The 42,164-nt window shown below is 43.8% G+C and carries 37 protein-coding genes and 1 pseudogene; 18 read left to right on the top strand and 20 right to left on the bottom strand.

What is annotated here, in order from left to right:
* Nucleotides 1-438 (top strand): annotated as a pseudogene (locus K2Q13_RS06880) (glycoside hydrolase); the annotation flags it as partial.
* 96 nt (nt 439-534) lie between these two features.
* Here K2Q13_RS06880 and K2Q13_RS06875 read toward each other — a convergent pair.
* The 3 genes from K2Q13_RS06875 to K2Q13_RS06865 form a co-directional block, all read right to left on the bottom strand.
* Nucleotides 535-1,191: a response regulator transcription factor gene (locus tag K2Q13_RS06875; protein ID WP_292920288.1), complete on the bottom strand. Its 657-nt coding sequence runs from the start codon at nt 1,189-1,191 to the stop codon at nt 535-537.
* Nucleotides 1,181-3,289, bottom strand: a complete 2,109-nt coding sequence (locus K2Q13_RS06870) for an ATP-binding protein (RefSeq protein ID WP_292920286.1) — start codon at nt 3,287-3,289, stop codon at nt 1,181-1,183. Before K2Q13_RS06870 ends, K2Q13_RS06875 begins: the two co-directional genes overlap by 11 nt.
* 683 nt (nt 3,290-3,972) lie before the next feature.
* A complete protein-coding gene (locus K2Q13_RS06865; RefSeq protein WP_292920284.1) occupies nt 3,973-4,860 on the bottom strand; it encodes a hypothetical protein in 888 nt (295 codons plus the stop codon).
* A 394-nt stretch (nt 4,861-5,254) separates the two neighbouring features.
* Between K2Q13_RS06865 and K2Q13_RS06860 the strand changes: the two genes are divergently transcribed.
* From K2Q13_RS06860 to K2Q13_RS06840, 5 genes are all read left to right on the top strand, one after another.
* Entirely contained in the window at nt 5,255-6,109 is an 855-nt protein-coding gene (locus tag K2Q13_RS06860) for a hypothetical protein (RefSeq protein ID WP_292920282.1), read from the top strand.
* 144 nt (nt 6,110-6,253) lie between these two features.
* Nucleotides 6,254-7,486, top strand: a complete 1,233-nt coding sequence (locus K2Q13_RS06855) for a bifunctional alpha/beta hydrolase/OsmC family protein (protein WP_292920280.1) — start codon at nt 6,254-6,256, stop codon at nt 7,484-7,486.
* A gap of 7 nt (nt 7,487-7,493) precedes the next feature.
* Nucleotides 7,494-7,898: an RNA-binding S4 domain-containing protein gene (locus K2Q13_RS06850; RefSeq protein ID WP_292920278.1), complete on the top strand. Its 405-nt coding sequence runs from the start codon at nt 7,494-7,496 to the stop codon at nt 7,896-7,898.
* Nucleotides 7,899-7,915: 17 nt separating this feature from the next.
* Nucleotides 7,916-8,701, top strand: a complete 786-nt coding sequence (locus tag K2Q13_RS06845; protein ID WP_292920276.1) for an aldolase — start codon at nt 7,916-7,918, stop codon at nt 8,699-8,701.
* 148 nt (nt 8,702-8,849) lie between these two features.
* The gene (locus K2Q13_RS06840) at nt 8,850-10,046 is read left to right on the top strand and encodes an HD-GYP domain-containing protein (protein WP_292920275.1); all 1,197 of its coding nucleotides are present in this window, start codon (nt 8,850-8,852) and stop codon (nt 10,044-10,046) included.
* Nucleotides 10,047-10,180: 134 nt separating this feature from the next.
* Here K2Q13_RS06840 and K2Q13_RS06835 read toward each other — a convergent pair whose 3' ends face one another.
* The 4 genes from K2Q13_RS06835 to K2Q13_RS06820 form a co-directional block, all read right to left on the bottom strand.
* A complete protein-coding gene (locus tag K2Q13_RS06835) occupies nt 10,181-12,508 on the bottom strand; it encodes a nitric oxide reductase activation protein NorD (RefSeq protein WP_292920273.1) in 2,328 nt (775 codons plus the stop codon).
* A 58-nt stretch (nt 12,509-12,566) separates the two neighbouring features.
* A complete protein-coding gene (locus K2Q13_RS06830) occupies nt 12,567-13,373 on the bottom strand; it encodes a CbbQ/NirQ/NorQ/GpvN family protein (RefSeq protein WP_292920271.1) in 807 nt (268 codons plus the stop codon).
* Nucleotides 13,374-13,484: 111 nt separating this feature from the next.
* Nucleotides 13,485-13,841 carry a ribulose bisphosphate carboxylase small subunit gene (locus tag K2Q13_RS06825; protein WP_292920269.1) on the bottom strand — a complete coding sequence of 119 codons (357 nt, stop codon included), beginning with the start codon at nt 13,839-13,841 and terminating at the stop codon, nt 13,485-13,487.
* A 79-nt stretch (nt 13,842-13,920) separates the two neighbouring features.
* Complete coding sequence (locus tag K2Q13_RS06820) at nt 13,921-15,342, bottom strand: form I ribulose bisphosphate carboxylase large subunit (protein WP_292920267.1); 1,422 nt, start codon at nt 15,340-15,342, stop codon at nt 13,921-13,923.
* A gap of 199 nt (nt 15,343-15,541) precedes the next feature.
* Here K2Q13_RS06820 and K2Q13_RS06815 point away from each other — a divergent pair, with 199 nt between their 5' ends.
* The 4 genes from K2Q13_RS06815 (at nt 15,542) to rimO (ending at nt 19,062) form a co-directional block, all read left to right on the top strand.
* A complete protein-coding gene (locus K2Q13_RS06815) occupies nt 15,542-16,459 on the top strand; it encodes a LysR family transcriptional regulator (protein ID WP_292920265.1) in 918 nt (305 codons plus the stop codon).
* 126 nt (nt 16,460-16,585) lie between these two features.
* Nucleotides 16,586-17,218, top strand: coding sequence for a hypothetical protein (locus tag K2Q13_RS06810; RefSeq protein WP_292920263.1), 633 nt, complete (start codon nt 16,586-16,588; stop codon nt 17,216-17,218).
* Nucleotides 17,219-17,278: 60 nt separating this feature from the next.
* Entirely contained in the window at nt 17,279-17,503 is a 225-nt protein-coding gene (locus K2Q13_RS06805) for a hypothetical protein (RefSeq protein ID WP_292920261.1), read from the top strand.
* Nucleotides 17,504-17,694: 191 nt separating this feature from the next.
* A complete protein-coding gene (rimO, locus tag K2Q13_RS06800; RefSeq protein ID WP_292920259.1) occupies nt 17,695-19,062 on the top strand; it encodes a 30S ribosomal protein S12 methylthiotransferase RimO in 1,368 nt (455 codons plus the stop codon).
* 14 nt (nt 19,063-19,076) lie between these two features.
* Here the strand turns inward: rimO and truB are convergent, their stop codons facing one another.
* From truB to rimP, 5 genes are all read right to left on the bottom strand, one after another.
* Nucleotides 19,077-20,036, bottom strand: coding sequence for a tRNA pseudouridine(55) synthase TruB (gene truB / locus K2Q13_RS06795; RefSeq protein WP_292920257.1), 960 nt, complete (start codon nt 20,034-20,036; stop codon nt 19,077-19,079).
* 41 nt (nt 20,037-20,077) lie between these two features.
* Entirely contained in the window at nt 20,078-20,461 is a 384-nt protein-coding gene (gene rbfA / locus K2Q13_RS06790) for a 30S ribosome-binding factor RbfA (RefSeq protein WP_292920255.1), read from the bottom strand.
* A gap of 23 nt (nt 20,462-20,484) precedes the next feature.
* Entirely contained in the window at nt 20,485-23,139 is a 2,655-nt protein-coding gene (gene infB / locus K2Q13_RS06785) for a translation initiation factor IF-2 (RefSeq protein WP_292920253.1), read from the bottom strand.
* Between the two features lie 87 nt (nt 23,140-23,226).
* Entirely contained in the window at nt 23,227-24,702 is a 1,476-nt protein-coding gene (nusA, locus tag K2Q13_RS06780) for a transcription termination factor NusA (RefSeq protein ID WP_292920251.1), read from the bottom strand.
* A 23-nt stretch (nt 24,703-24,725) separates the two neighbouring features.
* The gene (gene rimP, locus K2Q13_RS06775) at nt 24,726-25,154 is read right to left on the bottom strand and encodes a ribosome maturation factor RimP (RefSeq protein WP_365725465.1); all 429 of its coding nucleotides are present in this window, start codon (nt 25,152-25,154) and stop codon (nt 24,726-24,728) included.
* A 271-nt stretch (nt 25,155-25,425) separates the two neighbouring features.
* Here rimP and acs point away from each other — a divergent pair, with 271 nt between their 5' ends.
* Both acs and K2Q13_RS06765 read left to right on the top strand, forming a co-directional pair.
* Nucleotides 25,426-27,396 carry an acetate--CoA ligase gene (acs, locus tag K2Q13_RS06770; RefSeq protein WP_292920247.1) on the top strand — a complete coding sequence of 657 codons (1,971 nt, stop codon included), beginning with the start codon at nt 25,426-25,428 and terminating at the stop codon, nt 27,394-27,396.
* Between the two features lie 49 nt (nt 27,397-27,445).
* A complete protein-coding gene (locus K2Q13_RS06765) occupies nt 27,446-28,414 on the top strand; it encodes an MBL fold metallo-hydrolase (RefSeq protein WP_292920245.1) in 969 nt (322 codons plus the stop codon).
* Nucleotides 28,415-28,506: 92 nt separating this feature from the next.
* On the opposite strand, the gene K2Q13_RS06760 is transcribed toward K2Q13_RS06765, so the two are convergent.
* Complete coding sequence (locus K2Q13_RS06760) at nt 28,507-28,725, bottom strand: C4-dicarboxylate ABC transporter (RefSeq protein WP_292920244.1); 219 nt, start codon at nt 28,723-28,725, stop codon at nt 28,507-28,509.
* A gap of 102 nt (nt 28,726-28,827) precedes the next feature.
* Nucleotides 28,828-29,022, bottom strand: coding sequence for a C4-dicarboxylate ABC transporter (locus K2Q13_RS06755; RefSeq protein WP_292920242.1), 195 nt, complete (start codon nt 29,020-29,022; stop codon nt 28,828-28,830).
* Between the two features lie 885 nt (nt 29,023-29,907).
* Here K2Q13_RS06755 and K2Q13_RS06750 point away from each other — a divergent pair.
* From K2Q13_RS06750 to K2Q13_RS06740, 3 genes are read left to right on the top strand one after another with little or no spacing between them, the layout of a single operon-like run.
* The gene (locus tag K2Q13_RS06750; RefSeq protein ID WP_292920240.1) at nt 29,908-30,063 is read left to right on the top strand and encodes a hypothetical protein; all 156 of its coding nucleotides are present in this window, start codon (nt 29,908-29,910) and stop codon (nt 30,061-30,063) included.
* A 10-nt stretch (nt 30,064-30,073) separates the two neighbouring features.
* Nucleotides 30,074-30,589 carry a lipocalin family protein gene (locus tag K2Q13_RS06745; protein ID WP_292920238.1) on the top strand — a complete coding sequence of 172 codons (516 nt, stop codon included), beginning with the start codon at nt 30,074-30,076 and terminating at the stop codon, nt 30,587-30,589.
* Between the two features lie 39 nt (nt 30,590-30,628).
* Nucleotides 30,629-30,829, top strand: coding sequence for a DUF2905 domain-containing protein (locus K2Q13_RS06740; protein ID WP_292920236.1), 201 nt, complete (start codon nt 30,629-30,631; stop codon nt 30,827-30,829).
* A gap of 11 nt (nt 30,830-30,840) precedes the next feature.
* Here K2Q13_RS06740 and K2Q13_RS06735 read toward each other — a convergent pair whose 3' ends face one another.
* Nucleotides 30,841-32,322: a Ni/Fe hydrogenase subunit alpha gene (locus tag K2Q13_RS06735; protein WP_292920234.1), complete on the bottom strand. Its 1,482-nt coding sequence runs from the start codon at nt 32,320-32,322 to the stop codon at nt 30,841-30,843.
* 5 nt (nt 32,323-32,327) lie between these two features.
* Nucleotides 32,328-32,885 carry an NADP oxidoreductase gene (locus tag K2Q13_RS06730; protein WP_292920232.1) on the bottom strand — a complete coding sequence of 186 codons (558 nt, stop codon included), beginning with the start codon at nt 32,883-32,885 and terminating at the stop codon, nt 32,328-32,330.
* Between the two features lie 390 nt (nt 32,886-33,275).
* Here K2Q13_RS06730 and K2Q13_RS06725 point away from each other — a divergent pair, with 390 nt between their 5' ends.
* A complete protein-coding gene (locus K2Q13_RS06725) occupies nt 33,276-36,332 on the top strand; it encodes an EAL domain-containing protein (protein WP_292920230.1) in 3,057 nt (1,018 codons plus the stop codon).
* Nucleotides 36,333-36,358: 26 nt separating this feature from the next.
* Here K2Q13_RS06725 and K2Q13_RS06720 read toward each other — a convergent pair whose 3' ends face one another.
* From K2Q13_RS06720 to K2Q13_RS06710, 3 genes are all read right to left on the bottom strand, one after another.
* Nucleotides 36,359-37,120 (bottom strand): 2Fe-2S iron-sulfur cluster-binding protein, encoded by a 762-nt coding sequence (locus K2Q13_RS06720; protein ID WP_292920228.1) that lies wholly within the window; start codon nt 37,118-37,120, stop codon nt 36,359-36,361.
* 6 nt (nt 37,121-37,126) lie between these two features.
* Nucleotides 37,127-38,890, bottom strand: coding sequence for an NAD(P)H-dependent oxidoreductase subunit E (locus tag K2Q13_RS06715; RefSeq protein WP_292920226.1), 1,764 nt, complete (start codon nt 38,888-38,890; stop codon nt 37,127-37,129).
* Nucleotides 38,891-38,959: 69 nt separating this feature from the next.
* Complete coding sequence (locus K2Q13_RS06710) at nt 38,960-39,631, bottom strand: DUF1614 domain-containing protein (RefSeq protein WP_292920224.1); 672 nt, start codon at nt 39,629-39,631, stop codon at nt 38,960-38,962.
* Nucleotides 39,632-39,948: 317 nt separating this feature from the next.
* Between K2Q13_RS06710 and K2Q13_RS06705 the strand changes: the two genes are divergently transcribed.
* Entirely contained in the window at nt 39,949-40,539 is a 591-nt protein-coding gene (locus K2Q13_RS06705; protein ID WP_292920223.1) for a cytochrome P460 family protein, read from the top strand.
* Between the two features lie 206 nt (nt 40,540-40,745).
* On the top strand, nt 40,746-41,006 hold the full coding sequence (locus tag K2Q13_RS06700) for a DUF5062 family protein (protein ID WP_106706462.1): 261 nt from the start codon (nt 40,746-40,748) through the stop codon (nt 41,004-41,006).
* Nucleotides 41,007-41,334: 328 nt separating this feature from the next.
* Here K2Q13_RS06700 and K2Q13_RS06695 read toward each other — a convergent pair whose 3' ends face one another.
* A complete protein-coding gene (locus K2Q13_RS06695) occupies nt 41,335-41,745 on the bottom strand; it encodes a nitrosocyanin (protein WP_292920221.1) in 411 nt (136 codons plus the stop codon).
* Nucleotides 41,746-42,164 lie beyond the last annotated feature (419 nt).

Raw genomic sequence — 42,164 nt, 5'->3', positions numbered from 1 at the left:
ACGATTCAAGAAATAAACTATCCACGCGAATATCTCAAGCAAATCACTTCAGCGATGGTGAAAATGGGAGGAGCACTTGGTTGCCCGGATGTTTATCCTGATGAACCAGGTTTGAATTTTCGTGGTAATCAGTATTCTCCCCCAGGCGCTTACAAGCATTTCTCTCAACTCTCAGGGATTGTACCTATCGCGCCGACAGTTGAGAAAGTCAATTATTTAAATACGCGCGGCGATAAAAAGGGCCATGTGCCAACAGTTCAGGAACTCCTGGTATTCGCACGCGATGATTTAAAGTCCAATTATATATTCTGGCAACGTCTTCCAGAATACGTCGATGATGTTCTAGAAGTGATGCGCTGGAAAAGACAGGCAAGTTCCCCATCAGGTGGTTTGAGAACGACTTGTCCGAGTACCTATCCATCCTGTACTTGGAATTAAATATTATTTGTTTGCAGTAGTCCTGGCTCAGTCTGTCAATCGCTTTGTCAAATTCGGTAGCTGTTTGTCAGGCCGAGTTTGGACTGCTATATTTTATTATTGATCAGCAAACCATTTGGTTGCGTAGCGAATTAAATCTCCAGTATCTCTTAATTTCAATTTAGTGCGAATATTAAATCGGTGTGTTTCTATCGTTTTAATGCTGCGAGATAAATGGTTTGAAATTTCATGGCTGTTATAACCTAGGCCAATCAAGTGGAACACCTCAAATTCACTGGGAGTGAGGGAGTTTACCGTAGCTTCTTGTTCATAACCTCTCACGGCGATTCGCTTTAATACTTGTTCTTGAATACTTTTGCTCAAGAAAATATTACCTTTCAATACTTCGCGAATCGCTGTTATCAGGACATTCCTTGGTTCCTGTTTCATCACATATCCTCGGGCGCCAGCTCTTAATGCACGCTCTGCATAGACAGATTCATCATGCATAGAAATAAAGAGTACAGGCAATGTGGGGTTTAATGATTGAATACTTTTAATGATTTCGAGTCCTGACACTGATTTGAGTGAAACATCCAAAATAAGAATATCAATAGAAATGTTTTTCTTGATGATTTCAATAGCCTCGGGACCATCTCCTGCTTCGCAGGAAACTTCCATATCCGTCTCCATATTAATCAACATCGCCATGCCGTGCCTAATCATGGCGTGATCATCGACTAACATTACTTTTGATTTAGTATTAACTGTCACCTTGATTTACTGGAACCATGAAATGCACTTCTACACCGCTCTCATTCCGTCTTAAAATTGTTAACTTACCGTCTAATTGTTTTGCGCGATAATGCATGATCTTTATCCCCATTCCAGAAAAAAAATTTTCTTCTGAGGTAGATCCATTGAAACCTTGACCATCATCACAAATTGTAAGATGTATGAATCTCTCACTTAATTCATTTATTGTTAAAGAAATAGATATATGCTTTGCTTTACCATGGATTACTGCATTATTAATTGCTTCTTGGGCAACTCGATACATATTCAGCGTTATTACACTGCCCACATCTTCGTTGCCTATATTATTAGTGAAAGTACAGGTAACATTATACGTTCCGCTAATTCGGGTGGCGAGCGTTTGAAGTGCAGATATCAATCCGTTGGCTTCTAATTCAAAAGGCAATAAAACTTTTGAGAGTTGCTTGATATTTACAACCAGATTTTGTGTTTGCAATGCAATGGATGCTGCCAATTCTGAAATTTTTTCACGTGGTTGATCCATGTCGCCGGTTTGCAATTCCAGAACACTGGCTTGAAATGCGACGGCGGCTATTTGTTGACCAATATTATCATGCAACTCTTGCCCAATTTTATGAACCTGGTCTTCTGCGACTGATACTAAAGCTTCCTCCAATTGTCTTAGCTCAATCCAGCCTTCTAAAACACTTGCAATTGCATCAATAAGTTTTTGTTCTTCGATATTGGAACCTTGCACATCCTGTGCATAGTAAACCCGCAAGTATCCATGATGTTTATGATTAATGTAGATATCAGATTGAATGAAAAAATTAAATATAGACTTTCTATCGTTCGATCTGACTGGTTTTATTATCTCGATAATATTAGCGGATTGTGCTTCAATAAGCTGGTTTTTATTATAATCTTTTGAGACATACCGTTTATCATTAATTAAAATTTCAGCTACGCTAGCATGAGGAAACTGTAAGGCGGGGATCAAATGCTTAAATATTTTCTGACATACCCCATCGATGGACATCTCCAGTTCCATTTCCTGTCGTATTTCATAAAGACAAGTAATTTCCTTGAGTCTTTTGCGTAATTCTTTTTCTTTATTAGTCAGTTCAATGGAATATTCTTCTGCTTTAACTTTTGATTGCCGCGCTTCCTTTTCAGAGCTTATTAGTTTTCTAATGAACCAATTCAATAACAAAATTTCAGCAAGAATTAGAGCAACTAAATAAAGGATGATGTCTTTTAATTTATCATTAACTGGCATAAACAACTCATCCTGATCCAATTTAAGTGTCATCACAACACCCAAAGTGGGTAACGGTGTATATGCCTCAATGACGGGAACACCCCGGTAATCAACTGCAGAAGCAAAACCATCCTTACCTTTTAACGCCATTTCCTTTGGGGAATTGTTTTCTCTACCATAGCTTATACTTAAGTGCGTAAATCTAATAGTGGCAGGACTGCTGATAAGACACGCAATTGCTTGACGATTTTCTGCTAAGTTAGCACAGATTAGAAATTCCACACTTTTCCCAATTGATTGAACATTCACAAAACTTCTGGTCAAATTAGGCAGTCTTGTTTCGGTGGTGATTCTTCCAATCTTTTTGCCTTGATTAAATACATTAACAGTTGTTCTCAGGATAAACACATTATCCCAAATAAGCTTTGAGCTTCCAGCGTTGTCCAGAAGTATTGTGGGATTTTCATTCGAGCTAAATACACCCACCTGAGACAGAATGTTGTCGTTGCGGTCATAAATTACCGCAGCGCTAAAACCTATCAGAGTAAGGGAATTTACATTTCGAGTCAGATTGCTACTTGCAGATTCATTGTCGATATTATCATTCAAATCCTGCATAAACTGAACAATAAAGGGCCTAAGTGCCAGAGCGCGGGTATCTTCTATTCCTTTTTCTATTCTTGTCTGAAACAATAATGCCTTACCTTCTAGGGCTCCAGTTAACCCTCTGCCTAATACGGTTTCAATTTGCTGACGCATCGCATTATAAACAGTGATTCCAGTTGTCAGAGTCAATCCCAATAATAAAAGACCACCTATGATGCTGATTTTGTGATCATCTTTTGTAAAAAACACGCTACTCTCCTTGGATTGTATTTGTTAGAAAGGATTTTCTCAAAACATTACATGATGTTGTGAACGTTCTAAACTTCGGGATGGCTAAGGCTTTCAGAAAAGACTAGTGTAACAATTAAATTATAATAAACAGCTGGTTAAATTTCTCTTGTGTCTGAAAGATTGTTTAATATTTCAGTGCTGGTATTTTTGTAACCAAGATTGGCCTTATTTTTAGAAAAAATCGTAACATGTTTACCCGATGATAGGGACTATTTAGGTAAGTAATTTATTGGCACCATACTGCTTGTTATAAAGAAACTAATGGATGAAGACTAATTCATACCCACTCAGTGCTCTTTTCCTTAAGCATAATAAAGGAGCATTTTGAACCTGTTTTTAACACCGAAGATTTAATCTCTTCCGGGTTTAATTCCCCACCCTTTGGGGAGAATGCTGGCTGAAAACCAGCAGATTGAAGAGCGAAGTTAATACTCCGCTGCTTGCGGCGGAGTGCTTTATTACAGATAGTTTTCCAGCGGCCTGTTACGTATGAATCTTGCAAATTATTCTATTGAGCCTTGAATAACACATGTTCACGTAGGCCTACGACAATACCTTACTACGAAGTAGTCAATGAAAAAATAAACTACTTGCTCAATAATGGCTAATCAATTGCGTGATCAATATATCCATTACCTTCTTTAATGTGGCGTCAGCAGTTTAACTGCTCGTCCAGTTTTTGGATGGTGCTCCACTTTCAGATGGTTCTCAAATTTCAGTCGAACATTTTTGGGGTGTTGTACGATTGCGTTAATGAGTTGTAGTAGCGGATAGTTTTGCGTATTTACTAGCCGATACTGATTGATCATTTTTAAAGTATGTGGTCCTTCTCCAGTAATCGCATTCGTTTCTTCTCTGGCCAGTTTTCGGCCTAATGTATAATGATGCGAATTTTCACTCGTCGCAGTGGTGATCAAATCACCCAATCCTGCCAATTGATAAGGACTGCCCGGCTGCCCGCCTAATTCAAGTACAATCTGATCCAATTCTTGCAAGGCGGCTACAGCAAGAAAGCCCCGCATATTGTCACCCAGCTTGAGCTCATCGGCCATGCCAAAGGCCATGGCATATACATTTTTTAAAATTACAGACCAGCTGATACCGGTAATGTCTGCGGTGTGTTCAAGCAGCAGTTTGGAGTGAGCGAAGCAGGTCTGAATCCTATCAAATGAAGTAAAGTCATGGCAACCCAATTGCCCAAAAGCATATCGATTGGATCGAATTTCTTCGGAAATCATTGGGCCATAAAGTAGGGCGTAAGGTTGTTCATACACAAGGTTGTCGGCAAATATTTGAGCCGCAGTTTTACCTGACTCATCCAACCCTTTGGCAATACTGACACATAAGCAGGTTTTTTTCAGCCTAGGTGCGATGTGCTGAATTACTTCACGATGCGGGTTCACCGGTAGGCAGAACAATACGATATCAGCCTGCGGCACGCTTGCTTCAAGATTGATGGATGAGCCGCTGTTTTGAGGAAATTTCTCCCAAATATCCAGTGCATGACGATCTTTGAGTAGAAATTCCATTGCATGCCCCATTTCCCCATGACCGAGAATAAGTATTCGGAACGATGTCATATAGAATTATTATTAAATAAATACGTTTGAGTGGCGCATGGTTTCTTTTCTAATTGAGAAGGATTATGTTTATTGGCTTTCCGGATGCGGCAATATGCCGCATTGCCAATAGCGATGCCTTAACCGATAATTCAATGGACATATTATGTAATACATTGAATAGAATTGTAGTACATCTGCTTTCAATAATTCTCAAAAACTCCAATAAAACACTGAGTAATTCTTAATCGACATTTTGCAACTGCCTGAAGGATAAAGACACATTGATTCTAAAGACAGTGTCCATTACATCATTTTTCTTTTAAGAATAAATTTACACTATCCATGCGAGGAATATCAGGACATGCCATTGACCATTAAACAACAAACTTCAATTCTTCAACTCATTTTGGCGATGTTCAATGCACCTCCAGGAGCGAGTAATCTCAATTATTTCGTTGCGCAGCTGAAACATGGTCAAGCATTGGAAAATTTGGCGCAATCATTGGCGAGAAGCGTTCTGTTTTTTGACAAACAATATGATGTTAATCTTACTCCCGTCGATTTTGCCGGTGCTTTGACAAAGGATTTGTTCGGCGATCGAATATCAAGCAGAAATAAGGCCTTAGTCATCGAGTATATGGTTAATAAAATATCGTCCGGATCATCCCAGACAGAATTAGTTTCAGAATTCATCAATGTCTTATTCTCGATTCCTACTTCTGATTCCAATTGGGGTGAAGCAGCTTTGCACTATCACATTCATAATGTCACAAAAATTATCAATCATTTATTATGCGATACCTTCACTGCTGAGAACAAAGCCGTTGTGATTGAATTTATTCTGGCTCAAATGAAGGTTGGAAAAACTTTTGGGACAATGATCGTTTGGGGCATTAGAACCTTGATCAGTGTCGATCACGATAATCCTGTTTGGGGGAGTGCGGCAAAGCTATTCGATAATCGAGTCGAAGTTGCAAAATATCATTCTATCGATAAAATCGGCATCGTTAAAGATCTTGCGGTTTTGCAACAAATTCTATCGGGTGTGACTGCGAATTTCGAGACAGTTGTAGTCGCAAAAGCTGCGATTGATAAATTACAGGATGATCCTGTGATGCAGCTACAATACTTTAGTCCATTTCGTCTGGATGAAGTATTGAAAAACGAGAAGCAAAATTCTGCATTATCCGCTGCGCAGGAATTAAAATTTGCATGACAGATGTTTCATAATTTTATCGAATTTATCATGGTACTTTTTCTATTCATGCGAATGAGCGGTTTTTAATCAGTCATTTTTGGTACTATTCAGACATGGCTAATTTAGGTTTTGTGTGATTTGCTGTGAAGAGGTCGATAGTCCATGCCACGTATTGAAGCAGTATTTGAGAATTCGCAAGGTGAATCATTAACGGGTTTGTTGGAGATGCCAACCGGCGCTGTTAAATCGTATGCGCTGTTTGCCCATTGTTTTACCTGCTCCAAAGATAATCCGGCGGCGGCACGCATTGCTCTTGCATTGGCTAGCCGGGGCATCGCCGTGTTACGGTTTGATTTTACTGGGTTGGGTACTAGCACAGGTGATTTCTCACACACCAATTTTTCGTCCAATATTCAGGATTTATTAGCCGCAGCGCAATATCTCGAGCAGCAGTATGCTGCGCCTTCATTGTTAATCGGACATAGTCTGGGCGGCGCTGCCGTATTAGCAGCGGCACAAGAGCTGTCGTTGGTAAAAGCGGTGGTTACTATCGGCGCGCCGGCAACCGCATCGCATGTCAAGCATTTGTTTGCAGATTCGTATCATAAATTGCAGGATCAGCAATCGGTACAAGTTGAGTTGGGTGGAAGAAGTTTTAATATTCGTCGTCAATTCATTGATGATCTGGAAAAATATAATTCCGTGGCGCATATCGGCGAATTGAGAAAGGCGTTACTAATCTTGCACGCGCCGCTGGATGACACGGTTTCGATAGACGAAGCAGCACGCATATTCACCGCGGCCAAACATCCCAAAAGCTTTGTATCGTTGGATGATGCAGATCATATGTTATCCAACCCGAAAGACTCCCAGTATGTTGCGGAGGTATTATCCGCCTGGGCAAGTTGTTACCTAGAAACGGATCAACTATCAGCAAAGCAAGAGGAAACTGCAAGACCATCGGTCAAACAGGGTGTTGTGATAGTGCGTGAGCGCGATAAAAAATTCACGCGTGAGATTTTGACACAGCATCACGGCTTGATCAGCGATGAACCCATCGCGCTTGGAGGTTCTGATCTTGGATTTAATCCTTATGAATTATTACTTGCCGCGCTGGGTAGTTGTACTTCAATGACCTTGCGTATGTACGCAAATCACAAGCAAATTGACTTGCAGGACATCCAGGTTGAGTTGCAGCATGATCGGATTCATGCTGAAGATTGCGCTGATTGTGAAAAACAAAAGACGCAAATTGACGTCTTAACACGAAACATTCGACTGACAGGCGATCTGAGCGATCAGCAACGTGCTCGATTATTGGAAATTGCCAATAAATGCCCGGTTCATAAAACGCTGCAAGACAAAATCCAGATAGATACCAATCTTGCAGATTAATACTGATATGCAATCCACAGAGAATAATGAAAAATATCGTATAGATAAATGGTTGTTTGCGGCGCGGTTTTTCAAAACACGCGCATTAGCAGCTGCAGCGATTGATCGTGGCCGGATCATGATTAACGATCAACGAATCAAGCCTGCCAAAACGATTGCAGTAGGGGATAAAATAGAAATCCGTATTAATAATTATCAGTATACGATTGAAGTATTGGGATTGTCGAATAAAAGAGGGTCTGCGCCACAAGCGCAGCAGCTTTATCGTGAAACCGATGAAAGCCGGGAGCAACGGGTGTTGTTAGCAGCACGGCTAAAAGCTCAGCCTCAGCCTTTTTTTGCCAAAGGACGTCCAACCAAGCGCGATCGACGAGAAATTGAACGGCTTACTTCAAGCACTGGTGAATTTTGAGGATCAAGTGAGAGAATATGAGCAATGACACCTTCAATTTAGGCAAAGAACAATTGATCAAACAATCGTTGGTGCAAATGGATCAACATTTGCAAGGCGCAAATTATACGCAAGCGCAAAAGTTGGCGCTGACCTGCAGAATTTTGTTTGATAATGGGCATGATTCAGGATTGGCCGGACAAATTACCGCGCGTGGCGAACAACCGGGTACTTATTTGACGCAACGATTGGGATTCGGTTTTGACGAAATTTGCGTCAGCAATTTATTGCTCGTCAATGAAGATCTGGAAGTATTGGAAGGCGACGGCATGGCCAATCCGGCCAATCGCTTTCATTCCTGGTTGTATCGCGCCCGGTCTGATGTGCAGTGCATTATTCATACGCATGCCATACATACCGCTGCACTGAGCATGCTGGAAGTGCCACTGGAAATCTCGCACATGGATAATTGCGTGCTCTACGATGATGTAGCTTTCCTGCCTAAGTGGCCGGGCGTTCCAGTGGGCAATGATGAAGGCGAACTGATTGCCAAAGCAATTGGTGACAGACATGCCTTATTGTTAGCGCACCACGGCCTATTGATCGCCAGTACAAGTATTGAAGAAGCGTGCATACTGGCGCTTGCTTTTGAACGGGCGGCGCGAATGCACCTGCTGGCAGCATGCGCCGGTAAGATTCAGCCGATTGATCCCGATTTAGGGCGGGAAGCGCGCGATTGGATCCTGCGCGGACAACGCAGTAGCGTGGCTTTTGCGTATTATGCGCGGCGTACTTTAAGAAAAGCAGCGGATTGCCTGGAGTAACTGTGAGCGTCCATGTATGTAGCATTCTCGAAATACTTGCCCGCCCACTAAATCGGATCTAGCTCAATCACGCTATTTTGTCCAACTTGGGTTGACGGGATACATCCCAATATATTAAATTTCTTTTTTGCTTTTTAGATTGTGCCTGATGATAAAAAAAGTGCAAGTCAGTGAAGTCCGGTTGGGAATGTATATTCATGCAATTGGTGGCAATTGGATGGAACACCCGTTCTGGAAAAAATCTTTTAAGCTGGATCAGAAAAAAGACCTGGATAAGCTTGTGAACTGCAATCTGGATGAAATATGGATTGATACCAGTAAAGGCCTTGATGTTGCCAAAATTATCCAGGTAGAAAATCCTGAACCTGTGATTTTGGATCAACCGTTACAACCAACTAAGAAACCGGTCGCACGGGTTTCGGTCGAGGAAGAACTGCATGCCGCCAAAATAATTCAACATAAAGCAAAAGAAGCGGTCGTTGCGATGTTTGGTGATGTTCGAATGGGTAAGGCTTTAGAAATTGAAGAAGCGGAATCATTAGTGGATGAGATCAATCAATCAATGGAGCGAAATCCAAATGCGTTGCTTACATTGATTCGATTGAAAAATGTCAACGAATATACCTACCTGCATTCGGTTGCGGTTTGCATGCTGATGGTGGCTTTGGGAAGGGTGTTGGGTTTAAGCGCGGTGCAAATTAAACAAGCAGGCACTGCCGGATTGTTGCATGACATAGGAAAAATGGTGATTCCGAATGAAGTGCTCAACAAACCCGGAAAATTGACGGATGAAGAGTTTGTCATTATGAAGAGCCACCCGAAACGCGGCTGGGAAATTCTAAAATCCTGTTACCAGGTCCATGAATCAGCTTTGGATGTTTGTTTGCACCATCACGAGCGAGTAGATGGAAAAGGCTATCCGGAAAAATTGTCCGGTGACGCACTATCGTTGTTTGCGCGGATGGGTGCTGTTTGCGATGTTTATGATGCAATCTCTTCAGATCGTTGCTACAAATCAGCTTGGTCTCCGGCTGAGTCGATACGCAAAATGGCTTCTTGGAAAGACGGGCATTTTGATGAAACTGTTTTTCAGGCCTTTGTAAAAACAATAGGTATTTATCCATCCGGAACCTTGTTAAAACTCAAATCCGAGCGACTGGGCGTGGTGATCGAGCAGTCTACAAAAAAACTCACTACGCCTATCGTAAAAATTTTCTTTTCTACCCGAATCAACGCACATATTCATTCGGAAATTATAGATTTATCAAAAGAGACTGATGCCATTCAGAGTATCGAAGATCCGGCTAAATGGGATTTTGATCTCAAGAAGATTCAGGGAATCTGATCCGCTTTCGCAATTGCTATGCTTGCTTGATATTTATAACGAATTTCACGGGAGAAAGTTTTAGTGCTTCCGGGTATTTGTATTCTTGATAAGCATCTGTCTCTGCCGGAAATCATTTAACTGTATTCGGTAATTTACCTCGTTAACCCAGCATACAACACCGGTAATTTCTCCGGTAAGTGCTCCACGTGATCCACAACTAAATAATTGCGTTCGCCGAAAATACGCGAAACATATTGATCAGCTCGGGGATCGAGGCTCATGCAGTAAGTAAGGATGCCGCAACGGCTTGCTTCTTCCACCGCCTTCTTGGTATCGTGACGCAGGTATTGCGGATCGCGCACGTCGACGTCAGCGGGTTCGCCGTCGGTGATGACAAGCAGCAGTTTTTTAGCGGATTTCTGCAGTTTTAGATAATGACTGGCATGACGCATTGCGGCACCCATGCGAGTCGATAATTGCCCGGTCATGCCGGCAAGGCGTGCTTTAGGGATTTCATTGTAGGGTTGTTCGAAATCCTTGAAGCGGAAATATTCCACATCATGTCGCCCATCTGAACAGAAACCGTGAATCGCAAACGGATCACCAATTTTGTCGATGGCGTTGGCAAGGAGCACGGTGGCTTGGCGGGTCAGATCCAGTACCGTGTGGTCATGACCGGAGACTTTTTCGTTGGTGGATTCAGATAGATCGAGCAGCACTAGTACCGAGATATCGCGTACTTTGCGTACCGAGCGCATCATGATGCGCGGATCGGGCTGCATGCCCATGCGGATATCGATCATGGAGCGGATGGCGGCGTTGATATCAATTTCATCGCCATCTTCCAGTTTGCGAATGCGGCGTGTACCCTGTGGTTGCATGGCGTCGAGCAAGAATTTCATGCGCGCAATTTCACGTTTGTACTGTAATGCGATGTCATCAATGCACTGCATGTCGCCCAGCTTGGCGCGCTTTTCCTGTACAGTAGCCCAATCCGGGCGTTCCAGTTGAATTTGATAATCCCATTCGGAATAGTGGTACGGCGCTGAGACGGGCTCCTTGCCTTCTGTTTGATTGAATGAAACACCGTTATCTTCATAGGGGAAGAATTCGGTGCCCATGACCCAGATTTCCTGTGCATCATCGCCGGCTGTTTCCACTTCAACTTCATTGGCAAATTCCATCACATTGACGTATTTACGGACTTGTTTAGGCGCTTGGTAACCAGCGGTAAGCGATTTGTTGAAATCAAATTCCTCGAATTCCCAAAAGTAGCGGTTATCGTCGCGATATGGTGCCGTGAGTATATCGGTGCGGGCATTGAATGGAATATTTTTAGTGCGGAAACTATGTGTGAGTTGTACGCCGATATCCCACGAAATTTGGTAACTATTCAGATTATCTTGCGCGGCTTTAAACAATTTGCGGGCTTCAACGATCCACGGATCTTTATCCTTGTAGTCCGGATCAAGCAATGCACGCGCTAAGCGGTTGAGATAATCACCCATCGAAACGTTCATGTCCGGGCTGGCGTTGTGCAGTGCTGACCAGGCTTTGCGCAGGCCGGGAAAGTGACGAATTGAGAGTTCTTCTACGCGAGCGTCTTCGATGATGGCAATGATCGCCATTTGCATTGGATTCAACCCTTCTGCGGAAATCGGCACCTTGGTTTCCACCAGATGCGCGGCAGCGTGCGCGGCAGCGGCGCGATAGACTTCGGTGGCGGAAATGTCGCCATAACTGTCATAAGCATCGGGCAGGTGAATGAAATAATTTTCAATGAACGGCTTGTAGCCCTCGCGTGATTCAAAGTCGCCAGAAGTCGGTTTCATGAAAAAATCCCGACCCCAAAGTGCGCGTAGATACATATTGATACGGCGCTGCACATCGACAAACAGCGTGCCTTTACGTTCTTTCTGCAGGATTGCGAGCGATTCCTTGGAATCTAATCCGAAGTATTTGACTTGCTCTTCGTAGTTGGTGCGATGCGCATGCGCGCCCCACATGGCCCAGCGGCGCAAGCCCCCTAACGTCAGTTGACCGAACAGGATATCCAGTTTATTGAGCATTGGACGTATGCCACGCGGCGCTTGTGCAATCAATGTATTCAGGAATTGCAGATAGTTTTGGAATAGTTGCGTATCGCCGAGACGTTTGGCTGCTGTGGGGGAACTGGCTAAAACCAATTCAATCACAGCACCCGAGGTGCGTGAGGCAAGCGAAAGAACAGAAGTGGCTAAATCAGCAATAATATCTTCACCGACTTCTTTAGCTACCAGTGGAATTTCATCAATCCAGCAATCAACTAGGCTGCGTCCGCGCCCCAATCTCTGTAGTGCTGAAACACCTTTCAGGTAATTATCCAATCCACGCGGTGAAAAAATTTTAACGACTTCAGGCCAGGCATGGTGAAGTAATTCAATGGATTCGGGTTCCAGATCTTCCAGTAGTTCTTTGTAGTCATTCAGATTAATACTCATGAAAGTACCTGTCTATCTTCATAAAACAATCGATCGGTTTCTGAATTCTGAAAGCCGCTTAATTAAAAAAAGTACTAACCGCTGCGTCCAGTGCATCACGCATATCAGGGTCGTCGGTAATCGGGCGCACCAATGCGACACGGCAGGCTGCATGGGCGTCGACTTTCTTGGTGATCAGGCTACCCGCATAAATCAGCATACGTGTTGAGATACCTTCATCCAAGCCATGTCCTTTCAGGTTGCGAGCGCGCTCAGCGATGGATACCAATTTTTCGGCGATATCAGAAGATACACCGGATTCGTGCGCAACAATTTCGCTTTCTATATCATGATTGGGGTAATTGAAATCCAGCGCGCCGAAACGTTGTTTGGTCGATTGTTTCAAATCTTTCATCAAGCTTTGATAACCAGGATTGTAAGAAATGACCACCTGGAAATCTGCGTGCGCTTGAATCAACTCACCTTTCTTTTCTAAAGGTAGCACACGGCGGTTATCGGTCAGTGGATGAATGACGACCGTAGTATCTTGGCGGGCTTCGACCACCTCATCCAGATAGCAGATTGCGCCATAACGCGCAGCAACAGCTAATGGCCCATCTTGCCAGCGTGTGCCATTGGCATCTAATAGAAAACGTCCCACCAAATCAGAGGCGGTCATGTCTTCGTTACAAGCAACGGTAATCAGCGGTTTTTTTAATTTCCAAGCCATGTATTCGACAAACCGGGTTTTACCGCAGCCGGTAGGACCTTTCAGCATCATAGGCATTCGTACCGAATAGGCGGCTTCATATAATTTCACCTCATCAGCTACAGGATGGTAATAGGGCTCAGTGGTTACACGGTATTGATCAATGATTTTGCTCATGATGAACTCCTGTTCTTGCTATCTGAAAAGTACTTTAATTTTGATCAAAAAAAAACCCCCGATCCTGTTACAGGTAAGGGGGGTCTAGGGTACGAACCCCGTTGTGTCTGTCTAGACAGTCTTGCCGCGGTATATCACCATGGCTGTGCCTTGTGACTGGTTGAAATTGTTGTAACCAATCAAGCGAACATGATTGTTCGGATTAGCTTTATGACATGCGGCAGCTTCTGCCAGTACGCGGTCTACATCTGTTTCGCCAAACATGGGTAGTTTCCACATGTACCAGTAGGAATCCATAATATATTCTGGTTCCGTGTGTTCAATGGCAGGATTCCAGCCTTTATTGATCAAATATTGCACTTGCTTTTTGATGTCTTTGTCAGCCATCGCAGGCAGGTAGGAAAATGTCTCAAACTTACGGCTTGCTGGATCACTGACACGTGATTTGTAATCGATTACTTCGGTCATAATTTATTCCTCATTTTTAGAGAGATGAAGAAGAAAAGCATGGTTAAGCGTCCGCTCTTCTTCTTTAGTTATGTATTGCTTACTTGTGCGCTATGTCTAACTTATCAACCGTATCAAACTCGAACTTAATCTCTTTCCATGTTTCCATGGCAATTTTTAGTTCAGGGCTGCTCTTGGCTGCCTTGGTCAGAATTGCTTTACCTTCTTTCTCGATTTCAACGCCTTGGTTACGTGCTTCTACGCAGGCTTCTAATGCAACCCGGTTAGCAGCAGCGCCAGCAGCGTTACCCCATGGGTGACCCAAGGTACCACCACCAAACTGCAGGCAGGCATCGTCACCGAAAATCGCGACCAGTGCTGGCATATGCCAAACGTGAATACCGCCTGAGGCAACCGGGAATACACCTGGCATGGAACCCCAGTCCTGATCGAAGAACAGGCCGCGACTGCGGTCTTCTTTGATGAATTTATCACGCATGGTATCGATCCAGCCGAGAGTTGCTGCGCGGTCACCTTCAAGTTTGCCGACCACAGTACCGGAATGCAGGTGATCACCGCCTGATAAACGCAGCACTTTGGTTAAGACGCGGAAATGGATGCCATGATGTGGATTGCGATCAAGCACGGCGTGCATAGCACGGTGAATATGCAACAGCATTCCGTTGTTGCGGCACCAGTTTGCTAGTCCCGTATTGGCTGTTAAACCACCCGTTAAGTAATCATGCATAATGATTGGCGCGCCTAATTCCTTAGCAAACTCTGCGCGTTTATACATTTCTTCTGGGGTTGGTGCGGTTACATTAAGGTAGTGACCTTTGCGTTCACCGGTTTCTCGCTCAGCTTTCTGGCAAGCTTCCACCACGAATTCGAAACGATCGCGCCAGCGCATGAAAGGTTGGCTGTTAATGTTTTCGTCGTCCTTGGTCAGATCTAAACCACCGCGTAGACATTCATATACGGCGCGACCATAGTTTTTTGCTGATAGGCCCAGTTTGGGCTTAATGGTACAACCTAACAGTGCGCGGCCATATTTATTCAAGCGATCGCGTTCTACCTGAATACCTGCAGGAGGTCCACCGCAAGTTTTGACATAAGCAATCGGGAAACGGACATCTTCTAGACGTAATGCGCGTAGCGCTTTAAATCCAAATACGTTACCTACTAACGAGGTCAACACGTTAACTACCGAGCCTTCCTCAAACAAATCGATTGGGTAAGCTACGAAAGCATAATAACAAGAGTCATCCCCAGGTACATCTTCAATCTTATAGGCACGCCCTTTATAGTAATCCAAATCGGTCAACAGATCAGTCCACACCGTGGTCCAAGTGCCTGTAGAAGATTCTGCAGCGACGGCAGCTGCTACTTCTTCACGAGGCACGCCGGGTTGCGGCGTAATTTTAAAACATGCCAGAATATCTGTGTCTAATGGGATGTAATCAGGGGTCCAGTAAGTTTGTCTATATTCTTTTACACCAGCGTTATATGTTTTTACTGCCATAGTTTCTTCTCCAGTTAAATTCCACTCAACTCCAGTCAAAAGCTCAGACAGAAACGAGGGGAGATTGCGTTACACACAACAAACATGACTACTTAAGCCTATGAATGACACTATAGCGTCATATATCCATAAGAACAAATCAATAATATTGATGTGTATAATAAGGTATTGCTTATATTAAATCTTAGTGAAACGATGCATGCTACATCTTACATTACGTCAATTGCAAGTGTTTGAATCGGTTGCCAGGCATTTGAGTTATTCACGTGCCGCTGATGAACTCCACCTGACACAACCCGCTGTTTCTATGCAAATCAAACAGCTGGAAGGCAATATTGGTTTGCCGTTATTGGAGCAGTTGGGAAAACGAATTTATCTGACCGAAGCGGGAAGTGAATTGTATCAATACAGTCGATCGATTGCTCAGCAGCTATCCGATATGGAAGTGGCTTTAGATGAATTAAAAGGTATGGAACGTGGCAAGCTGAATATTTCCGTCGTTACTACAGCGAATTATTTTGCGCCGCATTTATTAGCAAAATTTTGCCAACGTTACCAAGGTGTGACCGTGAGTTTAAATGTTTCCAATCGTGAAGCAGTTTTGAAACAACTGGCGGATAATTTGATTGATCTTGCAATTATGGGGCAGCCTCCCGAGAATCTGGATATTGATAGCGAATCTTTCATGGAGAATCCATTGGTTGTTGTGGCGCCGCCGGATCATCCATTGTGTAGTGAGCGATTTATTCCGGTAGAACGATTGGCCGAGGAGACCTTTTTAGTGCGGGAATCCGGTTCTGGCACACGCAGTGCCATGGAACGTTTTTTCGCCGCACACAAAATCACGATCAATAAAGGCATGGAAACAGATACGACTGAAGCTATCAAACAAGCTGTACAGGCAGGTATGGGGTTGGGTATCATGTCGCAGCATACTGCGGAGCTGGAACTTGAAACGAGCCGGTTGAAAATTCTGGATGTTCAGGGTTTTCCCATTGTGCGTTACTGGCATGTCGTGAACCGGAAAAATAAACGCTTATCCAGTACTGCAAATGCATTTAGAGAATTCTTGCTAAAAGAAGCAGAAAAGTTGATGTTGGTGTCGAAACGATCATAATGCTTTGACTAATAAAAAAATATCACGCATTCTTTGCATGTGCGAAGTGCCTGACTTTTGTTTTTAGTTAAGCATAATTCTTAATGAATAATCAATTTTAGTTAGATTGATAAAACTACTGCCAAAGTGAATAAATCGACTACAGTAATTGTTAGTTTATGGTGTGGTTTAAGCGCATTGTTGATTCTATTGATTGATGTTAAAACATCATTGGGTATTGCCGGCGGCGTTCCCTATATTGTTGTAGTATTAATTTCATTGAAATTACCGCACAAACACTTCACCATAGCAGTTGCAACATTCTGTACCATTTTAGTTTGGGTCGGATATCTAGGATCGCCGCCCAGTGGAGTTGAAATGTATATAATTTATACCAATCGCTTTCTAAGTATCTTAGCAATCTGGGTCACAACTATTTTGACATTATCGCAGCGCGATAGCGTTAACCAATTACATCAAGAACGACTAAAGCATTTACAGTCGCTTAGAGAAGCTGAAATTCAGCAAGAAAAATTAAAAATGCTCAAAGCGACTATGCGAACAGTACAGGATATTACTGGCAATTTTTTGAACAATTTGCATTTCTTCAAACTGGAGATTAATAGAAATGACACGTTGTCACCTGAGTCAATGAAAAAGCTTGATCAGGTGATCCAGGAAACAACACTGCGGTTAAACAAGTTAGCAGATTTGGATGAAATTCGTGAAAAAAAGATGGCAGGCGATATGGTGGGTATAGATTATGATCAAGCCAACTAAAGATAAGAATACAACCAACGCGTGATAACTTATTGAAATAAATAAAGAGGGTGAATCATAATGTCAGGGCAGGGATCGGGTGGAAACGTATTAGCTGCTGTATGCAGCTTTTTTATACCAGGATTAGGGCAGCTGGTGCAGGGGCGTTTATTGCCAGCTTTTTTGTTTTTTGCTATTTGTGGTACAGGCTATTTTTTTGCGGTGCTGATTATACCTGCAATCATCGGCGGAATTTTTCATCTTTGGTCAATTATTGATGCGGCTCGATTTTCTAAGTCTACGTAATCAATGGCGAGTTTAAGCTAGTTTTTTGCCGGATTCCTCGAGTCTAGAGAGCTTTTTATTTCATTGTCGCTTATTGCTAAGCAATTTATTTTGTTACTGCTTTGTCACTGGCAGTAGAAAATAATTGTTTGAATTGGTATTCAGATACAATCTAAGTTATTTCAAAATAACCATCTCTAAATAATTATTTTATGTCGTCAGCTAAGCAGGTTTTACAAAAAGTTGGTTTTGTCTCTCTGGGGTGTCCAAAGGCGTTGGTCGATTCAGAGCAAATTTTGACTCAGTTACGGGCTGAAGGCTATGAAATATCGGCTTCATACCAAGATGCCGATCTAGTTGTAGTCAATACTTGCGGGTTTATTGATAGCGCTGTTGAAGAATCTCTGGATGCCATTGGCGAAGCTTTGGTGGAAAATGGCAAAGTGATCGTGACAGGTTGTCTCGGTGCAAAAGAAGATGGAGAGGTTGTCAAAAAAACCCACCCACAGGTGCTGGCGGTTACCGGGCCGCATGCGTTGCCAGAAGTTATGTCCGCCATACATGCGCATTTGCCACAACCCCATGATCCTTATATCAGTTTGATACCTCCGCAGGGAATCCGCCTGACACCGAGACATTATGCGTATGTGAAAATTTCCGAAGGTTGTAATCATCGGTGCACGTTTTGTATTATTCCATCAATGCGCGGTGATTTGGTTAGCCGTCCGATTCATCAGGTGTTACAGGAAGCCGAACATTTGGTAAATGCCGGTGTTAAAGAGTTGTTGATCATATCGCAAGATACCAGCGCTTACGGTGTGGACGTGAAATACCGTACTGGCTTTTGGCAAGGGAGACCGGTGAAAACACGCTTGACCGAGCTTGCACAGGCTTTGGGATCGCTGGGAGTGTGGGTGCGGCTACACTATGTTTATCCATATCCGCATGTGGATGAAATAATTCCACTGATGGCCGAAGGTAAAATATTACCTTATCTTGACGTGCCTTTTCAGCATGCAAATCCGCGCATTCTCAAAACGATGAGACGGCCTGCAAGTGCTGAGAATAATTTGGATCGAGTTCAACAATGGCGGAAAATCTGCCCTGATATCACATTGCGAAGCACCTTCATTGTCGGTTTTCCGGGTGAAACCGAGGCGGAATTTGAAGATCTTTTAGCTTTTTTGCAAGAAGCGCAATTGGATCGCGTCGGTTGTTTTACGTATTCTCCCGTTGAAGGTGCTGCTGCCAATCAATTGCCTGATCATATACCCGAGGCAATCAAGCAAGATCGTCGAGCGCGTTTCATGCAACGACAGGAAGAGATCAGCCGCCAACGATTAGCTGCGAAAGTAGGTCATACAATGACGGTCATGATTGACGAATTAACTGAGAGTCAAGTGATTGCACGGAGTAGCGCGGATGCACCGGAAATTGATGGATTGGTTTATGTGGAAAAAGCTGAACACCTGCTGCCAGGTGAATTCATTGAAGTCCAAATTACTGGTTCGGATGCTCATGATTTGTTTGCCGTCACGTTAAATCGCGATCCTTCGTATCATAGCAGCGGTTCGAAATAGGAAGTTTTTTTATATTACCCGGAGAAATTTTGTGTGGCGTATTCCAGTAAATAGGAGTCTGAAAGCAATCGCTTTGCTGTGATTGTTTGTTCTATTGTGATTTCACCCAACCCTAAGAATTGATGCTGCTCGGAATACAATCGAACCAGTTTCCCATCCTTCATCATCCCACTGATGTTTTCCGGGCATAAAATATTGCGGCCCTGCTGAATATGCAATGCGTTCAATCGATCTAAAGTGATTGACGGATAATCATATAGCAAATAATCAATGGGTAATAAAGAATTGTCCCGTTCGGATAGACTCATGTTTTTAAGTGCGATTAAGGAATATGCTTGTGATAAATCAAAACGATCTATCGCTGTACGGCGTAAGCCTGTCAAATAAGCGCCGCCGCACCCCATTGCTTTGCCAATATCTTCAGCAAGTACCCGAATGTAAGTGCCAGCGCCGCATTGAATGCTTAACTGTAATTCATTGTGATTAAGTGATTGAATTTGAATTTCGTAGATGACTATTTCACGTGCTTGACGTTCAATGACTTCGCCATTTCTAGCATAACAATAGAGCGGCTTACCATGATGTTTAAGTGCGCTGAACATGGGCGGCATTTGTTTGATTCTGCCGATAAATTGCGTCAGTGTTTGTTGGCATTGTGTGAATGTTGGATTCGGAACAGTTGCTGCAATCTGACTGATTACGCCTTCCGCATCACCGGTTGTGCTCATGAAACCGAGTTTTAACGTTGCTTCATAGATTTTGCTAGCGCCTAGCAATATCGATGAGAATTTGGTGGCTTCGCCGAAACAAACTGGGAGTAATCCAGTTGCCATGGGATCCAGAGTCCCAGTATGCCCGCATTTGGCAGCAACAAATAATTGTTTTGCAGTTTGCAATGCTTTATTGGATGAAATCCCATAGGATTTGTCCAATAATAAAACGCCACTAATGTTACGTTTCTTGGGCTTAAGCAAGTTATTTGATGGGGTATTAATGTGCAATCAACTGAAATTGATTAGTTATCTGAATCTGTTGGATGAAGTGATTTATCTTGGGCAACGGCTTCGTCGATTAATTTTGATAAACGAAAACCACGTTCAACTGATTCATCATAAACAAAATGTAACTGCGGGACAAGGCGCAGTTTCATGCGATGAGATAAATTTGAGCGCAGAAAACCTTTAGCGTGCTCTAAGCCTTCTTCTACTAGAGAGTTCTCATCCCGGTGAACTAATGTGGTGTAAAAAATCTTGGCATGACTATAATCACGAGTTACTTCGACAGCCGTGATGGTGATTTGTTTGACGCGCGGATCCTTAATTTCATTTTGTATTAAGTCCGCCAGCTCGCGTTGTATTTGATCGGCAATACGTAAACTACGGGAAAAGTCTTTAGGCATGCTTTATGTTGTATAAACGCTTGCTACAGGAAGCGTGCGGTTTCGATAATTTCATAGACTTCCAGTTGGTCACCTACTTGAATATCATTAAAATTCTTGAGCGATAAGCCGCACTCAAAGCCTTCTCTGACTTCTTTAGCATCATCTTTAAAACGCTTCAGTGAATCGAGCTCGCAGCTATGAAGCACCAAGTCATCTCGCAATATTCTGACTAATGAATTTCTTTTGACGATACCATCCAATACGTAACATCCGGCTACTACGCCTACTTTAGGTATACGATAGACTTCACGAATATCAATCAGGCCCAGAATACTTTCTTTACGTTCAGGTGACATCAATCCTGAGAGTGCGGCTTTTATTTCATCGACCGCTTCGTAAATAATGTTGTAATACCGTACGTCGACATCGTTGGCGGCTATCAATTTACGTGCGCCTGCATCTGCGCGAACATTAAAACCGATAATTACAGCTTTTGATGCTATTGATAGATTGACATCTGACTCAATAATTGCACCCACTCCGCTGTGGATGATGTTGACTTTAACCTCATCAGTTGCAAGCTTCTGTATAGAATATGCTAATGCTCCACAAGATCCTTGAACATCAGCCTTGATGATCAAGGATAGAATTTTTACATCGTCTTGCTGATCAAAAACGCTTTCAAGTTTCGCGGCTTGTTGTTTTGCAAGTTTGACATCGCGGTATTTACCTTGACGGAATAAAGCGATTTCTCGTGCTTTCTTCTCATCATCCAGCGCAAGAACTGTTTCGCCAGCTTCAGGAACTTCGGATAAACCCTGAATTTCAACCGGAATAGATGTTCCTGCTTGCTTAATAGCTTTGCCGTTTTCATCGGTCATGGCCCGCACCTTGCCAAATACTGCGCCAGCCAGTAGCGCATCGCCACGCTTTAGCGTTCCTGATTGCACCAGAATTGTAGCGACAGGTCCACGCCCTTTATCCAGGCGTGATTCAATTACGACCCCTTTAGCAGGGGTGTTAACTGGCGCTTTAAGTTCCAATACTTCGGCTTGTAATAATATGGTTTCCAATAAGGTGTCAATACCTTGTCCTGTTTTAGCCGAAACTTCAACGAACATTGTTTCGCCACCCCATTCCTCAGGTAAAACCTCGTGGGCAATCAATTCCTGTCGAATACGTTCAGTGTTTGCGTCAGGCTTGTCAATCTTGTTAATTGTCACAATGATGGGCAGATTTGCCGCTTTTGCATGATGTATAGCTTCAATAGTTTGAGGCATAACGCCGTCATCTGCGGCGACTACGAGAATGACAATATCGGTAATTTTTGTGCCGCGTGCACGCATTGCGGTAAATGCTTCATGACCGGGTGTGTCCAAGAAAGTAATCATGCCGTGATCAGTTTCTACATGGTAAGCGCCGATATGTTGGGTAATGCCACCAGCCTCGCCGCCAGCAACACGCGTGCGACGGATGTAATCCAATAATGAAGTTTTTCCATGATCGACATGCCCCATAACAGTAACTACAGGAGCGCGCGCAACCAGCTCTGATTCAATTGCTGTGGATTCACGGTCAGCAAGGAAACTCTCGGGGCTATCCAATTCGGCATATTTTGCAATATGCCCCATTTCTTCCACGACGATCATTGCAGTGTCTTGATCCAACATTTGATTGATTGTCACCATGCTGCCCATTTTCATCAATACCTTAATAACGTCAGCAGCTTTAACCGACATTTTCTGAGCAAGTGCACCCACGGAAATGGTTTCTGGCACCATAATATCGCGCACAATTGGCTCCGTCGGAGCGGAGAAGCCATGAATATTCTGATCTTCTGTATGTACAGGTTTGCTATGCTTGTCTCTACGGGTTCTCCAACCTTGTCCGCTGCTAAGATCACCGTGGGTTTTAACACCTCGTTTCTTGGTATTTTCATCTTTCCAAATGACTTGCTGCTTGGTTTGTTTCTTTTTCTTGTCCGCTTTTTCTTCAGGTTTTACTGCCGGTTTATGTAATGTTCCGTCAGTCGAGCTAGATTGTGAATCTATATTGCTCTGTTGCTGAGTTTCATTGTTCTTAGCAGTGATTGGGTGTACACCATTTATTGGTTGAGTAGTATCTGAAGACTGTGGTGTGGTTGTTGACAGGTTCGTTTCAGTAATTATTTCTGCCTCGGCAGTTTTCTTTTGTGCAAGATCAGTCGTTTCTGTATTTTTGCGCGCCTTTTTTTGCCTTACTTCTTCAGCTTGGCGTGCAATTAGCTCCGCTTGTTTTCTTGCTTCTTCATTGCGCAAAGCCAATTGATCTTCATCAATGACGGATCCTGTAGTTGCTTGATTGGTAACATCCGCTGGTTTGCTTGCTGTTGCCGGTATAGTGTCAGCATCGCCAACCATCATTGGTTTTGTCAGGACGCGTCTTTTCCTAACCTCTACTTGAATGGTCCGTGCTCGGCCAGTACTGTCAGATTTCCGAATCTCGGAGGTTTGTCGGCGTGTCAGAGTAACTTTGTTTTTGGTCTCAGTTGTACCGTGTGTTTTTCTTAGATAATCAAGTAACAGAGCTTTATCTTGCTCAGTCAAACTGTCTTCTACCAGCATTTTTTTTACACCGGCAGCCTTAAGTTGCTCCAGCAGTACTGCCGGTAGCAAACCCAGTTCATTCGCAAATTGTTCCACACTCATTTGAGCCATTTATAACCTTCCAACAATCAAAACTACAGACAGGTTCCACTATAAAATGAATAAATCGGCTAATCTATTATTAGCCAGTTATTAAAATTAAGTAAACCATGGTTCACGTGCTTTAATAATTAATTGATTTGCACGTTCAATATCAATACCAGTCATCTCAACTAAGTCATCAGCAGCTAAATCAGCCAAATCAGATTGGGTAATGATGCCCTTTGCTGCTAACTCTCGAATAATATTGATATCCATTCCTTCGATTGAAAGCAAATCTTCAGCAACATGTTCGACTTTTTCTTCGTTAGCAATAGCGTCTGTTAACAATACATTACGTGCTCGATTTCTTATCTCATTGACTGTTTCTTCGTCTAATGATTCGATCTCCAGCATCTCGTTTAATGGGACATAAGCTACTTCTTCAAGCGAAACAAAACCTTCTTGCACAAGTATTTCTGCGATTTCTTCATCAACATCTAATTTTTGCATAAAAAGCTGATAGATTTGTGACGTTTCCTGCTCCTGCTTGGTTTTTGATTCCTCTACGGTCATGATGTTGAGCTCCCAGCCTGTTAATTCGGAAGCTAAACGCACATTTTGTCCACCTCGGCCAATAGCCTGCGCCAGGTTATCATCATCGACCACAATGTCCATGCTGTGTCTTTCTTCATCAACCATAATACTGCTGATTTCTGCGGGTGCCAGTGCATTAATAATAAAAGTCGCAGGGTCATCAGACCACAGTACGATATCAACACGCTCACCTGCCAATTCGCTAATAACTGCTTGCACTCTGGATCCACGCATACCTACGCAAGTTCCAATTGGGTCAACACGTTGATCGTTCGACTTGACAGCGATCTTGGCGCGCGACCCGGGATCGCGTGCGGCTACTTTAATTTCCAATAAACCTTCTTCAATCTCTGGAACTTCTAATTCAAATAATTTCATCAGAAATTCAGGGGAAATGCGTGAAAGTTTTAATTGCGGCCCCCTGGCGGAACGATCAACTTTGTATAAATAGGCACGTATGCGATCACCGACACGCAGGTTTTCTTTTGGTATCATCTGGTCGCGTGGTAATTCCGCCTCGATTTTTCCAGATTCAATAATGGCATTGCCGCGTTCCATGCGCTTGATTGTGCCGTTAATTAAATAGTCTTCTCTTTCAAGAAAATCATTCAAAGTTTGTTCGCGCTCAGCTTCACGAATTTTTTGGAAAATTACTTGCTTTGCTGCTTGTGCCCCGATGCGCCCGAATTCAATCGGTTCCAGTGGTTTCTCAAGATAATCACCAACTTGAATATCGGCATCAGTTTGTATAGCATCACTTAAAGCAACCTGGCGCGCTGAATCTTCCACGGTATCGTCGTCTACTACAACCAGCCAGCGGCGGAAAGATTGATGATTCCCCGTCTCTCTATCGATAGCAATGCGAACTTCAATATCTTCTTGAAATCGTTTCTTGGTGGCGGATGATAATGCAAGCTCCAAAGCTGTGAAAACAATTTCTTTTTCAACTGCTTTTTCACGTGCTAATGCATCAACTAAAAGTAATATTTCGCGGCTCATAATTCTCCAGTTAAATCCTTATCCTACAATTTTGGAACCAAACGAGCTTTTCCAAGGTTACTTAATTCAAGGTCTAATAATTTTCCTTCGATTTCAAGTTTTATTGTGCCATTATCCACTTCTCGTAAAATCCCTACAAAATTTTTTTGACCCTCTAAAGGAACGCGCAACTTTAATTTTACTATTTCTCCTTTGAACCGAAGAAAATCTGCTTCTTTTCTTAAAGGCCTATCTAGTCCTGGTGACGAAACCTCCAATCGACCATAGTCAATATTTTCAACTGCTAGTAATCGGCTCAAGTGGTTACTGATGGTCACGCAATCATCAATGCCAATACCCCCAACCTTATCTACAAATATTCTTAGCAATTTGTTGTGAGCTGATCGTTCCACTTCGACCAACTCATAACCCAAACCATTCAGAGTCGATTCCAGTAATTCTTCCAGTGCCATAGCTCCACCACAAATAAAAAATGGGCCGAAAAAGCCCATCGCATCTACTAAGCCAATTTTAACAAATATTTATAAAATATGGAATATAAACTTCGCAAAAGGGTAATGCCTAAGCGATTTTCGACGTTTCGATCCGTGTTCTTGCTTTCAGCCTTTTGTGGAGCCATTCGCTTGATTCACCTACTCTCAAAATAAGAATTCCGTATCTATTGAGTGCCAGTGATACAATCCCGATCCAGTATATTGAACTGATTAGTACTGGAGATTAAGCATGCCGACCATTGAATCAATATTAAACGAAACCCGAGTTTTTCCACCTTCGAAAGAATTTGCCAGCAAAGCCAACTTACCTAGTTTTCATGCATATCAGACTTTATGTGCGGAAGCAGAGCAGAATTATTTAAATTTCTGGGCAAAACGGGCGCAGGAACAGATCGTATGGCATAAGCCTTTCACGCAGGTGTTGAATGATCAAGAGGCGCCATTTTTCCAATGGTTTAGTGATGGTGTATTAAACGTTTCATATAATTGCCTTGACCGACATCTAGAAACGCAAGCCGATAAAGTCGCTATCATTTTTGAATCCGATGAGGGAGAAGTCATACGCTCGACGTACCATGATCTTCATCAACGTGTTTGTAAGCTTGCCAATGCATTGAAATCACAAAATATCAAGAAAGGTGATCGCGTTGTTATTTATATGCCGATGCGTATTGAAGCGGTTGTCGCGATGCAAGCCTGCGCACGTATTGGTGCAATTCATTCGGTGGTATTTGGTGGGTTTTCAGCTAAGAGTCTGCATGAGCGTATCCACGATGCCGATGCAGTAGCCGTTATTACAGCTGATGAGCAGGTGCGCGGTGGTAAACGAAATCCGCTCAAATCAATTGTTGATGAAGCCTTGAGTATGGCTGACGCGATTTCTGTTAGATTGGTTGTTGTTTATCAAAGAACGGGTACTGATATTCGATTTAATCCCGTGCGTGATGTCTGGTGGCATGAGCTTACGGAAAATATCAGTTCCCAATGTGAACCCGAATGGGTAGATGCTGAACACCCATTGTTTACACTCTATACATCCGGATCCACCGGCAAACCTAAGGGTGTTCAACATTCCAGTGCGGGCTATTTGCTTGGAACCAAAGAAAGTATGCAATGGATTTTTGACTATAAGCCAACGGATGTGTTTTGGTGTACTGCGGATGTCGGTTGGATTACCGGCCACAGTTATGTGGCGTATGGACCTCTTGCGATGGGTGCTACCCAAGTAATTTTTGAAGGAATACCAACATATCCTAATGCCGGGCGTTTTTGGGAAATTATACAGAAACACAAAGTTACAACATTTTACACGGCACCCACCGCAATTCGCTCATTGATTAAGTTGGGTGCGGATCTGCCACAACAATATGAGCTTTCATCGTTGCGATTGCTGGGGTCAGTCGGTGAGCCGATTAATCCTGAGGCCTGGATGTGGTTTTACGAAAAAGTAGGCCAGTCGCGTTGTCCGATCGTTGATACTTGGTGGCAAACAGAAACAGGTAGTCACATGATTGCACCAGCACCGGGTGCGGTTGCGCTCAAGCCGGGTTCATGTGCCTTTCCTTTGCCGGGTATTTTTGCGGCGATAGTCGACGAAACTGGGCATGATGTCGAAAATGGCAAGGGCGGTTTTCTGGTGATCAAGAAACCTTTTCCTTCGCAGGTTCGTACCCTCTGGCGTGACCCTGAGCGCTTCAAAAAGACCTATTTCCCGGAGAATATGGGGCACGGCAAGTATTATCTGGCGGGTGATTCCGCATATCGTGATGCGGATGGTTATTTCTGGATCATGGGACGCACCGACGATGTGTTGAATGTATCCGGGCACCGGTTGGGGACGATGGAAATTGAATCAGCGTTGGTAGCGCATCCATTAGTTGCAGAGGCTGCTGTGGTTGGTAAGCCGCATGAAATCAAAGGGGAGTCTGTGATAGCTTTTGTGGTGCTGAAAGGCCAATATCCGCAGGGAGAGGAAATTGCGCAAATTACCGATACTTTGCGCGAGTGGGTGGCCAAAGAAATTGGTCCGATTGCCAAGCCGGAAGAAGTTCGTTTTGGAGAAAATCTACCGAAAACTCGATCTGGTAAAATTATGCGTCGGCTATTACGCACGCTTGCTAAAGGCGAAGAAATTACCCAGGATATATCCACGCTGGAGAATCCGGCCATTCTTGAACAATTAAAATATCCATCAAAATAACTTTTATAATCGCATGATCCGAACAAAAGGTTTCGAGAACCGGAGAGATATGTCACTACCATTTATTACCGACTATGAATATGGCATTAGTGCTATTGATGCCCAATTTCACCGTCCTAGACGGGCAGCGATACACCTGATTGTAGAAAAGGGAGTGGCCGCGCTGGTGGATACTGGTACGTCCTTTTCCATTTCGGGTGTGGTCGCAGCGCTCAAGCATCAGAATATCGCCACTGAAGACTTGGCCTACGTAATTTTGACGCATATTCATCTTGATCATGCTGGTGGCGCAAGCGAATGTATGCGGCTTTTCCCGCATGCCAAGCTGATTGTTCATCCTCGTGGCGCAAGCCATATGGCAAATCCGGCACGACTCGTTGCCGGTGCAATGAGTGTTTATGGAGAAGCCGAGTTTAAGCGTGTATATGGTGAAATTATTCCGATTGATGTCGCACGGATTTTAGAAGCACCTGATGAAAGCCGCATTGACCTCAATGGACGTTCGCTATTATTCCTCGATACGCCGGGTCATGCACGTCACCATAATTGTATCTATGATGAACGTAGTCAGTCTTTTTTTACGGGCGATACATTTGGAGTTTCTTATCGGGAGTTCGATGTTAAAGGGAGAGAGTTTGTCTTTCCGACTACCTCGCCAGTTCAATTTGATCCTGTTGCGGCACACGCTTCAATTGACCGCATCATGCGTTATCAACCACGCTATGCATATTTGACACACTACAGCCAGATCGGCAATTTGGCATTTCATGCGCAATCCCTGCATGATCTGATTGATGCGCATGTTGAGATTGCGCAGCGCGCAAAAGATAATGGAGCTGAGAGACAATCAATTATTTCTGAAGCATTAAGTGAGTTGCTTTTGCAAAGATTATCAGAACACGGTTGTCAATTACCGCAAACTGAAATAAACGAGCTCCTGAGTACGGATATCCGGTTGAATGCACAAGGATTGATTCATTGGCTTGATCATCCACCAGAACGATTTAAGCAATTATGATGTTCCAACTCAGCTTATTTCTTAATTCTGAATAAAAGAATGGGATTAAGGTGGTTGAATCAACTACCTTAATCCCATTAAATTGGAGAGTTTTATGCAGTAAATTTTTTTCTCGTATAGTACATTCTGGTTTTGGATACATTACTTAGCATGGCAATCACCAGATAATTGATGTACAGTATTGCGCCGAGAATTACATCAGAAATAAACCAATCGGTTACCGATTCTGGTAAATCAAATATCGATAAAATACCAAAAAAAGTCGCTGTAATGACTATTGCTGAAATAACAAAAATCTGACTCGTTTTCATAAAATCTCCTTATAAGTAAAATTTATTAAAATTGCGTTAACAGGATTTCACGTTAGTTGATCCATCCTCAATAAATATGTCTTTTTCTTTCTATTTTCTAAATTAATGCATTCTTGGTGTCGATCTTCCTTTGAACACGCCTATTGCTAGGTAACTTATGTAAAGAATGACAGCAAGCAGGCCATCCGTGATTACCCATTCTAAAATGGATTGTGGCAATCCAAACATGAATAAAACCCCAAAAAAAACTCCACTAATGATTAATGCTGCAATTGCAAAAATTTGATTGGTGGTCATAAAAATCTCCTTAATTAAAAATTATCGAAAATGGTTAAAAATGTTTTGTTAGCTATTCGATGAGAAACTTCACAATAAGTTCACATTTATTTCACATTTAATTCACATTGTTTTTAAGCACCTGAAAACTCAGTTTCTCTATGTCACAATTAATTTTTTATTTGTATAATAATAAGTACTTAACAAATCCTCTTGGCTGATAGAAATAAACAAATTTCAACGGTTATTTGTTACCAAGTCTTTTATTATGTCTGAGAAAAATCTCCTATTCCAAAGGGAGAGAAATTGAATCGAAGAGACAAAAAATTTAGTAAAGTGCTTATATATTTTCATCTTATATCTTGATACTTTAAGGTGTGATCAAGAAAAAGCGGTGAAAAAGGTGCCTATTCTAAAAGAGTAGGTTTTTTGTTTATTAGTGCGCATCAATTTTTTAAATCACGCTGCAGTAGTCATTTATCCAATAGAAAGGAAATAATAATGATGGCAATGACATCTTCAACGGAGGAGGCGAATTTCCTTACTTAAAAACGATGAATTGCTGCTGAAGTTAGATCTTGCGTACTGAGCGCTTTCTATCAGTACCGAATCATGAATGATTCAATTTCGGAAAATAAAACCGGATGACTGTGTTGTTTTTACCACCAAAACTCGAGACGCTGGTCGTACCTTAACTGTATCTTCATGGCGCCACTCACTCGTCATCGTGAGGGCGATTCGGCTCTACGGATATAATCTTGCGCACCTGCATGTGATACGCGGTGATTTTTACCAGCAATAAATTAGCGATATCATGATGCTCATTCGCCAACATAATAGAGGCGTATTGATTAGTAATATGGATTATGCCTGCGAGGAAGCGGGTAGGGATATCGCCGCAGGAAAGTGGATGCAGTAGCTTTCGGTACCAGTTTCTTGGTAAACCACGATTTGCCGGCGCGGATCAAAACGGGCACAGTGCTCAATCAACCCGATCCGGCGATATTTTATACTTGGGATGAGCAAGGATATACTGATTGCCCGGTATTAACGACATCATGAGTGCCTAAAAATGCGTTTACTTTCAAGTTTTTTTCTCAGCTTTCTACTAATCGGGTGCCTATCGATACCATCGGATATCGCACCGGTTGACGGATTTGAACTCGATAAATATTTAGGCAAGTGGTATGAAATCGCCCGGCTCGATCATTCGTTTGAACGTGGACTCGATCAGGTAACCGCAGTATATTCTCTGCGAGACGACGGGGGCGTCAGGGTCATCAACAAAGGTTTCTCGAAGGTGAAAAATAAGTGGAAAGAAGCGGAGGGTAAAGCTTACTTCATGAGAAATCAGCAGGTAGGTTATTTGAAAGTTTCTTTCTTCGGTCCTTTTTATGGCGCGTATATCGTATTTGAACTCGACCAGGAAGACTATCAATATGCTTTCGTGACCAGCTATGACAAATCGTATCTATGGTTGTTAGCAAGAACGCCCGCAGTTAGCGAAGAATTGATCCATCGGTTTGTGCAGCAAGCCAATGCATTGGGTTTTGCAACCGATCAGTTGATCTTTCCAGAGCAAAATTGAATCGATCAGTTGGGTCGATGTTTGAATACAATATACGCCATGCAACAATTACTTATTATCTTAGGAATTTTACTGCTTGTTTTGGGTTTGCTGTGGCCTTGGTTGTCGCACTTACCATTAGGCCGCTTGCCTGGCGATATTCATATCGAGCGCGAGAATTTCAGCTTTCATTTTCCGTTGATGACAGGATTGTTGATCTCGATTGTGCTGACGTTGATATTGTGGTGGATGCGAAAGTAAGGTATCAGCGGTTATCGGGTAATTTCGCCCGTCATTCCTTTGGTTAATTGATCGACTACCCTGCCGTTCATATCCTGTAACGTCACTTGCAACGGCATTTTACCTAATGCATGCGTGGCGCAGGAAAGGCAAGGATCGTATGCGCGCACCGCAACTTCGAGGTGATTCAATAATGCTTCGGTGATTTCCTGGCCATCCAGGTATTGATTGGCAACGATGCGCACCGATTCATTCATGGCTTGGTTATTGCTGGTGGTTGATACGATTAGATTGGCTTGGGTAATCAGGCCCTCTGCGTTGACCTGATAGTGATGGAACAGCGTGCCACGCGGTGCTTCGATGACGCCAACGCCTTGTGGCTGGTATTCGCCTTTGTCAACCATTAATTCCGTGCCGGTGATGTCTGGATCGTGCAGCAAAGCGTGAATTGATTCGGCGCAGTGCAGAGCCTCGATCATCCGTGCCCAGTGAAACGCAAGTGTGTCGTGCACCAACCCGCCTTGACCGAATGCTTTGAAACGTTGGCGTGCGGCTTCGGCCAGCGGGGTGGAAATGCTATCGCAGTTATTGACGCGTGCTAGCGGGCCGACGCGATACCAGCCTTGCTCAGTGCCCAATGCGGTTAAATAGGGAAACTTCATGTAGCTCCACGAGCGAACTTCTTCACGCAGGATGTGTTGATAATCGCAGTAGTTGAACTGATCGAAAATCACGCTGTTATCAGCGGCTCGCGCACGCAATCCGCCGTGATAGAATTCCAGTTCACCGTTGGTTCCGGTCATGCTGAGGAAATGGCTGTGCAGCGTGGCGAAATCGCGGTGCTCCGGGTGCGCGGTGTGAATGTGTTCGTTCAGCGCCAGCGCTTCCTGACTCCATTGCAGAATATTGTCGATATCGGCGAGCAACGCATCACGCGCAGTGATTGTCAGCGGTTTATTCATGCCGCCGGGCACGGTGCCCGTGCCGTGAATGCGTTTGCCAGTGATGGCCTCAATGACTTGCTGGCCGAATTTACGTAGTTTGACACCTTTCAGTGCGATTTCCGGATAGTGTTCCAATACACCGGCAATATTTCGTTGCGTTGGGTTGCTACCGAAGCCGAATAGAAAATCGGGGGAGGAGAGGTGAAAAAAATGTAGTGCATGCGATTGTAAGATCTGGCCGAAATGCAACAAACGGCGCAACTTGGTAGCCGTGGGCGTGAGTTGCTGCATCCCCACGATTTGATCCACCGCTTTGGCTGCTGCTAATTGATGGCTGACCGGGCAAATGCCGCAGAGCCGTTGCACCAAGAACGGCACTTCCCAATACGGGCGGCCTTGAATGAATTTCTCAAAGCCGCGAAATTCGACAATATGCAGTCGTGCCTCGATGATGTGATTGTATTCGTCCAGCAGCAATGTAATTTTTCCGTGCCCTTCGACGCGAGTGACGGGGTCGATGGCGATGCGCCGGGTGGCGGGTGGGGGTGATGAAGGTTTAACTGGTTTCATAACATTTAATCGTAATGCAATTGCGATTTTTGAATAATCGGTTTTTGCCCGGCTAATAGCGGTTCCAGCAGTTGCAAGAAGGCATCGGCGGATGGTGGGCAACCGGGCAGAAAATAATCGATGTGCACCACTTCGCTGATGGGATAGACCTTATCCAGCAGCAGCGGCAATTCAATATCGTCGGGAATTTGCGGGTTGGTGACTCCGGTTCCATTCAGATAGACTTCCTGCAGGCATTCCTGCAAGTCAAAATAATTGCGCATCGCGGGTACGCCGCCATTGATCGCGCAAGCACCGACGGCCACCAATGTGGTGCAATTAGCGCGGAATTCGCGCAACACGTGTACATTTTCCGCAGTGCACACCCCTCCTTCGATCAGACCGATGTCGCATCGCCCACAGTGCTTGATGTCAGTGAATGGTGAGCGATCAAACTCAACCTGCTCAAGCAAGCCGGTCAAGGATTCATCCATATCCAAAAAAGACATGTGACAACCAAAGCAACCAGCCAGCGACGTCGTGGCGATTTTGATTTTTCGTTTAGTGGTGAGCTCAATCGTCATGGTTTATGATGCTGCGCAATATGTCCCTGCAAATTTGTTTTCTGGACCGTGTTAATGTCGATTTGCCCAGCATGCTTAGATCTCAAATAATAGCATAGCAATCAAAAAACCATGAGGAGCTTTCCATGAGTGGATTTAGAGGGGATGGATAGTCTCTGGTAGAGACCGACTTGTATATCAATGAGAGTAATCCTTCGGCCATAACGAGGATCTGATAGCGGTTTAATGATTTAATCTGTACCTGCCAGTACAAAACAACTATTCAGCGGAAGCTTGATAAACTGTATAGTCCGCAGTGGCAGGAGAAAGTGTGTACCCCATAAGCAGCTTGCTATAGTGCAGGTATTTGATGTTGTTAAATAACATAATCATGAATGGGTATTGAAGCAGATGAAAAAAAATAAAATTGCATCAATGGTATTTCGAGTTTTAGGGATTGTTTTGTTGACTCTAACCTATTTTGCAACCGGAAAGTTAGGCTTGCTATTTCCCTACATGGGATCGAACATCACCTTGTTCTGGCCTCCAACGGGAATAGCGCTTGCAGCACTTATGATCTGGGGGTTGTGGTGCTGGCCAGGTATATTTTTGGGTGCATTTCTAGCCAATTTAACCACGGGTGATCTTACCTTATCCACGGCTAGCCTGATTGCGTTTGGTAATACTCTGGGACCTGTTTTAGGCGCAATATTGCTTAAACAAGTGGCTGATTTTAAAAATGACTTTCTACGCAGCCGCGATATATTGGCATTTGTCTTAATTGTACCGAGTTGTATGTTATTCCCCCCCAGCTTTGGTGTGCTGGCTTTATTTACTAGCGATAACTTGATAGCAGATCAGATACAACAAGCATGGTTGGGTTGGTGGTTTGGCGATATCGTAGGCATACTGATTTTTACTCCGCTATTGTTAGCATGGTCAATTTATTATAAGAATAAGGCTTTTCGCCATGAGGCTTCAAACGTTGAATCCGTTTTGATCATCACATTATGTGGCCTAATTGCGTGGATCATATTCGGAAATACTCTGGCAATCGGTGATCTTCAACTATCACTGGCTTTTTTGGTTATTCCTCCATTGATTTGGGCCAGTTTGCGTATTAGTGCATTAGGCACTGTGTCAGCAGCGGCTGTTATTTCGATAATAGCAACCTGGGGTACTGCTCAAGGGCTAGGTCCCTTTATAAATGGTGTTTTTTCGCTAGATCATTTGGTTTTGTGTATTTTTGTTGCTACCAATATGTTGATTGCATGTTCGATCGCCGGCATTCAGGTTGCGCGCAGGAGTGCCGGTCTTGAGCTGCGTGAGAGCGAATCTCGGCTGCGACTGGCGCTAAGTGCAGCTAATCAAGGCCTGTGGGATCTTAATGTACAAACAGGTGAAGCTTTAGTAAGCCCGGAATATGCGTTAATGCTTGGCTATGCCCCTGACGAATTTGTAGAAACCAATAGTAAATGGCTAGATCGCTTGCATCCAGAAGATCGTGAGCGGGTGAGTCGAATATATCAGGAATACATCAATGGCTTGCGCGAACATTATGCGGTGGAATTTCGTCAGCTTACTCTACAAAACTCTTGGAAATGGATACTGTCGATCGGCAAGTTGGTGGAATATGACAGCCAAAATCGTCCATTACGCATGCTGGGTACGCACACCGATATTGAAGAACGCAAAACCAGGGAAATTGCTTTACAACAAAGCGAGGAGGCTTTGAGCCATTCATTGGGAGAGTTACAGGTATCTGAAAAACATCAGCGTGAATTGCGTACTCTGGCAGAGCGAGAACAAAGCCGCATGAGTGCACTGCTTGCAGCCATGAATATTGGTATTCTGTTTGAAGACAACGAACGTCGTGTTGAATACGTGAATCCCGCTTTTTTGCGGATGTGGTTGATCAACGAGAATGACGATCTGACAGGATTGCCGACGAAAATTGTGCTGGAACGATCCACCGAGCGTTTTGCACAACCAACACATGCTTCTAAATTTGTTCTTAACGTTATGCATACTCATGAAATCAGCGAACGTTTCGAGCTGGAACTAAGCGACGGTCGCATGCTTACCCAGCTGTCCTATCCGGTTACTGATGGTGAAGGGCGGGTATTGGGGCGATTATGGATTTATGAGGACATTACTCAGGAACGCCAAACCGCACAACAACTGTTGTATCTGGCCGAGCGTGATCCTTTAACTGGTCTATACAACCGACACCGCTTCCAGGAGCAACTTGAATTTATGATCGCAAACTGCCTGCGCAACCGAGGTAAGTTTGCTTTATTGTATTTTGACCTGGATGACTTTAAATATATAAATGATACATTTGGGCATAGCGCAGGCGATACGGTATTAGTTAGAGCCGCAGGTGAAATATCCAGTGTAATTCGGCAAATCGAAATTTTTGCCCGGTTGGGTGGCGACGAGTTCGCCATTCTAAGTATTATTCAGCCAGACGAAGATATTAATGCCTTACCCTCTCGGATTGTCACTGCCATTGCATCAATCCCGTTGCGTTTTCACGGCACAAATCTTCGTCTGACCAGCAGCTTGGGTGTGGCGATCTTTCCAGAGCATGGCGAAACAACCGAAGACTTGGTTGCGCATGCAGATACGGCTATGTATCAGGCCAAAACCCAGGGCAAAAATACTTGGGCAATTTATGATTCGGCACGGGATGATTCGAAGGCTATGTTACAACGAATGTCGTGGCGCAACCGGATTGCCCAGGCATTGGAACAGGATCTGTTTGAATTGCATTTTCAAGGTGTTTACCTAACCAGTGATAGATCTCTCAGCCATGCCGAAGTGCTGATTAGAATGCGTGATCTGGAGCATCCTGATCACTTAATTATGCCGGGTCAATTTATTCCGATCGCCGAGAAAAGCGGCCAAATTTTGGATATTGATCGCTGGGTTGTAAAAGAGAGTATCGAGAAATTGGCCAATGACCTCAATATGCCGCCACTGGCGATCAATATTTCTGGGCGAACATTCGATGAACCTTCATTGCCACTTTATATCCGAAAATTATTGATGGAACGAGGCGTCGAACCTAGTCGCTTGATTATTGAGTTGACCGAAACCGCTGCCGTTTCCGATATTCAGGATGCTCAGCGTTTTATTGAATCCATTCATCAATCTGGCTGTAAAGTCTGCCTGGATGATTTTGGCAGTGGTTTCTCCACCTTTGGTTATCTCAAATATTTAGGCGTGGAAATTTTGAAAATAGACGGCTTATTCATTAGCGATTTGCACAATAATCGAGACAACCAGGTTTTTGTTAAAGCCATGGTGGATGTTGCACACGGATTAGGAAAAATAACCGTGGCGGAATACGTTGAAGATGAAGATACTTTTAAGATGATCAAAAAATTAGGTATTGATCTTGCACAAGGATATAACTTCGGTAGACCCAGTAAAATTTTACCTAAATTAAACTACCCAACCTAATAAAACAGGGAATTAATCCGAAAAGATTAACGCTCTGTATCTTGATGCTCTTTGCGTTTAAGTTTATCGCAGCCTGCGATGTGTTCCTGTAAACTGGTTTCCCGAATCGTGTGATGATCATAGATACGTTGTCCGATTGGCACTTGATATCCTTGTTCTTTGATCAAAATTGCACCGACCGGGCAGATGGTCGTCGCCAGATCGGTTGTCGCTATTGAACTGTCGGCCAGTTTACCGCTCGGGGAGTTGACGATTAAATGCGCTTTTGTCCCGCGCCCGGCGATGGCAAACACATTTTTCCCATCTACTTCACGGCTGGCGCGCACGCATAAATCGCACAGGATGCAGCGTCTGCGATCAAGCAGGATATCGGGATGCGATGCGTCGATTTCGCGGCGTTGATAAAACTGCGGAAAGTGATCGTCCAGCATGCCGAGATAATAAGCCATAGCTTGCAGCTTGCAATTGCCGGTTTTTTCGCACGACGGGCAGATGTGATCGCCTTCTACAAATAGCATTTGCGTGAGTGCTTTACGTGCTTCGTTCAATTCCGGTGTGTTACTGCAGATTGTCTGATCCGCTGCTGCCGGTGTCGTGCATGCAGCGACGCTGCGATTTTCGATTTCCACTATGCACAAGCGGCAATTGCCGCTTGGCGGCAAGCCGGGGTAGTGGCATAAATGCGGAATATAAACCTTGGCAGCTAATGCGGCATCCATGATGGTTTGCCCTGGGGTGAACGGAATTGCCTGGTTGTCTATGCGAATTGTGTTTTGGATTGCTGACATTTCGATTTAATCCAGGTGGGCTGCGGCGTCGTCGCGGCGCGTGATCTGCCGAGCGCTTTCCAGTGCCTGATCAAGATCGAATTGTGCAACGAAATGCTGATTCAGATGGGTTGCAAAAACTTGCGGAAAATGCTGCAAGCCGTCCAGAACATGATTAGCAGCGGTATGTCCCAAGCCACAATGCGAGTGATGCTGAATCAAAAAAGCGAGCTGTTTCAGTGTTTCGATATCGTTTGTTGTGCCACGACCCTCGGCAATTTTATCCAGATTATTTTTCAGCAGCTGTGTGCCGACGCGGCAAGGGGTGCAAAAACCGCAGCTCTCATGCGCAAAAAAATGGGCAAAATTGCGATGAACCGCTAGCAAGTCACGCTGGTGACCGAAGATTAAAAACGATCCACCGGTGGAAATATCCTCGAAACTGATGGTGTGGTTAAAATCCGGTGCGCCGATTAGTTTTCCGGCAGGTCCACCTATTTGTACTGCTTGTACTCTCTGCGCGCCGCAATCATCCAAGATTTGTTGAATCCGCACGCCAAACGGGTATTCATAGATTCCCGGTAACCTGCAATCACCGCTGACGCTGAGAATTTTTGTGCCGATCGATTTCTGGGTGCCGACAGAATTAAACCAACTGCTACCGTGTGCGACGATATGTGCTGCGGCAATTAAGGTTTCAACGTTATTGACCACAGTGGGTTGTCCTAGATAACCATGTGTGACCGGAAATGGCGGTCGGATACGTGGAATGCCGGGTTTGACTTCTAGCGATTCGATCAGCGCTGATTCCTCGCCGCAAATATAGGCACCCGCACCAACGACAAGGTCGATGTCAAAGTGGAAATCCGCATGATTTAGAATGTGTCTTCCTAATAATCCTTGATTACGTCGTTGCGAAAGCACGGTTTGCAGGTGCGAGAGCAGATAACGATATTCACCGCGCAGATAAACCAAGCCCTTGTTTGCTCCGATAACAAAAGCGCACAGTGTCATGCCTTCAAACAATGCTTCGGCGTGATGGTGCAGTAATACACGGTCTTTGAACGTGCCGGGCTCACCTTCGTCTGCGTTGCAGATGACATAATGCGCATCACCAAGCTTTTCGCGGCATAGTTGCCATTTTTTGCCGGTATTGAATCCAGCGCCGCCGCGACCATTTAAGCCGGATTGCTGGATAGTCGTCAATGTTTCTGCAGCTCCGTGCGTTATTGCCTGTTGTAGAGCATTGCCGGGCGCAAGCTGTGTGGTCAACAAAAGGTTGCGTCGATGGATTGTGTCATGTATCTCAAACCATTCCCCTGGCCATTCATCCATCGATATATTGGCTGTAATCTGCTGCGCGATCTGTGCAATTTTGTCCGGGTTCAAGTGAGTAAGCGGTATGCCATTGACCAGCAACGATGCACCTTGATCGCATAATCCGATACAGGAAGTCTCGCCAATGCTGATCAATCCATCCGCGCGCGTTTTGCCGGGAGTGACCTGCAATTGCTGTGCCAGCAGTTGCATCAGGTTTTGTCCAGCTAGCAGATAACCGCAGCTGGTGCAATTACTGAATAATATGTGGAAACGGCCGCATGGTTGCGCGGAAAAAAAAGAATAAAACGCTACGATTCCAGCTACTTGGCTGAGCGGCAAATTAAATTCAACCGCGACTTGTTGCATGGCCTGCGGTGAGATATGCAGATATTCCTGCTGCAATGCATGCAGCCGGTGCAACAAATGTTCCTGCGGCAAATTAGAAGAATTGTGCTGGCATGAATTCGACATGTTAATGAGTATAGCGGGATTTGCCTCAGAGTAACAGAAACGCAATAAGGAGTTGCCGAGAATGAAGCCTCAAGCCAGCAGAGCCGCCACAATGCCGGTGATGAATATGCCATCAAATGTACCCGCGCCGCCGATCGAGGCATACGGTGTGCCGAGCCGGGAAATATCCTTCATGTGTAGTAAATCTGCCCCAATCAGTACTCCCAATGTGCCACTGATATACGCCAGCGAGGCGCTTTGATCCGGACTGATTGATAATCCAACTAACGCTGCACTGATTGGGGCGATAAGAATGGGCATGCCAATGCCAAGCCCCGAAATCGGGCGGCTAAAAATGTAGCTGATACTACTTATGATAGCGATCCCCAGCAATGTGGGCGATAAACTCAATGCGCTACTGGAAAATAAGTAAATTGATAGTGTTACCGGTATCAGACAACCGCCAAGATTGATGAAGAGCTGCGTTTCGTTATTAAACGACTGTACGGGTATTCTAAGCAATCCTTTGTACACAGATTGTGTGAATGCTTGCTCTGTTGCAGTGCTTTTAATTCTTGTTACCGGAAGATTCACGGCGCTGCCGAGTAACGATAGAAACAGTATCATCAATCCAAATTCGGGCGGCAGCCCCAGTTTCACAAAAGCAAAGGACAGTAGCTCTATCTGGATCAATATTATTATGATGCCAAGCAAAGCAACGAAGAATAGCAGGTGAATCAGAGAAAAATAGTTTTTCATCATGTTATAGTGCGGCGAAAGATAGCACTCAGTGACGCTATTTTTTAAATTAAGTAAAAAAACATTTGGTTATGATATTCTTTCAGAGGCTTGCCTAAAGTTATGATCAAAAAATTGCAGTCGAGCTAGAAATTTGCTGCGCTTCAATTAGAAATAAAATAAACAATGATCGTTAGTCAACGGTATTGAAGGATTATCCTCTTTGCAGTGAGAGGATAATCCCTTGACGAAGATACTTTGTCTGACTACCATAAAAAAGGAAGGCAGTACAATTTATTGCTGTTTTCTGTATGTTTCTTTAACCAATTTAAGGGCTTATTATGTTACAGTTAAAAAAAACGTTATTAAGCAGTATTGCTCCTGTATTGTTGTCCATTGCGCTGGCTAGTCCAGTGATTGCTTCTGATGCCCATCATGCACACAAAGGGCTTAATTATGGCAGCTTTACTAAAGAGCATGTATTGTTAACTCCTAAAGACTATCGTGAATGGGTATTTATTGGCGCATCTGTGACGCCCAATGAATTAAATGATGATAAAGCAGCCTTCCCAGAATTTCATAATGTCTATGTTGACCCTACCAGCTGGTACCACTGGAAGAAAACGGGTGAGTTCCGGGATGGAACCGTTATCGTTAAAGAATTAGCTAGCATAGGGAGCAAAGAGGCACCTAGCGGGAATGGCTATTTCCCAGGTGAGTACAATGGCATTGCTGCTATGGTGAAAGATTCCAAGCGCTATCCCGAAAGACCCGGTAACTGGGCATTTTTTGGTTTTGAATCGTATGAAGCCAAACAAGGTATTATCCAAGCGGATGAAGCATGTGCTGCCTGCCACAAGGACCATGCTGCACACGATATGGTCTTTACCCAATTTTATCCCGTATTACGTGCTGCTAAGTCAGGCAAATAAATAATGCATAACCGGCTTTGAGCCGACAAGTTTTGTGATGAGGCAATTTAGTTTACTTGTTAAGCTAAATTGCCTTTCTGTTTTGTATGTGAGCTGTAGTATAGGGATAGATTCAAGTGTAGCTGCAATAGTTATGTTTAGTAGTCCATGCCGAGGATTTATAAGGTTGAAACATAGAATAATGATCACATTGAGCGAGGATCGTTATGAAAAAATTGAAAAATGAAGCGGCTTTATTTAAAGAAGCTATGCTGGCCGGAGTGAAATATGCCGAAGGAAGAGGCGTGGTGCAGTTTGAAGCAACCGATTCGGCGAGTGAAAAATTACTCTATATCTATCGCTTATTGGTGCACGATAAAGTTATGCAACCGTTGCCGGAAGATCAAGTCGCTGAAAAATCCATGCGGCATAAGCTGGCCATGTGGTACGCCAAGCAATTACCTAAAGATCATCCGTTGTTGAAATAAAGTATAACGTGGGCAGTCCGATCAGCAGAATGGATTGCGCCTGCATGGTTTTTAGGGCAAGAAAAAAACAAACGACAGATTTGCTACGATAAATTTTTAGGAATATAGGCAATTTGACGTGTGATCAATGAAGCTTGTCAAATTGCCTTTTTAGTTTTTTCTCTGATTTTTGGTTAGATATAATTTCATTCCGAATCCTATCCTTGATTGCAAACCCCAGGAGCAAATGTGATCTGCAACTAAAGATAGGAGAAGCATTCAGTTGAATTCAATTTAACCAAGCAGATGCCATTGCATTGTAAATACTTCACGAATGCCTTAAAGCACTCTATTCAATGACATTCAAAGAACCTGGCAGATGGATATTCTTAGGATGGAGTTGACACCAAATAGTGAAGGCGCCAGCTTTATCGGCCACGAAAGAAATGACTTTTGTTTCGCCTGCTTTAAGTATGTCTTTAATTTCGTATTCATCAATGGCAAATCCTTCACTGATGGGTGATTTATTTTCTACTGTGATTTTGACAGTCGTTCCCTTTTTGACAGTTAATGTTTCTGGTTCATTGAGAACATTAAAGGCACGAATGTTGTTAATCGTTACCCCTTCAACTTTAAGTTCAGGAATGGTGGTGTCATAGGCATTGATAACCACTTTAAAATTCTGCTCTGCTGCATGTGTGACGCTTGTTAATAGCAGTCCAAGAACAGCGCTTAAAAATATGATTTTGGTTATTTTCATAGTATATATTTCCCTCTTAAATTTTATGTTTTAGTATATAGTGATGCTTGCTCCGCATTTTTTAGCGCGTAAGCAGCGCTTACTCTAGTGGGGATGATTTGATATGTCAATATCGAACTTTCCCAGCACTTGGGACAGATTCCCCGTTATGAGCCACGCGCTATAATTTCCATAACCAGCGGGAAGAGTTCGTCTGCACGGTTGGTTGATCCAATTGCACCGTGCTTTTTTGCCTGTCTCTTGTGTTCCGGCAAGTTTGAGCCGGCATAGATAACAAATGGAGTTGTATCTCCCAGGGAACGAAGCTTGTCTGAATCGCCCCGGGATTGTCGGAGACTCTATTTCTTGAGAGGATAGAGTAATGAAAAAACAAATGAGATATTCACCGGAGGTTCGGGAACGGGCTGTCCGACTGGTGC

Origin of the sequence: Nitrosomonas sp., assembly GCF_019752095.1 — a bacterium.
Lineage (GTDB): Bacteria > Pseudomonadota > Gammaproteobacteria > Burkholderiales > Nitrosomonadaceae > Nitrosomonas.
The sequence above is the reverse complement of the archived record's forward strand: the minus strand, read 5'-3'. Positions and strand labels throughout refer to the sequence as shown.

Bases quoted from the DNA above. Each gene is read 5' to 3' on its own strand.
- K2Q13_RS06725 (WP_292920230.1), top strand. From the start codon at position 33,276: ATGAAAAAAAATAAAATTGCATCAATGGTATTTCGAGTTTTAGGGATT.
- K2Q13_RS06840 (WP_292920275.1), top strand. From the start codon at position 8,850: ATGATAAAAAAAGTGCAAGTCAGTGAAGTCCGGTTGGGAATGTATATT.
- rbfA (WP_292920255.1), bottom strand. From the start codon at position 20,461: ATGCCTAAAGACTTTTCCCGTAGTTTACGTATTGCCGATCAAATACAA.
- K2Q13_RS06855 (WP_292920280.1), top strand. From the start codon at position 6,254: ATGCCACGTATTGAAGCAGTATTTGAGAATTCGCAAGGTGAATCATTA.
- nusA (WP_292920251.1), bottom strand. From the start codon at position 24,702: ATGAGCCGCGAAATATTACTTTTAGTTGATGCATTAGCACGTGAAAAA.
- K2Q13_RS06700 (WP_106706462.1), top strand. From the start codon at position 40,746: ATGAAAAAATTGAAAAATGAAGCGGCTTTATTTAAAGAAGCTATGCTG.
- K2Q13_RS06695 (WP_292920221.1), bottom strand. From the start codon at position 41,745: ATGAAAATAACCAAAATCATATTTTTAAGCGCTGTTCTTGGACTGCTA.
- K2Q13_RS06825 (WP_292920269.1), bottom strand. From the start codon at position 13,841: ATGACCGAAGTAATCGATTACAAATCACGTGTCAGTGATCCAGCAAGC.
- rimP (WP_365725465.1), bottom strand. From the start codon at position 25,154: ATGGCACTGGAAGAATTACTGGAATCGACTCTGAATGGTTTGGGTTAT.
- K2Q13_RS06705 (WP_292920223.1), top strand. From the start codon at position 39,949: ATGTTACAGTTAAAAAAAACGTTATTAAGCAGTATTGCTCCTGTATTG.
- K2Q13_RS06805 (WP_292920261.1), top strand. From the start codon at position 17,279: ATGTCAGGGCAGGGATCGGGTGGAAACGTATTAGCTGCTGTATGCAGC.
- K2Q13_RS06845 (WP_292920276.1), top strand. From the start codon at position 7,916: ATGAGCAATGACACCTTCAATTTAGGCAAAGAACAATTGATCAAACAA.
- K2Q13_RS06835 (WP_292920273.1), bottom strand. From the start codon at position 12,508: ATGAGTATTAATCTGAATGACTACAAAGAACTACTGGAAGATCTGGAA.
- K2Q13_RS06865 (WP_292920284.1), bottom strand. From the start codon at position 4,860: ATGGAATTTCTACTCAAAGATCGTCATGCACTGGATATTTGGGAGAAA.
- K2Q13_RS06710 (WP_292920224.1), bottom strand. From the start codon at position 39,631: ATGATGAAAAACTATTTTTCTCTGATTCACCTGCTATTCTTCGTTGCT.
- K2Q13_RS06745 (WP_292920238.1), top strand. From the start codon at position 30,074: ATGCGTTTACTTTCAAGTTTTTTTCTCAGCTTTCTACTAATCGGGTGC.
- K2Q13_RS06815 (WP_292920265.1), top strand. From the start codon at position 15,542: ATGCTACATCTTACATTACGTCAATTGCAAGTGTTTGAATCGGTTGCC.
- acs (WP_292920247.1), top strand. From the start codon at position 25,426: ATGCCGACCATTGAATCAATATTAAACGAAACCCGAGTTTTTCCACCT.
- K2Q13_RS06740 (WP_292920236.1), top strand. From the start codon at position 30,629: ATGCAACAATTACTTATTATCTTAGGAATTTTACTGCTTGTTTTGGGT.
- K2Q13_RS06850 (WP_292920278.1), top strand. From the start codon at position 7,494: ATGCAATCCACAGAGAATAATGAAAAATATCGTATAGATAAATGGTTG.
- K2Q13_RS06820 (WP_292920267.1), bottom strand. From the start codon at position 15,342: ATGGCAGTAAAAACATATAACGCTGGTGTAAAAGAATATAGACAAACT.
- K2Q13_RS06735 (WP_292920234.1), bottom strand. From the start codon at position 32,322: ATGAAACCAGTTAAACCTTCATCACCCCCACCCGCCACCCGGCGCATC.
- K2Q13_RS06730 (WP_292920232.1), bottom strand. From the start codon at position 32,885: ATGACGATTGAGCTCACCACTAAACGAAAAATCAAAATCGCCACGACG.
- rimO (WP_292920259.1), top strand. From the start codon at position 17,695: ATGTCGTCAGCTAAGCAGGTTTTACAAAAAGTTGGTTTTGTCTCTCTG.
- K2Q13_RS06765 (WP_292920245.1), top strand. From the start codon at position 27,446: ATGTCACTACCATTTATTACCGACTATGAATATGGCATTAGTGCTATT.
- infB (WP_292920253.1), bottom strand. From the start codon at position 23,139: ATGGCTCAAATGAGTGTGGAACAATTTGCGAATGAACTGGGTTTGCTA.
- K2Q13_RS06830 (WP_292920271.1), bottom strand. From the start codon at position 13,373: ATGAGCAAAATCATTGATCAATACCGTGTAACCACTGAGCCCTATTAC.
- K2Q13_RS06755 (WP_292920242.1), bottom strand. From the start codon at position 29,022: ATGACCACCAATCAAATTTTTGCAATTGCAGCATTAATCATTAGTGGA.
- K2Q13_RS06760 (WP_292920244.1), bottom strand. From the start codon at position 28,725: ATGAAAACGAGTCAGATTTTTGTTATTTCAGCAATAGTCATTACAGCG.
- K2Q13_RS06715 (WP_292920226.1), bottom strand. From the start codon at position 38,890: ATGTCGAATTCATGCCAGCACAATTCTTCTAATTTGCCGCAGGAACAT.
- K2Q13_RS06860 (WP_292920282.1), top strand. From the start codon at position 5,255: ATGCCATTGACCATTAAACAACAAACTTCAATTCTTCAACTCATTTTG.
- K2Q13_RS06720 (WP_292920228.1), bottom strand. From the start codon at position 37,120: ATGTCAGCAATCCAAAACACAATTCGCATAGACAACCAGGCAATTCCG.